The sequence below is a fragment of the Haloarcula sp. H-hyl6 genome (genome assembly GCF_056934455.1).
Genome location: NZ_JBRIIK010000005.1, coordinates 1 through 57,671, shown reverse-complemented (window position 1 = coordinate 57,671; position 57,671 = coordinate 1). Strand labels below are relative to the sequence as shown.

Genomic DNA, 57,671 nt, shown 5'->3' with positions numbered 1-57,671 from the left:
CCGATCAGCCAGAAGCCGCTCATAGCTGAAAAGAGCTCACTGATGCCGGCAAACGAACTTCTTAGATTCCCGCTCGCAATCATGTAGTCTGACGAGTCATCAACGCCTCTGTACTCATAGTACGCGAGGGAGGCTAAACCGAATACATACAGCCCAAAGACAGCTGCATAAGTGAGCTGACTCATTGTTCGACCTCCGGATTTGAGACGTAGTAAATGTAGACGCTTAGAACGGTCAACAGAGAGCTCACAACAACCATAATCAGAACACCAAGAGCGATAGAGTTCCCATCAGGGGTACCAAATGCGAAGCTAGACACGAATGCTACCAGAAAAAATGACCCCGCGAATAACCACCCAAGTATCATTCGCTGCCTCTCCGTTCGTATCTCCAAGCCTAAGCTTGACATGAACCTTGTTGTCATGGCTCCATCATCAGCTGATACAACATAGATACTTAAAGGTATCGCAACATGCCTGATAGATTAAGAAGAATAAATTCATATTCCCATATATGTGAAAGAGGCCTGGCTCATTATGCAATGGACAGTAGAATCAGACGAAGCGATCTTTCGAGATGATGTGTAGCAGAAATATATACGATAATACAGGACCCTAAGTGAGTACAGTCACGCTGCCTGTTGAATAAGGCCAGCTAGCGTGTGCCCTGTATCTCACTTAGCTTGCTGCTGATGAGCGATTACCAGACGTTTTCCAGTGCATCCAGAATGTTCTCTCCCAGAACCATCTGGATTTCATCGTCACTGTACCCGTTCTTGACCAGCCAACGGACGATGTTGTGCCAAGCTTCGGTGGGGTTCTCCATGCCCAGCGGAGCGCCCATATCCTCGACCGAGTCGAATCCGTGTCCTTCCTTCGGCGAGTTGTAAATCATCTCTACCTTTCTGCTACCCTCTGCCTCTTTGAAGTAGCTCGGGTACACCCGGTCGTCATCTCCGTACAGAAGATCAGTACCGAACGCCACGTTCTCGATACCGACGAGGTCAACGATGTACTCGAAGTGGTCCATGATTGCGTCGATCGTATGATCATCACGCTTCGCCGACGTGATGTTCGGCGGTGCAGCTGTAATGGCGACGACGCCACCAGTGTCTGCGACAGCCTTGATACACTCGTCGGACTTCATACGATTGGTATGCCAGAGTTCCCGTGCACCGATGTGGTTATAGAATACAGGATCATCGCTTACCTCACACACGTCAAGCGCAGTCTGGTCAGTCGAGTGGCAGAGATCGATGGCGACACCGAGTTTGTTCATGCGCTCGATGACGTTCTCGCCGAATGTCGATAGACCCCGGTCGCGGCTCTCGTCGTTATCAATGATGCCGGAGGCGATGTAATTCGAGTAGTCAAAGGCGAGCCCCATCATCTTGATTCCAAGTCCGTAAAGGATATCGATCCGATCGAGTTCGTTCTCGATCATCGCGGTACCCTCTATGGAGGGAACGAATGCTGTTTTGCCCTCCTCATGAGCGCGCCGTATATCATCAACACCATCACATCGTATAACCTGGTCCTGGTGTGCGATGTCGCTCAACCGTAGACCCAGGTCATAAATGGTATCGTCCCACTGCCACCCGTTCGGCGACCGGACCGTCCCATAGTCATTGATCAGGTGATCGAACACGCCGTCCACGTTAGACTTTGCGAGTCCCTCGTAACAGGTTTGGACTCTGCCCTGCCTGAAGTAATCAGGAATCTCTTCTGTTTCCAGAGGGAAGTAGAACGGGTGCTCGTGGAACGAAATGATAACGCTTTCTTCACTGAGCTTTTCGGCCCGCATCTCTTCATCTTCTCCCAACGGCACCTCATAGGGCTCACCGTTGTGGATCTGGTCTGGAAGTGAGAAGGACTTGTAGTCCTCTCCTTCCTCTAAGTAGTCGAACGCCTCATAGCCATTGTAACTCGACATGCATGTCAATGTGTATCTCCCCCGAATATAAATTTATTGGTAGAGGAGAACATGCCCTCAAGAGATTTCAATTTTCGCCAGACAACAGCCCGTCGGTGAAACTCAACGAACACAGTATTGATTACCGCAACACCAGACCTGACTGGGGTCTGATCGAGATAACGTTTATGCGAGGCTCGTTGTCGGTGGGTCACCGGGATGTGCGGATGATTTCTTTGTGGAAATCTCGCCAAGGTTTGCGAAGGATTGGGCACCGAAGCTGAAAGAGTCTGAGATTGGGTGTGAGTTTGTCCTGAAACGCCTCGATTCGGGTAGAGCTACTACCGCACCAGCGGCGCGTTGTTGTACATAGTCACGTGTGTTCCTGTCTACTCGTATATAACTTCCAATGGATAACCGCTACTCGCCATCTTTGAGCGGTCCAGAGGCACGAAAACCATTGGTTTAGACGGTCGACACTCCCTCCATTACCACCTCACAGTCGCCGAGTCGGAATTGCACGCACAGTTTGAATTTCGCGAGCACAACGTATTGTTGATCGCGGCAGTGATCAACAAGTGTGAATATGATGGTTTGTCTTCGTGGTAACCTCTTCGCCCACACTTCGAAAGGCCATCCGAGCGTGACCCTTAATCGCATTCGTAGTTGCCCATCTCACAGTGGTGTAGACTTTGTCAACTTCGACCGTCCGATCCTCGCGCACGCGAGGGTCTGACAACTCTATGGTCGAATGTGCGGTCACGATCCACACCAGAAATCAGTGACACTCTGATAGCTGCAGTACTTGATTGCGGACGCAGACCAGCGACGCGGGTACTAGAGAGTATCTCGCCAGCGAACCTGCTGTGCAGGTTCAAATGGAAATCGCTCATCTGGGTGCCGCGGCAGCGTCGCTCTTCCCCGCTTCGTTCTTATACCACCGGACCTCTTTGACTAGCAATCTGCCCCCAGAGGGTGGAAATTATCTCGGTTACTAACCACAGAACACCTACTAGGGAGAGGTGGCTCTCAAAGAGATGGACTACCCGCGACAAGGGAACAAATCGTAATATCCAAAGAACTATGCTCCTTCGCCACAGATTGTAATACAATGACAGAAGACAAATCCCCCCGGACGATGAAAACAGTTGAGACAAGCTGGGATATCATCGATATACTTGAAGAACTGGATGGGGCAAGGGTATCGGAAATAGCGGAGAGACTGGATATTCCGCAGAGTTCTATTTCCACTCACCTATCCACACTGAAACAAAGGAAGTATGTGGTAAAGGATGGTAAAGAATACAAACTAAGCTTGTATTTTTCAAGTATTGGTGAGTATGTAAAAAATCAGTGTATTCTTTATGACGCTGGAAAAAGCGAAATTGAGCGTCTAGCTCAGGAGACAGAGGAGTATACCCATCTCGTTGCCGAAGAATACGGTCAAGCGATCTATTTGCATGAAGCAAAAGGAGAGCAGGCCGTGGGAGAAGACCACTTCAGCAAAAGGTTTGAAATGCCGACAGAGCTTCACAGTTCGGCGTATGGAAAAGCAATTTTAGCACATCTTCCCGAAGATCGGATCGAACAAGTGATTGACGAATACGGACTACCGGCAAGGACTGAGAACACGATAACGACCCAAGAAGAACTATTTTCCGAACTGGAGCAGATCCGAGAGCAGGGATTCTCCCTAAACGACGGTGAAGAGATTCGAGGAGTACGTGCCGTCGGGGCTCCAATTCAGCAAGCAGATGGAAGTGTGCTTGGAGCGATCAGCGTTTCAAAGCCGGTCAGTAGAATGGGTGACGAAACCTTCAGAGAGACGATGCCAGAAATAGTCAAGAGCACTGCCAACGTGATTGAGATAAACATAGAAACGTCTAGAAACGAGCTTTAACCAGTTATAACCGCTCAACTGTGCTAATAGATCGAAGCTGGCATTGTGAGGCATTATTGATTAACCATCATAAAGAAAGGGGATAATATCGAAATATACGATTAGAATCTCATAACGTGCGTACTCCTGTTAGTACCAATAGAGAGACCCTCCCAAGTGGAGCGACAATGGCAGTTTTACCCAAGGAAGAGACACGGCTAATCATTTCCAAAAATCGTGTCAAAACGGTTCCTGACCGGTGTACAGCCGATCTATCCACATTCCTATTCGTTCAAGGAAGATAGTAATCGCATATTCCAAACTCCAGATACTGAGAGTGTGGCTGTTTTAGTCTGGAAATTTGCCAACTGAATTAAAGTAGAAGTTGAGTGCTAATTCTTTGATTCTCCGATCTTAGCCCATCTCGGTCGATATTTTGACGAGATTGGGAAGGGTAAGATGAGTTCCCAGCTCACTTTGGTGGTGGCTACTGTCATATTCCCGAATCATCGAAAACTATATTAATGAATACGTCGCATGCTAAGGTGTAACGATGGAGTCAGACACTAGTCTACCGGCAGAAGCAGACACTGTCATCGTCGGAGCTGGAATTGTTGGATGTAATCTGGCCTATCAGCTGTCAGAGCTTGGTCGGGAAGATATCGTGGTCGTCGATCAGGGCCCAATGCCCACGACTGGCGGCTCATCTACCCACGCACCAGGCATTATGTTCCAGACCACAGAGCACAAGATCTTGACTAAATTTGCAGGATATAGTCGGGAAGTCTACTCTGAGCTGGAAGGCCCCAACGGTGAACAAGCCTACAACAAGACAGGTGGAATCGAAGTCGCCCGAAGCGACGAGCGCATGGATTATCTTCGGCGTCGTGTTGAGTGGGCGGAATCCTGGGATATCCCAGACCCACAACTTCTCTCGCCTGAAGAAGTCGAGGAGAAACTACCACTAGTCGACGGTGATCAGATCCAAGGAGGTTACTATTCGCCCAGTGACGGTCAGGTTTCGGGAGTTGTCGCGTGCGACGCGTTGGCCCGAAAAGCGATAGATAATGGTGCGACGTTTGTTCCACACACGCGGACAGAGGATATTGAGATCACAGACGGCGAAGTCCGCGAGGTCGTGACTGAAAATGGGACTATTGCGTGTAACGAAGTCGTCGTCGCGACTAACATCTGGGCCCGGCAACTCGGCGAAAAGATTGGTGTTCACTTGCCAATCGCTCCAGTTGAGCACCAGTATACGGTGACCGAGTCACTCGAAGAGCTTTCGGACAGCCGAGTAGATATCACTGATCACCCGCTCTTCGAGAACTATCACAACGTCTCTGGCGACAAAGCAAAGCGGCTTCTCGTTAGTCCTGACCGACCGATCCTCCGGGATCAAGACAATGCGATGTACTTCCGGACTCACGGGGATGCCTATGGTATTGGCTCTTACAATCATGAGTCTATTGTCCCGGATCCACAGGAGCTCGGAGGCAATGATCCAGATGGTGAACAGGGTTCCGTCCACGAGTTCACCGAGTACCACATGAACAATGCGACCCATCCGGACCGACAAGAAAAAGCTCCACGCCAAGCGAGCAACGAGCTACTGCCTGCTACCGAGGGTGCCGAGCTTGAATATAAGTACAACGGGATGTACTCTACCGCACCGAATGGTCTCCCCGCGCTAGGGCCAATAGAAGGTTACGATGGACTCTGGACTGCGCTGGGGAGTTGGGTTACCCACGCCGGCGGTGTCGGGAAATCCCTTGCTGAATGGATGGAAAACGGTGTTCCGCGATTGGGAGACGAGCGGATTGACCTCTCTCACGCCAACGTGAATCGATTCGACGAACACGAAGGAAGCTGGGATTTCACCCGTGATCTCGGTGCTGAAGAGTACCGGATGATCTACAGCATCGTGCATCCGAAGTGGGTGTGGACGGATCACCAGCGAGACATCCGTCGGACGCCGATGTACCACTCCCACAAAGAACTCGGTGCCGAGCTGTGGGCCGAAGCCGGCTGGGAAGAGCCCCAGTGGTTCGAGTCGAACGCAGACCTGTTGGCCAAGTACGGCGACCAGATCCCCGAGCGGGGAGACTGGGCCGGGAAATACTGGTCCCCGATCGAAGGAGCAGAAACCCTGAACGTCCGAGAGAACGTCGGTCTGCACGACATGACCTCCTTCAACAAGATGGAGGTCGTCGGCAACGAGGCCGGCGAGTTCCTCCAGTATCTCTGTACGAACGACATGGACCTCGACGTCGGCGACGTCAGGTATACGCTGATGTGCAACCATGCTGGTGGTGTTCGTGCAGACATCACGGTCACGCGCACGGAGGAGGACCGCTACCTGCTCCTGACCACCGGCCGTGAGGTCGGGACTAACCACGTGGCGTGGGTCAAAGAGCAATCACCGGAAGACGTTGTTGTCAACGACGTCACGTCCAGTTACGCGGCGATGGTCTGTACGGGCCCGAACGCCCGGAAGGTGCTGTCGAAGGTCACCGATGTCGACCTCTCGGACGACGCCTTCCCGTTCTTCACGAGTCAGGAATTCTACGTGAACAACATTCCTGTGACCGCGCTCCGCGTCTCCTATGCCGGCGAACTCGGTTGGGAGCTGTACACGCCGTCGGAGTACGGCGAGCGCCTGTGGGAACACATCATGGAGGCCGGCGAGGAGTACGACATCCGGCCGTACGGGAACGGCGCCCTCAACGCTCTGCGGATTGAGAAAGGGTTCCGCCTGTGGGGCGAGGACCTCCACACTGAACACAACCCCTACGAGGCGGGCCTCGGCTGGGCCGTCGACCTCGAGACCGACTTCATCGGCAAGGAGGCCGTCGCCGCGGCCGCCGACGGCGACAACATCGAACACAAAGTCGCCTGTCTAACCCTTGACGATGAGGACGTCACCGTGCTGTCTCACCGACCGGTACTCGACGGCGATGAGACCATTGGATACATCCACAGCGCCGAGTACGGCTATACTGTCGGTGCCTGTGTGGTGTATACCTACTTGCCGCCAGAATACGCCGAACCAGGGACCGAACTCGAGATCCTCTACGAAGGTGAGCGATATGACGCTACTGTCCAGGAGGAACCACTACTGGATTAGATAACTACCTCTACTCCCCCGTGGTAGTCTTGTTTACTACCGAGGAGCACGGTCACGCATTGATTCAGCCGACAATACCGACGCGAATACGATAATTCTGATTATGAGTGAACCACGTGAACTTCAAGTGTGTTATGAGGACGTAGAACAGGCACGTCAGCGAACAGATGACAAGTCGATAGTCAAACGGACGCCAGTAGAGCGTAGTACGTCTCTCGGAGAGATGACCAACAGTGATGTCTTCTTGAAGATGGAGCATCTACAATGGACGGGGTCGTTCAAAACGAGAGGGGCTTACAACAAAATTTCACAGGCAGTTGAGCAGGGAGTTGATGAGTTCGTCGCTGCCAGCGCTGGAAACCACGCACAGGGCGTTGCGCTGGCAGCAACAAAATGTGGAGCAGAATCGACGATCGTTATGCCGGAAACAGCTCCACAGTCAAAGATAGATGCAACTCGTAGCTATGGAGGGACTGTCGAACTCGTTGGTCAAGATTTCCAAGATGCGATGTCATACGCCCAGTCACAAGCAGAAGGGAGTGAAGTAGAGTTTGTTCATGCATACGATGATCCCGATATTGTTGCCGGACAAGGGACCCTGGGAATCGAGATGTACGAGGATTGTCCAGAGGTCGATACTGTAGTTGTGCCAATTGGCGGAGGAGGCCTCATAAGTGGTATTGCAACTGCATTTGATCATCTGTCGCCTGAGACTCGCGTTGTTGGGGTGCAAGCAGAAGGAGCTTCAACCGTCCATGAGAGCCTAGACAAAGGTATGCCAGTCACTCTCGACGAGGTTGACACAATTGCTGATGGAATCGCCACCGGGGGGATCTCAGGGCTGACAATGGATATTATTGACACACACGTTGATGAGGTGGTTACTGTCACTGATACCGAGATCGCGACGGCTACCCTCCTAATACTAGAGCGTGCTAAGCAGGTCGTTGAAGGGGCAGCTGCTGCATCGGTTGCGGCGATTCTAAACGACCAACTCGACGTAAGTGGGGAAGTAGTGATGCCTCTGCTTTGTGGAGGAAACCTAGATATGACAACCCTGCGTACCGTTCTCATACATGCTCTAACAAGCCGCAAACAAATCATCCGGCTGCGAGTCCGAATTAACGATCGACCTGGTAAGATGGAAGATATCTCAAAGGTTATCGCGGCTCATGGGGCGAATATTCACAATGTCCGCCACGATCGAGCCGTGCCAGAGTTGAGCGTTGGTGAGGCAACTCTCGTATTTACTATCGAGACCCAGGGTGCAGAACACGCCGATACGATCGTAGAGGCAATACGAAGCGAAGGATACGCAGTTGAGGGCATTGACAACCAAACTGCACCTGGATCAAAATAGTCGTTCACCGATTACCAATCTACAGTTCTTTACTACCATTTAAATTCAGAGTTATTTGTCTCCAAAATTTGATTAATTTAATTTCTGCTGGCAGATTCTTTAGAGTTCTTAGTTACTATTTATAAGGACTTGATCGAAAGAGTGGGTAGCAAAATCGAGCGGTCAGCCATAAATTATATACACCGATATTCTCCATTCAAAATGGAGCGGTTTTATCCTGGATTCGCAGCAGTTAGCGCGCCACCGATTACACGTAGGCGAAGACTCAGTCACAGACCGAGACATGACAATAGTCTTCAGAGGACACACAAATTCTACGCATATCAAGAATGGTGCCGTCTGTTGGCATTTCAGCGAGCACCACAATGATGGTGATCAAGAATCGGAACAAAGGGCAATCAGCGATTCCTCGGGGTACGCTATCAGAGGATTCTTTGTGTCCTTTACTGTTGAGATTACAAACTGCGAACTCGTCTGGTGTATTTCGTCGATTGCTTCGAACTGGCTGACCAAATCCTCAATCATATTTCTATCAGCTAGCTTTGAGATTACGATAAAATCGGTGTCACCCAATATAAAATATACTTTGTTCACACCTTCGAGTACGCTCAGCTTTTCACCAACGGTAGTGTGAGTTCCCGACTGGTACTTAGCTCTCACCTCAGTAATCAATGTGATTTCCAAACCAATCTCCGCGAGATCAACGGAGTACAGCTCGTTTTCAATGATGTTCTGCTCTTTGAGTTTGTTGAGTCGGTAATGGACTGTTGACTTCGGAATACCTGTGTCATGGTGAATCGACTCAGGACTTCCGGTCTCAAGATTCGAGATCGCAGAAAGTATTCGTATGTCTTTTGAGTCCATAGTACAACTTGGGAGAGTATTCTTAAACACAGTTCTAATCAGCGTTATATTGCCGGTTTCTTAACAATAGGGAGACAATATCACGTTTAGAGGTGGTGAGATCCAGAGCAAGGGTTTGTTGCAGCATCGTTTGGGAATAATATTTCCGGCATCCCATCAGGGGATGTTCCTCCCCGGTATTAATTGACCGATTTTTGCTGCACACCGAGATTATCAAGCAACGTCTCTATCTCAAAATCATTCAATGGTCGGTTTTCATCTTTTATTGTCATTATAACAAATTTCGAGCTTGTCCGATCGACTTCATCAATCGCCTCGAAATCCTGGATAAGCCGCTCCACCATCCCACGATTAGCGAGGTGAGAGATAACAACAAAATCCGTATCTCCCATAGTGAAATATACCTGATTGACACCTTCGACATCTCCAAGCTTCTCTCCGACCTTATCATGATAACCCTCGCTGTACTCAGCCATCACATCAGTGATGACTGTGATGTTCAAACCAATCTTCTCCAAGTCAATATCAAACAGGTCGTTAGTGATGATACCCTCTTCTCGAAGATTGTCCAGCCGATAATGGACCGTCGACTTCGGAATGTCGGTCTCCCTAGAGAGTTTCTCTGGACTACCCGTCTCTAGCTTTGCAATCGCCGCCAGAATTTGCACATCTTTTTCATCCATAGTAGGTCTGTCACCAAGTATGAGCCAATCTATTGAATATCTTCCGACCATATTGTACTGTTATTGACTGTAAAACAGTACTGACATACATATAACAACAGACAGTATGCGTATCGTCAGATCGAATCTTTACTCGGTGGAAACCCTGCCAACATCCTGTAAGTTAGGGGAGCTCATAGTACTCTGACGACTGTATCCATGCATTTGGATTCTCCGGATCATAGACGTATAGCGTGTTGTTATCCAGTTCTAGTTCTGCGTAATTTATATCCGTGTCAGGGTTGGTACTGCTATGTCTCATGGTTGTATTCACTGGCGGGTGTGCGGCCCAACAGCCGTGCCCGTACACTACTTCGCATCTCATTTTCTCGTGGCCCGCCTAACCCACTATTGAACCTAGTCCCTAATATAGATTACTGATGAGACCACATCCTATTTTGCGTAAAATAATAGTATTGAATCCACATACCTTGGCAAATTGTGTCTTCTAATGTTGGTCAAGTGTCGAAACACTACTACCCTGAAGAGACGTTATAGCGTAGTTGGAGTGTAAGTGCATATCTTCAGCTGAGGTCAGGAAGATGATTAAGACACTCTACCGGCAGATTAGCGGTGCCTTCCTACACTACATTATTCTGTAGTGGGTTCGAAAAGGATACATCACTTTGGGATGTAATTCTAATTGTGCAGGAATCTACCGAAGGTTCGATTATGATTTTGTTCGCGGCTGCCGGTTTCGGGACATTAGGGATATTTGGAGAACTCGCGTCGGCGATAAATCTTAAATTAGCTACACTGTTACCGATTCGATTTGCGATTTCGACTTTCATAGTTGGTACAATAGGAATGATCCGCGGTTTATCTTATCCGGTGACCAAAGGAGACTGGTTGAGGACACTCACGCTTGGCGTTGTCTACACCGGGATGACACTATTCTATTTCACTGCACTACGATACTTGACAGCAGGATTGGCATCAATCATCCTCTATACCTACCCTGCGATGGTTCTGGGCTTGTCAATATTATTTTTGAATGAACGAACAACATGTAAAAAGATAGTAGCTCTTGTATTGTCAATGGCAGGGGTGGGATTTGTCGTCGGGACAAACACAGCTGGAGCCGACGCGCTAGGGATTGGGCTCGCCCTTGGTGCTGCGGCCTGTTATGCTATTTACACGGCTGGTAGTCGACACCTGAGTTCGTCGATATCACCTCCAGCAATAATGTTTGGGGTTCTTGTAGGAACGACAGGTAGTATGATCGTGTACGGGACCCTCGATGGTGGCCTCACGGTACCGGCCGGAATCGATGAGTGGGGCGTAATTTTGGGGATTGTGTTCATTTCAACAGTAATCCCATTGCTGTTATTCTATGAGGGAGTTTCTCGCCTGGAAGCAAGCCGTGTCGCAGTCATCAGTACTGTCGAACCTGTCGTCACCGTCACTCTAGGTGCAACACTCTTGGAGGAACCGGTCACACCATTCGTCGTCGTGGGAGGAACACTAGTCATTGGCGCGATTATGCTCATTCAACAGTAACCCACCATCACTTCAGGGAGTTATATTTGGAGTGTTTCCCATACGCTATTTACTATTCTAAGAGGAACGCGAAGAGATCGGCGACTTCAGGACCGTCGAGGTAGTCGCCGCCATCAAACGCAACCGCATCACCAACTCGAGTGATCGGTCGTTCATAATCTCGCCATCGGGATTCAATTGGACGCGGCCCTCGTCGGCGTCACCTTTCAGGGCCGCCTGAGCGCTCTAAATACCGCCAATGTTCTCAGCGGTGAATTCATCCTCCAAGACTCTGGACCGGACCCCACTGCAAAAATATGATATAGCTATATGTAGTTTATCAAAATTAGACCCACGGAGGCATCTTTTTTCGGTTTTCACACAGACTCCAACAGTCTGTTTGTCCCCAAAATATATACGCAAACTGTGGGAAATGCGCTACCACCAGAACATGCCGGGCTTAGAATCGATACCACACACAGCGAGGCTTCTTCTCCCCGTTCTCAAGAGTGAACAGCAAACGCGCTGGAGGAACACTCAATGAGCGACACTACAGCATCAGCGACCGACCACGACTGGGAGGACGTCGACGACGTCTCCTGGACGCTCCTCGACCGCGAGGAACTCGTCGACGCCTACTGGGCCGTCGTCGCCCCGGTGATGGAAGCAGATGGACTCAATCCTGAACAGAAGAAGCCGACACATAGCTGGCTTCGCGACCACGATCTCCGCCCACTCCTGTACGCGCTACGAGAGTACCACAACCGCACGTTCACAGAGTTCTGGCGTGAAGATCTCGAACTAGACGTCGAAGAATCGGGCTATGAGTGGGCGACTGACCACGATCGAACTATCGAATCACTCGAGTCATTTCTTATATCGCGGCGAGAACGGAAGGGTCTCGCTGGTTCATCGATTGATACGCTCCGCTATCGTCTAAATCGATATATCCAGTCCTACCGAATCGAAAACGAATCCGGAGACCTCGTAACGCCAGTCGCTCGCGACAGCGATACTCCTCCCTACGAGGCGGTCGATGCATGCTGGGCGGCATTTGACCGCCTTCACGCAGAGCTCGACGGCGGGCAGACCAAACGCCGAATCCACCTCGCGGTCTCGAACTGGTACGCCCATCTGGTCCGGCGGAAATGGGCCGCCGTCAATCCCGCTGATGGCCTCGACGACGAGTTCGACTGGTCGAACGGGACCAATGACGACGCCGATACGCCGTGTCTCACCACCGAACACGTCCGTGCGCTCTACCAGACGGCGACCGATCAGGAAGAGCGCCTCCTCATCCTCGCGCTGTGTGCGTGGGGACTACGCCCGAACGAGGTCGCCAGTCTCCGTGCTCGCCAGTTCGTCCTCGACGTCTCGGACGATGAGGTCCCGTATATCGAGTTCGAAGAGCGAAAGAACGGTCCTGGAGAGGTCTCGCTACTCTACGGACAGGGCGTACTCGAAGACCATCTCGCCACGTTTGCCGATCACCACGAGTGGGACGGCTATCTCTTTCCGTCACCTCAGGGATCTGGCGGCCCAATCTCTCGTTGGACGGTCTGGAACCGGTTTACACAGCTCGCCGACCGTGCGGATCTGCCTGACGAAATCGATGGTGTGTCGCCAGCGCCAAAGATGGGACGGCGATTTTGGTACGATGCCTATTCCGCCTCGCTCGACGTCGTCCTCAGTAGTCTCGACGAGATCGCGACCGAACAGGGCAGCGCCAGTGCCGACGTCGTCCTACAGAATTACCTTTCAGAATCGCGCGCTCGGAAGCTCCGTCGAGAATACATGCGTGACCAGTTGGCTGCCGCCTTCGAAACAGAAAGCTAGTGATACGACAGTCTGACTTCGTTCCCGGACCCAAGAGTTATTACTCAATACACGAATTATGAATTGTATGTCGAAAGCGACGGGAGATCCAGAACGCGCTGTTAACGGCCTTATGTCCGTGGCACAGCTGCTTGAAGAGCCACGGCTCGCCCGTCTCTACACCTATATTCTCCGTAAAGGGGGGGTAACGATCGACGACATCACTGACGAGACAGAGATCCCCCGTACGACCGCGTACGCAGATACGGGAACGCTTGTTGATCTCGGCGTGCTCACGCGAGATGAGACACAAAAAACGCACACCTACACAACACAGCCAATCACGCTCACCGCGAATCTTGATGGAGATACGTATACGATAACGCCGACCCTCATCGAGGCAATCGGCCGATCACCTCAGGATCAGGACCTCGACCTGCTGATCGAGAAATACGGCATGGGCAAGCTTGCTGCGGCACTCACGTATGCAATCCCATACGTCGAGGGAGGCATGACCGAGCGGGTCGCAGCACGTGAGCTTGATCTCCAGCCCGCGTTTGCTATTGCGGTCCTCCAAGCCCTCCGAGACGTAATTCTCGAAATGCGGGAGCATGATCCATATTTTGACCAGATTCGGAATGCTCGTGACGAACCAGTCGACGAGGAAGCATAGGAAGGCCCACACATGGACGAAGCGACCGAGTCGATACCGGAGAGTGCCGTGTGGGTTGCTGATTCTGGTGTATTCATTGCGTGTGGCCGTCAGGAACAAAATAAGTATACGGCGCTGGAACGGTTTGCCCAACGGAACGAAATCACGTTCGTGATCCCAAACCGGGTGTATGAGGAACTTGGCGGAGCACCAGACCGCAGTACACCCGGTCAGGCACCTATCAATAGCGCAATTGACAATGGATGGGTGACCGTCGCTGATGAACTAGACTACACAAATCCGACAGTGGCACGCGTTATGGACCATGTGCGTGGCTTCATCGCCCGCAAATCGAACCGATCCGAGGACGACATTGAAAAGGCGGATACCGCACTCGGTGGTGTCGCAGCTCACCTCCTAGATAGTGGGAAAGCCATGTCAATCTGCGTCCTCACGACAGATGACGATGCTGGGAACGGTGTCGTCACTGCAATCGAAGCTCAGGGGTACAATGATCAAATCACATTCAAGGATGGGTTTGATCTGATTTCGGAGATCACATAGAGTCTATCTACGAACTCTCGAAAATTGGTGGCCCTATCGTAGATGATCGTAACCCCACTCTAGCAGCACGTCAGCCATGTCATCCGGGTTTCGTCGGGCCACCTCGATATAGGCCTCGCGGATATCCGTGACCGGAACGTTCCCCGGACTCATCCCGAGTTCATCGGCAACTGCTTGCCGGACATCGTCTTCGAGTTCTTGGAACTCATCGCGAGCGAAAATGACGAGTTCGTGAGACCGGTCCTCTTTCACCGTCTGGCGACGAACCGCGTACGGTATCTCCGGGGTTTTGCTCGCCGTTTGTATATTGTCCGCTGAGTCGTTCGTGGTGGTCGGTTCCTCGCTGGCGGTGTTGTTGCTCTCATCGGAGCCGTCATCGTCGTCGGCAAATGGGTCACTCCCCGGTCCCTCTTTCATCCCCGCCATCAGGCCGTCACCTCTTCAATTGCACCGGGTTCTGGGGGATTCGGTGCGTCGACGCCAGCCTGTTTTTCGAGGTACCGGGCAAGCCGGTCGAACTGCGCTAGCGTCTCCAGTTCATACTCGCGCCGTCGGTCGCGATGCTCCCGCACGTACGTGAATGCCGAGCACTGCTTTGCCCACGCACCCTCCATGAGTGACGTCCGATCGCCAAAGGTCTCCGGTGCCGAGTAGGGTATTTCTTCGAGAACTCGTTGTTGATCGTTCGTTCCTTTCACGCCGACCGGAACAGCTGCAAGGACGCCGACATCGATGTCAAGTGTGTCTTCGAGACCTGCGACAAGTTGTTCAAGACCGTCGACAGCAGCCTGTCCTTTCGCACTCGGTTCGATTGGAATGACGAGCGATCTCGTTGCATTAATTGCGTTGTGAAGATGCGGACCTTCGGTCGCGGGCGGGTCGCAGATCAGGACATCGTACTCGTCGCGTACACCTGCGTCAGAAAGCGTACTCAGTAGCGCCGCGTGTATATTGAATGCATCGCCAACTGCCGCTGCTTGGTCCTGCTCCCGCCGGAGCCAGTCCCCGAGGTCCGCGAGAGTGTTGTGTTCGGGAATGATGTCGACGCCGTGTTCGCCCTCAACGATGAGGTCTTCAAACTCGCCCATCGGGCGGTTAATCATGTGCCGTGCAAGATGGTCGACATCCTTTGAGCGGTCGCTGTCGACGCCGAACAGACGTGAAAGATTGCCTTCCTGCGGGTCCAACGGGATGACGAGGGGTTTCAGTCCAGCTCGAGCATGCGCGACGGCGAGGTTCGCGGCAGTCGTCGTCTTGCCCACGCCACCAGCCTCGGAGTACGTGCTGTAGGCCAGCATACCCGCCAGTTCAACCGACTGGTTGAAATAACTTGTTGATAGAACTAATTGGTTCAACTAGACAGTTCATGCAACTGATTGAGTCAACTAATGTAATCGAATGGTTGAAATGATCGATTTAATCGATTGTTCCGATCGATCGATTGAGATAGTAGAATTCGCCAGATTAACACTCGAAACGACAGGGGTGAGGGGAGATAATTCAACCAATTTATTCAATCAACTGTTTCAACCAGTCGGTTGAACCAAAAAAATTTCAGCAAATGAACACTCAAAACAACGGAAAAATAGAACAGATTGAGGAGGAGATCATCTATACTTCGATGAAGGGGGTGTCGGGCTAACCAACAGAGCAGGTTTCAATACGGCGATGTTGGTTAGTCGGCGAACGTCAGAACACTTGTTCACGATCACGAACACACATTCAGAATAGTTGACCATCCTGTATTTCAATGGCAGCGGGGGCGAAAATTATGAGCCGTTGAGCATAGTGTGTCCAATTCCGGAAGTTTCCGGAAACAACCCACTCACTCTTTTATTATCTGACCCTAAATCATAGTGTCAGAAACAGATGATCCGCGATGCACGCGTCCTCCGTGCTGGGTTTGTCCCCCGAGAAGTCGAGCATCGCGACGCCGAGGTCAACCATCTCTCTAGCGTCCTTGAACCCATCACGAATGGCGAGCCCACCGACACTGCCATCGTTACCGGCCCTAGTGGGGCGGGCAAGACCTGTATCTCGAAGTTCGTCACCGAACGGCTTCGTGAGGAGGTTCTCGACGTCAAGACCACCTACGTCAATTGCTGGCGGAACTACACACGGTTTCGGACGGTCTACCAGATCCTCGACGACCTCGGCGCGACGATCGACATCCATCGCCAGTCGACGCCCCACGACGAACTCATCGACCGGCTCCAACAGCACGACGGCCCGCGAACCGTCGTCATCCTCGATGAAGTCGACCAACTCGAAGATCCCAGCGTCATCTACGACCTCCACAGTCTCCCGCAGTTCGCAATCATCTGTATCGCGAACAAAGAAAAGGAACTGTTCAGCCGCGTCGACGACCGGCTTGTAAGCCGCCTGCGCTCCAGCGAACACGTCCGAATGGACAAGTACCATGACGAGCAGCTGTACGACATTCTGAGTGCGCGCGCGAGGTGGGGCCTCGAAGAAGACGTCATCACCAACGACCAACTCTATCGCATCGCCGATGCGGCCGCCGGCGACGCTCGGCTCGCTATCGGCATCCTCCGGACGGCAGCCAGCAAGGCCGACCGCGAGAACCGTGAACAAATCACTGACGATATCCTCCTAGATGCAGCCGAGGACGCCCGTGCCCAGATCAAACAGAAGAGTCTCGATTCACTCACACCACACCAGCGGGTCGTCTACAATATCGTCCGCGATCACAGTCCACTCGGACCGAGTGAGATACACGAACGCTATACCGAAGAGGTCGATGACCCACGGACGAAACGGACCGTCCGGACGTACCTCTCGAAGATGGCTCAGTATAATCTCCTCGAGGCGGAGGGCACGAGTCGGGACCGAGAATACTCGCTCGTCGATTCGGCGGCCGCGTCGCCGATGCAGTGACGCCAAAGCACGTCCTCAACTATCCGGAGCTGAATTCGCCGAGTCCCGACTGCTCGTAGTCTAGTGGTTCGATGACCCGTGGGTCGTCGTTGACGGGGTTGTCGACTCGCGTCGAAATCTCGTAGGCGTCCAGATCGTCCTTCGGATACTGCTGACAGAGCTCCTTGCGAACGTCCGGACCGGCGGAAAGCCATTCGGACTCAGCATCACGCGGGAGGACGACCGGCATCCGATCGTGGATGGACTGCATCAAGTCGTTGGGGTTCGTCGTCAAGATCGTCACGCACGAGACCGTCTCATCGTCGCCCTCCCAGATGTCCCAAAGGCCAGCCATCGCGAACGCTGGGTCATCTTCCCGGTATATTCGATAGGGCTGCTTCGGCCCGCCATTCAGTGATTGTCACTCATAGAACCCCGACGAAAGGACGAGACAGGGGCGGGATTCCCACGTCTGCTTGAAGACGCGTTTCTCGTCAGCAGTCTCGGAACGAGCGTTGATGATCCCCTCCTCGGGCTCGTCTACCCAGAATGGAATAAGCCCCTAGTGGTACCGGTCGATATCGTCGGGGGCCTCGTTCGTGATGATCTCCAAGCCGTCTCCTGGTGCGATATTATATCGCGGCGTGTAGCCGCCGTCCGTGACGACCTCGGCGTCGAAGCGAGCTTCGAGATCTGCTTGCTCAATGAAGAGGGAGTTTCGTCCACACATACGTTCGTGTTCGTTGGGAATTATCTTGAGCGTAGCCTCGCAGGAGCATCGTTGACGGCGGTGTTCGGTCTTAACCAACAGACTGCCACGGCAGACTCGGTTTGTTGGTAACGCAGTCAATGCGGGACGAGTCCGATTCTGGAAACAATATCGGAAACCGTCGAACGAACTCAGAAATCCGGTGACTGAAGCGGGGTTTCTATCTGTCTCATCTCTTCCCTGAAACACGGAAGCGCCACGCCGCGGCTTATCGGGAACGTATGCATCTAGTCGGGTATGGGAGAACACTCAACATGGGATCGGTTGACAGCAGAGCAGCCAACACGGGGCGCCGACCGCAATCGGGACCTAGCTGACCAGAGCGATCCAGCTACGGAGAAAATGCTGCTCCCGTCACTCGAGGAGGGTATCACGCTGCTCGACGTAGCGGGCGGTCGCAGTGTCCCGATCCTCCAATCGCTCGTGCTTGATCATCTCCTCCTACACGACGGCACCGCCTTCTGGGTCGACGCGACTGGGCATGCGACGACGTCCACGCTCTCTCGGATTGCCCCCAGCCAGCGGCTGCTCAACCGAATCCACGTCGCACGCGGCTTCACTGCCTACCAGCATTACGGCGCCGTCTGCGACCTCCCAACAGCAGTGAACCAGTCTATCCAAGACTCCACCGCCGATACCGGGGCGGCCGGTCGACAGTCTACGGGTCGCAACGAAAATGCGTCTCCCTACACACCCTCACTCATCGTTGCGCCGGCTGTCGACGCCCAGTACCGCACCGACGATACCCTCGGCGAGGCCCACGCGAAAACCTTGCAGGCCCGAACACTAGCCGGGTTGACGACCTACGCCGATGGATACGACATCCCGGTGCTCGTTACTCGAAGCGAACGTAACGAATTCACCACGCCGGTCGCGACGATTGCCGATCATCACCTTGAGTGCGAGCTGACCCGGATGGGGCCACGGATAGTCGGTGATGAGTTCGAGACACTCGTCTACCCCGTCGACGACGGCGCGTACTACCAGACGACGTTCGCGTACTGGCGGCAGCTGCTCGAGGCCCGTGCCACCCAGGTCGGCTTTGAACCGGCGACGACATCGCCCTCGACGCCGACTCCGGACGGCGTCGGAACGGGCATCACAGCTGACGGTGAGACGGTATCTGCCATCACGGATCCCCTGCTCGATGCGTGGACAGCGACCGGTGCTGGAGGTAGATAACCATGGGGCGCACGAACCCGACGTACCGAGATGCACTCCGGGCCATCGAAGAGCGCTGGGTGGAGTTCCGCCGGGCACTACGTCGGCGCGACCAGCCTCGGTTCGACCAGCTGTTCGAGTACGCCCGCGAGCACGCCGACGCGAGCGGGCTGTTGAACCATCAGAATCCGCTCCTGCCGGCGCTGCTCAGCATCGACCTCGAACAAGAGGGCCGCCTCGACGACCATGAGAAACGCCTCGAAGAGCTCGAAGCTGCGGTCGCAGCAAGCGATGACCAGGAGACCGCCCCACCGGACTCGGACCCTTGACGATGCCGTTCAGTATAGACTTCTTGGACGACGGTCGGGTCCTGGAATGGGAGGCAACCGCCGACGGCGCAGTCGCGACAGAACGGGACGACTACACGCCGCATTTCTATGTCGCTCCTCGCGAGCCCGACACTAACCTCGACCTCACGACACTCCAGTCGGTGTACGACCAGCACCCAGATGTCGTCGCGACCGAGATAGTTTCTCGGCGTCCTGGCTTTCGACGAGGCGAAGAGGCAGTCCTTGCCGTCGACGTCGCCCACATCGACCGCGTCACCGCGCTCGCCCGACAAGCACGCCAGTTGTCAGACTATCCAGTTGGGGATCTCGCCTGCTTCAATGTGGACTTCTCGCGAGAGTTCCGATACTGTCTGGAGAACGGTATCGATCCAACCCCGGCGAGCGAGCTGTCGACGCTCCGGCTCAGCGTTCCGGTGACCGAAACGAGCAACGACGTCTATGGGGAGCTGTCCGTCGCCGGTGACACCGTCATTGGCTCGCCGACAGAGATTCTGACGGTCGTCCAGGGGGCGCTCGAAGCACACGATCCGGACGTCCTGGTCTGCTCGACGAGTGAGATCATCCCGACGCTGTATGGGATGGCGACGAACGCCGGCGTCGACGACTTCTCGCTGAGTCGGTGGCCGGACGTCGACTACCAGCAGCTCGCAAGCCGGTCGACGTACTCGAGCTACGGTTGCGTCGGCCACTCCCCGGCGCGGTACAACGTGCCCGGCCGAGCGATTATCGACAAGTCGAGCACGTTCTTCTACGGGGAGACAAACCTCGACGGCGTCCTCGATCTCGTGTCGCGCTCGAAAAAGCCCGTCCAGGAGATTGCCTGGGCGTCGATTGGGAACGTTCTCACCGCAATCCAGATCTGTAAGGCCCACGACCGCGGCGTACTCGTCCCATGGAACTCCTGGCGCCACGAGTTCTACAAGCCGATGGGGACGGTCCACGACGCCGACCGCGGCGGCTTCATCTTCGCCCCCGAGGTCGGCCTCCACGAGAACGTCCACGAACTCGACTTCTCGAACCTCTACCCGAACATCATCTGTACACAGAACGTCTCGCCGGACGTTATCCGGTGTGACTGCCACAGCGACCGGGACGACGTCCCCGGCCTAGGGTACTCGATCTGCGACGACCGGGGCTATCTCGTCGACGTGCTACAACCGATCATTGACGATCGCGACGAGATCAAGGCGGCCATTCGCCGCGAGAAACAGCGGGACGACCCCGACGAGGAAAGATTGGCAGAACTCGAAGGGCAGTCGGGAGCCCTGAAGTGGATCCTCGTCGCCTGCTTCGGCTACCAGGGATTCAGTAACGCGAAATTCGGCCGTATCGAATGTCACGAGGCGATCAACGCGTTCGCTCGCGAGATTCTGCTGACGGCGAAACAGCAGCTGGAAGCCGGTGGTTGGCGCGTCGTCCACGGCATCGTCGATTCGATCTGGGTCACACCGGATCCTAACGTCGACGACGATGACCGTGAGGACCTCGAAACACTCGCGACGGCAATCACGGAACGCGTCGAGATTCGGCTCGAACACGAGGCCCACTACGACTGGGTGGCGTTCGTACCCCAGCGCGAGAGTGGCGCCGGCGCGTTGACGAAGTACTTCGGGAAGGTCGCCGGCGAAGACGAGTTCAAGATTAGAGGCATCGAAGCCCGACAGCGCTCGACGCCACTGTTCATCGAAAACTTTCAGCGTGAGTGTCTCGACCGATTCGACGCGACTCGCTCACCAGCGGCGGTACTTAGCTGTCTCGAGGACGCTATTGAGAGACTTCACGCGGGGACAGTGCCAGTCAAAGAGCTCGTCGAACGGAATCGTGTCTCTAAACCACTCGAAGGGTACAGTCAGAACACCCAGAATGTGTCGGCTCTGAAGCGTGCTCGTGATCTAGACATCGCCGTGCATCCGGGTCAGGATATTGAGTATGTGGTCGTCAACGATGAGAAGACTTCGCGTGAGCGAGTGGTATTAGCACATGAAGACATCAAGTCCTATGATCCGGCGTATTATGAGACACAATTGGTCCGGGCCGCCGAGAGTTTACTCTCCCCACTCGGATGGGATCTTTCGGACATACAACGAGACATTGCTGGGACTCGAGAACCGGATTTGACGGCCTTCACGAGAAGCGAGAGAAGTTAACCAACAAATGATGATTTACAAGGACGTGTTGGTTAATAGCTACACTACGGAAGGCAAATAGGGAAGTGTGTCAGGAAACACCACTGTGTCCGCAGTTCTTTCGCTCACTCAGTGGAATGGCCGAGAGAGTAGTGTTCTCGAGTAGGACGAAACCCAACACTATCAGTGGGTTCGGATGGACACACACACCTGATTCCGAGTTAGTGAGGGATGGGGAGTATCCAGCCAAAAATATCCTGTTTGTCAGGGCATCTCCAACAACAAGCACGAGCGGTACTGGCTTTGCTAGTGATTGTTTCCAGGCTAGCGGCGGTGGCTGTAGTACTTTCCTTTCCTACCTCTCCTAGTTCACTAAACTAGAAACTAGAAAGAACACACCTAATTCCGAGTTAGAACACCATTCAAAACGCTCCTCACTAACGATATTCCACTAACTAACTCGGAATCGGGTGTGTGTCCCTCTGTTGATTTTACTAGCTTTCGACAGGCTGACCTTCTCTAATTCATTTAATGCCAATTAATTGCTCTACTAACTCGGAATCAGGTGTGTGCGCCATACCATGAGGGATTTGCCCCTCTATCCAGACTAGAGTCGGCAAAAATCTCAAACCGACCTCTGTCATAGGTCGTCTCCGTTTCACAAACTAACTCGGAATCGGGTGTGTCTTTCCCGAGGATGCTGCTATTGAATATGGTCACCGAGAATCAAAGTTGTCTGAATCTACAAACAACTCACATTGACACTTCTGACTCCTCTAACTCGGAAATAGGTGGGTCTAGACCAGGTTCAAAGTTATTTCTCTCTCTTCTCTGTCGGCCGAATTCCCACTTCAGAAGGCTTCTCTAACTCGGAGTCTAGTCCAAAGACTTTTGCTTCAGTTTGGTAAACCACTTCTTCATGGACGGTACCGAAAACGGTAACATGGAAGAACCTGATGAGCTCTTCCAGACCGTTGACGAAACTGGTGGGGACGATATCTTCGCGAATCGCGAACTCCTCAATATCGACCACGTGCCCGATGAAAATCGAATTGTCGGACGGGATACACACATAACAGAACTCGCAAACGAGGTTGGGCCCGCAGTGACGGGTTCACCACCCAATTCGGTCATCTTGTACGGAAAGACTGGTTCCGGGAAATCACTCGTCGCCAACCACGTCATGGAACGTGCACAAAACGAGGCCGATAGGCGAGGATATCGCATGGCGACCGTGACGGTCGACTGTGCACAGGCTAAAGGCGAGGCTGATACAATTCAGACTATCGCTGAAGCAGTCAACACACCTACCTCCGGTGTGAAAGTACCAACACGGGGTATCTCGACAAACGAATACTACAACCGTTTGTGGGATATCCTCGATACAGAGTACGACGCTGCCTTGATCACGCTTGACGAGGTCGATCGTCTTGGTGACGATAACGTACTTATGCTCCTTTCCAGAGCTCGCGAAGCTGGGAAAGTGGACGTCCCGATTGGCATAATCTCTATCTCGAATAAAGGGCTGTGTTGAATCGCCATATAGCGGTGGAATTCACTGTTTCACAGCTCGCTTGATGTTATAGACGACACACATCAGCGCGATTTCTCGGAATTCGCGGAACCACGAACGCGCTCGCACGGCGAAGCCGAGCGAGCGCTTCACAGCCGAGTTCACGGTTTCGGTCATCGAGCGCTGATTGTAGCGCTGTTCGTCGATTCTGGCGTTGTGCGCGTGATCATACGGTGCGAAGATGCGATGTTTGATGAGCGGGCGAATCCCGAGGTCACGAAGGGATTCGCGGAGCGACTGCTTGTCATAGCCTTTATCGGCGGCAAGAGACCGCAGATCGCCCGCATTCCGGCGGGCGATCTGCTCGGCGAGGTCTGCGTCGCTCCCTTCACGGTTCGTCGAGCAGTGAACGTCAAGAACGGCTTGAGAGTCTGTATCGACGAGTTTCGTGACCTTCAGCTTCTGCACGCGGTAGCTTATTCGCTGGCAGTAGTGGCGGCTCGCAGCTGAGCGTTCGTAGAATGTCGCGTCGATCGCGCCGTGTTTCGAGGGGTCGTGCAGCTGCGCCGACTGGCGCAGCAGCACTCGGCAGACGCTCATACTGATCCGGTCGAACGCTTTACACAACGTGGATGGAGAGGGGAGATCGGCCGCGCTGAGGCCGATCTCCCCGGTTATTTGTGGCATCTCTTTGAGCAGGTCAATCGTCATTCGGTAGGACGTGTCGAGGTAAATCCGCAGACAGTGGAGGGAAACGAGGGCATAGTCGGCGAATCCGCCGCCACCTTCCGGGGCGGCGGATTCGTCTCCATCGCCAGTAACTCTTTGAGAAATCGGGACGATTTCGCTAGTGAAGCGGGAGATTTGGGTCATAGACAACTGAAGTCTCCCGCTTCAACTCCTTCGATTTAGCGACCTATCCAGACGCCGTCTAGTGATTCAACACAGCCGAATAAAGTGAATTTCCGGGAGCAAATGACTGAGCGTGTCAAGAGCAGTCTCGGTCACAACGAATCAATCTTTGATCCGTACGATGGTGAGCAGCTCCGGAAAATTCTTGAAAACCGCAAAGATGCCTTCCATGATGATGTTCTCAATCCGGGGGTTATCCCGAAAACCGCCGCACTTGCGGCACAGCGCCACGGCGATGCTCGAAAGGCAATTCGGCTCTTGCGCCACGCCGGTGACTACGCGAAAAACAACAATCTCGGTGAAGTTACCGAAGATCATCTCGAACTTGCTCAAGAGCAGGCCGAAGTTGAACGACTCAAGGAACTAATCGCTGGATTGCCACCACACAGCAAGTACGTTCTCTACGCGCTGGCAAATCTAACCAACAAGACGACAGACGGCGACGTCTGGTTCCGTACGACCGTCATCTACGACATTTACGAGAAAGTTTGTAACGCCGAAGGGACCGACACACTTACAACCGACACCATCCGTGGGCTGCTTAGCGAACTCGCGTTCCTCGAGGTAACTGAATCTAATCAGGAACATGGTGGGATGGGCAAGGGAACGTACAAAGAACACCGACTCCTCTGGGAACCGAGCGTAGTGTTCAAGATGGATCCTGATCCAGCACACGTCGATGTCGACCAGTAGCTCTGGAGACACGCAATTTTGCTCTTTGATTAGGTCTCCGCCTAAAGCTAAGCCATAACTCGATTGTTGATTGGTCAATTTTTGCGGCCCCAGTGAAGTGAGAGAGCTACCTCTCGAGACATCATAGACGGAACTATCCCAGATTACGGGGGATTCAAGCGACGACAGCTAGTCAATGACCGCGACAAAGAGCGAACTGCCGCTCTGCGTGTCGCCGAGTCGGGTGCTCATGATTTCGTCGAGTACCTCCGTTCTGAGGACGACCAGGTGTCGTACCTTGTACGGTTCGACCCAGTCGCTGGAGGCAGTGATCGACTGTCTTCAGGGCCCTATCGAGTGGCTTCACATCGGGAAAGTACCTGTTGAGAAGCTCGTCGAACGGAACCGCGTTTCCAAACTACTCCTAAAGGTCGGACACGTCCCTGAAAGTGCCTGAATCGTCGGCCGTGACAAGGAAGACAAAGATATTGCTGCTGAACTCAAGGCCTATCGTTCAGGGCGACCCGCCGAACAACGTCATAATTTACGCCAAGACAGGTACGGGCAAGTCGCTAGTTGATCGTCACGTCACGGAACGGGCCCGTGGGGGCGCGGAATCAAATGGGGCATCCGTCGGCATGGTCTACGTCGACTGTGCCCAGAACAATACCCAGACACGTGTCGCGCGGACTGTAACACGAACGCCCAATGAGACGCCAGAGACTGATTTCGATGTTTCACGAGCAGGAATTGGGGGCAGGAAGTACTACGATCATTCGTCTTTAGCTAAGACACACACCTCGGTTGTGTAGCGGTAGCGAGCGTCTCTTGAAGGATCGGTCGTTGCTGGTGAATCTTCTGAGCGTCCTCGATCAATCGCTCCAGCAACGGCGGTGGCGAGTAACCGAGGAACTCACCGAGTTCGTGGAGGATGAGCTGGGCGTGCGACCGGAAGGTCGCCGCCCAGCGTTCCGGCGGAAACACGATCTCATCGTCGGCCTGCTCGGTGACTAGATCCAACAGCTCACGACTCACCAGCAGTGACAGCAACGCCGCATACAGCAGAATTTTCACCACATCCGGGTCGCTTGTGTCGAACTCGTCCAACTCGTACTGCGTCTTCAGTTCACGAAACAATGTTTCTACCTCCCATCGACACCGATACAGCGTTGCTAGATCCGCCGGGAAGAACTCGTCTCGTGGCAAGTTCGTGATGTACAGATGGTAGTTGTCGGCGTCCTCGTCACGGACGCCGACGACGCGGAACCGCTTCGTGTCCAGCGAACGCGTCCCTTCGTACTGACCTCGTTTGAACTCCGCTTCGACCTCCACGTCGATGTACTTCCGCGAGATATCATCGATTACATCCTGAATCTGCTTGCCCTCCAAGGGAATGGCGCGCCCGCGCCATTCCCGTAACTCCTCCGTTACCACTGGATTCGCGCTCTTCTTCAGCCGACTCACGAAGTGGCCGTCGTTCTCATCGATCAACGCGAACCGGCGGTACTTGAAGTACGCCAGATCGAGCAAAACTAGCCGTCCGTGCAGCCACGAACCCGTCTTGAACAGCGTGCTGTCGTGTGTTTTCTCGTCAGTCACGTCGAGTCGTTCAATCGTCTTGTCGGTAGCATTGTGGAGCAGGTGGAGCTTCGCTCCAGCCTGCTCCTCGTGACGTGCCTGGAACTCATCAGAGAGGAACTCGTGCAACCGCAACACGGTTCCATCAGCGATCATCACGTCCCTAAATCGGTCGATATCAGCGTCAACAGCGTCGGGTACAGCGACCTCGTCGAGACCGTGCTCGACGAGGTCGCGGAGGTACTCCGCGAGCGTCGGCGTCAACCGGTGATAGAAGCCACCGGGAGAGATCGTCTCGTCGGCTGTCGAGTTGTAGCTGCGTCTGAAGCCAGCGAGTGTTCGGCTCTCGCCTGCGGCGAAGCCGAACACGAGCGTCCACACGAGGACAGGAACCTGAAGCTTGCCCTCTCGCTCGACCACGCCGAGTTCCTCGGCGTGCTCTTCGAGGAACTCGGAGGGAAACAGTGTAGTGAGCCGACGCATGATTCTCGATGAGGAGGCTTTGGTGTGCACAGCCGTCGCCTCCTCACTCCTCTCGAAAAGAAGTCTCGATAAGCCGCTGCTGTCACGTGGTTCTCGGATTAGCTAAAGACGGATGGTACTACGATTATCTCTGGGAAATTCTCGATCTCGCCTACGATTCAGTCATCATCTTTGATGAGGTTGGGCGCCTCGAGCACGACGATATTCTAATGCAGCTTTCTCGAGCCTGTGAGTCTGGGAAAGCAGGCTGCCATCTTGGTGTGATTGCAGTGAGCAACAAAACCGAGTACCGGGATCAGTTGAATGAGCGAGTTAAGTCCAGTCTTCGTGAAGAAGAGTTGACTTCCAGCCTTATGACGCGAATCAGCTCTACGGAATTATAAATCATCTCGTGACGCATTCCACGACGGCTTTCGCTCTGATGACGTCATCCCACTGACTGCACCTCTCGGCGCACAGGAACATGGTAACGACAGAAAGGCAATCGAGATCCTCCGGCACGGCGGCGAATTCGCTGAACGAGAAAGCGCTGATTAGATTATCGAAAATCACGTTCGTGATACTCAAGAATGGGCGGAAGTCGATCGATTTGAGGACTTCTTCGTGGATAGACAACCCGGTCAAATTCATTCTCTACTCACTTGCGTTGCTGACCGAAGAGAACCCAAACGAGGACGAATTCTCAACGAGGCGTATCTATGATCGCAATCAAGAAACTGCGGAGAAAGTAGGTGTAACGGTTTTGAGGGAACACCGCGTCTATGAATTGCCGAAGGAGCAGGCATTCCTGAGTGTCGTGGAATCAACTTGAACAGATGGTTGGCGTGGAGAGGAAGCAATCTGGAGCATCGATTAGTTCAAGATACAGGTATCGTAATGAAATCTGTTCTCCACAATAGCCGGCTGGAATGTCTGGCGTAGTTTCATTCCTAATTCGATCTCACACTCTTGGTTACAAGTGGACCTGTTGGTTTCCCATATTCAAAAACACCATACTTCACACATTGGTTTAAGATTGGAGCCATTCTACCTACAAATATACATATATAAACACAATTCTACCAATTTTGAATATAAAAATATTATTTTGCATTCAAATTCTATATTTTTATGGAGTGTTTTTGTACTCAGATTCATATCTACCTCCTTCTCTGAATTGACTGGTCCCTTATACTCAGACTTGATTTTTCCACCTTCTTGTCACAGCCAATAATAGTATCGGTTGTCGTTGATCGACTTGATCTCTCACCTCACAATGAAAGTTGGTCACAGCGAGAATCCTTTCTCACAAATTTTAGCTGATTTTAGAGAAGAAGTCAGTATATACGGAATGTGAGATTCACCGGTAGCGGATTACCCCCTCAGATGTGCTGGTCTCCAACGCTCTCTAGACCCATTCGTCAGCAAACTCTTACCGACTTTCCGCAAATAGTATCGTTACAGTTGGGTAGATCTCGATGAAATATTAGGCCACGTTTCTTCCGTATATGTTCACCCCCCAGGTTTCCGTCGTTTCCGTCGGTTCGTTTTGAATTCCCTTCATCTTCATCGACACCCCTCGTTTCCGTCGTTTCTTCGCTTCCCTATTGAGTCTCTGTCGTATATTAATCATAGTGAGTATGTAGTTGGATCGAATGGAATAAATCGGGATCTGACTTCGTGACAGGTCATTCGTGGACCCAGCCTTGCATTCGGCTGTCCTCAAGAATCGTTTCGCGAACAACCTGCGGGTCTTCGATAAGCCGGTTTTGAAGATGAATGCCGCCAGCACTCCCCTTATTGATTTTCTTGATTTCGACGACACCGAGGAACGCTTGTTCTTTCAGTATATCTCGGAACCGCCGAACTGAGAGAATATCCATGTCGAGTTGGTTGCAAATCTGCTCATACTGATCATAGACATGGCTCGTAAGGTATGCATCTTCACTAGAATTAGCACTGAGTTCAGTCAGTGCGAGTAAAGCAGCTTTCGCCTGTGTAGGCGCACCATTTACAAGCTCTCTGAACCGATCTTTCTCAGCATGCTGTTGAGCTTGTCGAACATGTTGTTCCTCGACTTGTTCAGCTCCGTCTTCAAAGGCAACTTCACCAGCATGACGAAGAATATCAATTGCCTTGCGAGCATCTCCATGTTCTTGAGCAGCAAATGCTGCAGAAAGAGGGATTACGTCATCTGAAAGGACATCGTCTTGAAAAGCATCCACTCGATTGAACATAATCTCACGAAGTTGGTTCGCGTCGTATGGTTTGAAAAACAGCTCCTTGTGCTGGAAGCTACTTTTCACTCGCTCATTTACGTTATCTACATACTGAATTTTGTTGCTGATCGCGATAACGCCAATACTACAGCCGATTTTCCCTGCCTCTTCCGCTCGCGACAGTTTCATGAGGACACTATCGTCATTCATCAGATCGATCTCATCGAGGATAATAATAGCAGAATTAAATTGTGCGTCAAGTGCCTTCCATAAGAGTTTGTAATACTTTGAAGTGCTTAGCCCAGTGTGTGGAACAGAAAGACCGGTAATAGACTCGTCGTTCAATTTTGCAGCAAGCGATGATATTGCTTGGGTCTCTGTGTTGTCTTCTGCGCAGTCTATGTACGCTGTTCCGATATCAATACCTGCCTGAGCTGCATTTTGTGCGCGTTGGCAGACATGCTTCGAAACAAGTGATTTTCCAGTCCCCGTTTTTCCGTAGATCATCACATTTTCTGGGGAATATCCGTGAACCGCTCCATTAAGGCGTTTTGCTAGTTTTGAGATCTCTTCGTCACGTCCGACGATTCGTTCAGCTTCTGGGACGTGGCCAATTTTCAAGAGGTCTTTGTTTGAGAAGATCCGATGCCCAGAATCAAAGAGGGGATCATCAACAGAAGAATCTGGAGCCATTGGCTATCACATGTTCGGCACGCTAAGAGTATAAAGCTAAGGGGGAGGTTTACCCCATGTTTCCGACGTTATTTTGCTGATTTCAGCAGTCTAGAGTGATACCTCCTTATTATTGGATTTCATACAATATAGCCAGACTTCTGACGTTATTGATGGAAATTTAACCATACACCACGCTTTCCTCCGGGCACAGATTGGATTTAGGACCCGCACACCCCAGGTTTCCGTCGTAATCTCTCAACCACTGGGAGCAGGCAGTTGAAAATAGGGTTCATGAAGTTGAAGTGGAAGTAGACGGTGGGAAAAAGGGTTTTACGAGCAATGTAGAGAAAAATAAGAATACCTCTGTTTCAATGGACGAAACGAACTTACGTATGTTTCTTATATGAAACGAAGTTCGTCTATTGGAATGTTCACTACAAGCTCTATTTAATCTAACTATTCATAGCACAGCATCATATGATTACAAGAACGGATGCAACATTATTCACTCGCCTTTGAAGAAACGACGGAAACATGGGGGGTATCTCTCACTTTTCACGACACCGCAGCGCGTTAGCCTAGTATGGCGAATCATACCTCGTCGGAATACGTCGGAAACGTGGGGTGTGTGTCTTTCTCTTCACATGGCAATCGCTACAGCGTTGGAATTCTCCGATTAGGGACTGAGTGAGGATCTTCGAATTCCCAGCTAAGGATATGTTTGGCGGCGTTCCAAGGACTGTCGTTTCACACTAATTTTCCACCCGTACCATCACTTGATACGGGCGAGGAGTTTTGGGCCGCTGTCGGAGTCTTTGTCCATCGATCCGACAAAGCCAGTATTCTGACTCCTTCCCAAACTATTTGTTTAACTGGTTTCCATATGTTATATATGAGCCGAACGACCATCGAGGTTGATGAAGAATCACGCGACGAGCTTAGACGATACAAGGCCCAAGACGGACTCACATACGACGAAGCCATCATCAAACTCTTACGAGAAGCAGGATGGTTCGATGACTGAAGACAAATCATAACGGCAATTGAGTCAAATGGCATGCATTAGATGACGAGTCTGACGGGTTAGTTGGCCAGTTTGACGATGCTGCATATTACCCCACTATCGCTCTTGCCTGAATTACAGGCACGTCCCACCACCCAACACTTCCCTGTAGTTTCTGGTCCCCTTGAAGCAGATGTACCTACTTGAGCTATGGCAATTCTACGCGACTCTGCAGAGGGCGTTATGGTAAACGGTGGCGAGTACGTCATTTTCTCATATGAATCGGTGTTTGATTGTTCGGACTGGTAAAATACCCGCTCTCGATACCTCACCAGAGTGGATACTTACCGGCCGGTTTGATTAGCTGCGTTATTTTGTGAGCTACTCTCAACGGAGTATATATCTTGCCGAGCATCTCTGGGATTAATTCGTGTGTTGATCGCCTCTATCTCTTCAAGCTGTCTTACTGCCGACCGGACTGTTCGGCGTACAAGGTACGTTTCTTCTGCGAGCTCCTTTTGTGTGAATTCTCCCTCATACTGGAGCGTTTTGAAAACAAGCTTTGCACTTGGCGAGAGATCATCCACAGACGCTTCCTTGCTGTCATGTGTGCCGGACTTCGTCGGCATCAACTGAAAGTCCTTCTTAGGGGTACTTTGTGTTATCGATTCACATTCGTTGTACTATAGATTGGTGCCCCTCCGAGATCGGATTGACTAAATGATCTAGTAGGCCCTCGACTTCAACCAACGATTAAGGTGAGGGTAGCAGAGACTTCACGTTGTGTGCTGCTTCACAATAGCCATGAAGTGTAATTGTGAGGAACCGGCCAATTGAACCGCCAGTAGTGCTGTTTCTCAGTAGACCATGTCACCCTTCTTTAGAGACAGGCAACAATTACACCCAAGGAATCGGATCTCCGCATTGGCTTTTTGAAACGGCAGTTTGTCGTCTCCCAGAAGTTAGAAAAACAATATGGGTGTGTCATGCCGACGAACAGAACGCACGATACGTGGTGGTCAGTCCACGAAAACGGTAGCCAACCAGCAAGGTGTTGTTTGGTAGAACTGCGCAGTCAATCCATCTCAATGTCCCATGCCCTGTCGTAAGTACGATTGTGAATTGATGTCCAGAATACTTATTAAATCAACCTGGAGAGAAGAACCTGTGTTGGCAAGTCCGAGCTGATCGCTAATCTAGTCGACGAGGCGTAATATATCAAGCCCGACTTGCCACTGGTGGCTGCTCATTGCTGACTACCTCAGTGCCGATTACGATGCAATCAACAACGTTTGCTTTAGTAGATTATAAGCCCGGAAAGTCTTTCCAGAGTGCCCTCTGACTACAATAAATCCACTCTACAGGAGATTGAATTTATGGGTCTTTATGCGATTAGCATTTTCGCGCAGTATGTCTAGGAAATAAACAGACGACCGAATCTAAATGACCTTATTTGTGTTTATTTATACTCTCGTATGATCATATTGGTTAATGGGACATTCGAGGGTCAGAGCTGATATTTTGATGAAATGAGGTGCGAAGTACTCTAGAGAGACGTGAAGATCGGATGCTCCCACTCACGTCGTTTCTGTCTTGTACCGCTGTAATCGACGAGTTAGAGTGCTTTTCAACCCGGCAGAAGTACATGCCAAGACCTACGTCACCGGTCTTGTTGCTGGCCGCAACAAGACCGTGGACGGCATCTCAACACCGTGCTTCCAGCCAAGAGCGAACGTGCTCTCAACAAGTTCCTCTCCGAGTACGACTGGGACGAGGATCAACTGAACAAAGAGCGATTGGAACTTCTCCAGCAAGCCGACGACACTCGCTGGTCCAGCGAAGGTGTCGTCATCATCGACGACACCTTTACGCACAAAACAGGCGAGAAAATCCCCAACGTGGGAAAATTCTACAACCACATTGTTCCCGGATACATCTGGGAACGAACCTCATCTACGCACTCTACGCCGACGAGAAAACCACCTATCCGTGGCTTCCGCCTCTACGAGAAAGACGCTAAACGACGTGTAGAACTCGCCATCGACCTTGTTGATGGCCTCATCGAGATAGGCGTCCCGGCGGACACCTATATCTTCGACATAAGCTACTGTTCCGAAGAGTTCGTCACACACCTCGAAGGCTACGGCAAAGAGTGGATCTCTGCCGTCAAGAGTGACAAATTGGTCACGTATGGCGGTGAACGGATCCGTGTCGACGCGCTGGTCGAGCGCGTCGACACGGTTCCTTGAACGATTGACGGCGACACCTACCACATCTGGACAGAAGCGTGAGGTCGGCCGCCTCGGTGAGGTCAAGTTGCTGATTACGACGAAAGAACCCAGCGGCGATGATGAGAACGACGAACCGAGTGTGAAGTACATCGCGTCGAACAAAACCGACGCCCCGGCGAGCCATCTCATCAAGTTGTACGCGATGAGATGGCGCATCGAGACGTTTTCAGAAACAACAAGCAGGACCTCGGTTTTGGCGACTGCGAGCTCTGGTATGCCGCAGGTGCCAGTTGGCACTGACACCTGCTGATGCTGGCCTACAGCCTCCTCAAGTTGGGTGCTGCACACATCGCTCTTGGACGATTCTCGGTGACGCAGCGCCGCTTCGTGCCGATATCAAACGGTCCTTCCGCGAAGGCGTCGAAAACCTCCTTTCCTGGGCACTCAACAGCCCAAACCGAAGCACCGAGGAGCTAATGCACGAGATCGAGGGGGTTCTTCGTCTAACGTGCGAAGTCAAGTCTCTACGCACTACATCAGCATAAAGTGCGAAGTCAAGTAACTATACACGACCGCTTGGGGTTTGAGAGGCGAACGCAGCACCCTTTCTCGAGGTCTAGAAGATGCAGGGTGAGGGAACAGGACCCCCCCCACCTCATTGAGCGGATGTCTCCAGTTGTGGGTGAGGAGGGTATTTCAAACTGACTTTGCCCTTCAGCCAGGATGTGGCCACTCGAACCTATCACATCATCAGTAAGCAGTTTATCGAAGAACAGCAAATCGCCTACGCTACCGTTCCGCTACGACTTCAATTTCAACATCGATATCAACAGGAAGTTTCACGACTTCAACAGCACTTCGTGCTGGGTACGGGGACGAAAGGAGTTCTGCGTATACTTCGTTTACCTCGTCGTAATACCGCATATCCTTCACGAAGACCGTTGATTTCACGACGTCGTCAAGCGATGCGTCACCAGCCTTCAGGACTGCTTCGATGTTCTGGAGTGTGCGCTTAGTCTGTTCACTAGGAGTTCCAGGCACGATGTCACCAGTGTCCGGATCCACTGGACCCTGCCCGGAAACATAAATTCGGTCTCCGGTTGCGATTCCTTGCGAAAACGGTCCAATGCTATCGGGTGCGTTGTCAGTTGTAATTTCTTTCATAGCTAGCAATTAACTTGATTTTGTTAGTCGCATAGGCCGTATATTCGATTGTTCAGTGGTGAGGGTGACTGATACTCTGGCACTTTTGTTCAGTCTTGACGGTATGATTCTATGGCATCTTGATCGACGGTGACGCCAAGCCCAGGCTCTTGTGGCACAGTCATATGTGGACCATCAATTTGCAACGGGTCTTGAATTATATCCTCTTCCCATCCGTAATATGCAGTGTCATTAGCTAGATTAAAACCAGGGGTTCCATGTACTGTATGAAGGATTGCTGCAGTACGAATACCTAGATCAAACGCACAGTGATGGGCCAGGGAAATACCTGCATCCTCAGCGATCGAAGCCAGTTGACGCACACCAGAGATTCCACCAGCTGGGGTAATGTCAACGACACCAACGTCAATGGCTTCGTTCCCAACCATCTGTTTCATGTTATGTGGTACGTACGTATCCTCGTTTGCTGCAATGGGTTGCCTTGTGCGCGAACGGAGCATCTTCAATGAGCCATGTTTATCAATACGAATGGGTTGCTCCATATACTGAAGATAAATTCCATCATCCTCCAGCATTGAACCGACCCGCACTGCGTTCTCAACGGTCCAACCCTGATTGGGATCAATTCGGAACTCTAGTTTGCCATTGACTTCATCATGCATCGCGCGAATCCGGTCGACGTCCGTACGCCAGTCTCGTCCAGCTTTGGTTTTCAATACATTGAATCCCTGCTCCAATGCGAAACGGGCGTACTCTCTGGACTCTTCAGGCGAAAATATCCCCAGAGAATATGCGAATTCTACCCGTTGGGAATCCCCATCTCGTTCGATGTGCTGTCGATGCTTCATCTCGGTCTGATGATCGACAGTCTGGCCTCCGAGTAACTCATACACCGGCCGCTCTAGTTTCTGACCAATAATATCCCAGCAAGCGGTTTCGACAGGTGCAAAGAACATATTCGGGCTAGTGTATTCAATAAACACTTGCCGTCGTAATTTTTCTACCTCGAAGGGTGACTGACCAATAACGAGTGGACCAACGCCATCTTCAATAACTGAAACAGTCGCTTCAGGAGACAGAAATGTACGTACCTCGCCCCACCCAGTATACTCTTCATCAGTATCTACACGAACCAGAATTCGGTCCATCTCATATAGTTCGCCATGGTTGGTCCGATAAGGGGCGATACCTCCCTGCTCAACAGGTTTGAGTGGTACTGTTACAGGGATAGCACTAATCTCCGAGATTTGCATATATCTCGATTATCAACATACATTATAAGCTTTTGGGTATGGCCGAATACCTTTCCATACCTGTTCTCGACATTGGGGAGAATATTGTCCACGCCTTTTCAATTGACTACCAAGAAGAGATAGACATGCTCTCTAGGGCTGGGCTCAACGGCAACATCACGTCAGAGTCTGTATAGTGCGATATAAACAATGCGAGTATCATTTCTTGGACAACGAGTGCATCCTGTCCATTGCACTTATTCTCTCCTTCTCCGTCAGCAAGCTCAACTAAACTTCTTGCCGCACGCCGAAACGCCGACGACCATTTGTTCCACTCCCCGTCGAAGATATTCAATGATTCAGCCGTATGGTCGCCACCAGATATTTTCCAATAGTCTATTTTTTCATCTGACTCATTGAAATATAGTCTGCCTTCGGAACCTGTAAAATGAAGCCAGCCACTAAATGATTCACGAGGCACAGCGCAGTCAAGCATCACTGCAGTACCATCCTCAAGTAGTAGGTACCCTCCGCCTCCATAATCCTCCGTATCAATTGTGGGATCCCCCGAATCAAAATCGGCTGCTTCGTTTAGGAAACCACTGACCTGTGCGGCCTGTTCATCAAGCAGCCAGTAAAGGGTGTCAACAAAGTGTGTACCATTCCGGAGTAATTCGATTTTGAATTGAGCATGTACCGTCTGGAGGTCTCCCAGTATCTCGTTCTCGGCGATTTCCTCTCGAAGACGCATATATGGCTTCGCCCATCTCCGGACGTGGTTGATTACTAATTCAGTATTTGTTTGCTCACACACGCGAACCATCTCTTGACCCTCTTCAACGCTTGCAGCAATCGGTTTTTCACACCACACGACATCTGGATTTCCGATTTGTGCTGCATCAACGGTGTGTTCTCGATGAAATGCAGTTGGCGTGGTCACTGAGACAATATCCAAATCCTCCTCAGACAGCATTTCAGTGTGATCCAGATAGCAATTTTCCTCTGCAATCTCCCACTCTGCTGCCCTTTTTTGTAAGGCATCCTCATCGATATCTGCTACTGCCACAAGTTCAACTCGCTCTGTTGCGGCAAACGCATCTGCATGCCAATCGCTAACTGCACCTGTTCCGATCAGACCGGCTTTGTAGCTCATTTCTATAGAGAAAGACTTTCTGTATTGTTATAAGTATTCGGCTTCCATAGGCGGGCCAATTTACGTAAAAATCGAACTCTCAGCTAGAAATGAGTGGAACTACTGACTGTGGTTGATCAGCGTTCCAGGAAGCTGTTAGCTTCCGAGACGAGGTTATCCAGAACGTCTTGACTATCTGAAGTCGACCAACTTCCTGAACTGATTGCCTTGACTGCCGCATCCGTCAATCGGCTCGGGAGTAGCGAACGGGTTCGGCGATATCCCTGCACGAGCGGGGTCGCTCGAGCACTACTCTGGGTGAGCTCGACATATTGCGTCCAGATGTGATCCGACTTGAACGGATCGAACTTCTCAGTTGTTTCGAGCACTGCTGGGAGATAGCCGATTGGTTTTGTATACTCAGCTTGGACTTCTGGCCGAAGCAGATAGTCAATCCACTTAGCACAGGCGTCCTTATTACTTGCCCAGGGGTGAATCCCGATACTTTCCTGACCAGTATATGTCACTGGTTCTGCTCCAGACATTCTACCGGAGGGAACGTTCCACAGCTCGAAGTCCTCCCTGGAAACACCTTCCTTTTTAGTTGCTTTATTAATCACTCCGGGGAATCGAAGGCCAGTGGCGATTCGGTCGGCGAACGCGTTGTCATAAGCACTCGTATCCCACTCAACGACGTCGTCTGGAGTTAGGTCGTGCTCGGTGATGTGCTTGATCCAGAAATCAAATGCATCGACGGCCGCCTCGCTATTGAATACCCACTCAGATTTGTCATCGCTGAGTAGTTGGCCTCCGTTAGACCACGTAAGCGTCGGGAAGCTTTGAGGGAACGAAAGGCCACCCCATGGGAATGCAGTATAGTGTGCGTCCATGTTCTCTCGGAATATCTTCCCGTACTCAATCATCTCGTTCCAATCAGTTGGCCGTTCAGGCACGCCAGCTTCCTCAAGCATGGGTTTGTATGCCGGGAATCCACGTGCACCATGCCACCATGGAATTAGATAATTGTGTTTTTCACTGTCATCGGGGGCTTGATACTGTGTATACTGCGTAGTCGCGTCAAACCATTTGTCTGGGTCAATGTTTGGGTAGTCGCTATTCCCGACATACTCGTCTAGTGTGTCCCAGCCGCCGACCTGCTGTAGGAACCAACCACCCGGAGATTCCTCAACGTCAGGCCCGCTTCGAGTACTAATGTCGGTACTCTGTGCTTGGAAATCCCAGCCCAGAATTTCATACTCAACAGCAATGCCAGTCTCCTCCTCAAATCGTTGAGTGTGCTTTTCCAGGAACGATTCAGTATTCGGCATCGACATACAGCGGAAGCTAATCTGTGTGGAATCTCCCGTACTTCCCGCAGAGCTCCCGTTCGACGTTCCAGAGTTGTTTCCGCCACAACCAGCCAAGCCAGCGGTGACCGCAACACCTGCTTTGAGATAGCCTCGACGACTAACGCTAGTAGGTGTAATGTCTGTTTTGCGTGACATTGTCCAACTTCCTGTATATTTTTTAGATACATATAGCTTTCGGTGGTCTTCAATCGGAAACGGAAGTGAGTGTCATCACGATCGGCTCGGATATTGATGTGATTTTAGAGCTAGCGCCCGCTCACAAAAACCAGCCATACGCCGGTTCGTTCCGTGGGCCTGACCGATGCGTTATCTGGACTCGATTTGATTTGGTTGTATCTCAAGCTGATAGTTCCATATATACTGGAAGACTCCAAGATAAATCTCAGAGTATACAACATATACAGAAGATCTACCTCCACTTCCGGTAATACTGGCATATCGACTATAGTATATCCAGATATCTCAATAAGTGTAAAATCGCAATAATGCATGTACTCGTGTTACGGAACACGGATTATGAATAACTTCCGTACATGTGTTATGGGAGTGAAACCCTGTACACTGGGCCTGGAATTGAGTCTGACCTACCTTTCTTGATTATCCCGCTTCAGTGTGACAGACTAGGTTGTTGTAGTTCTGGGTAATAATGGATGTACGTGTGTTATCAATATTGTCGTGAATGGTTCGTGTCCCTCCCCTTCACAGATCACACTTGTCCCTTCGCACATTCCTTCTCTCTACCCGCTCAGTGCTCAAAACTCGCTACAAACCATCGATTGCGAGATCGTGTTAGATCAATTCTCGGCTCCGGAATAATGCTGCAACATCAGATTGATCAGTCTTTAGTTTATCACGATAGATCGTAATTGACACTGATATTGAATGAATTTTCCGGATTGATTGGAAAGTAAGCGAAGAATCCCGATATATTGGACAAAGGGAGATCAGTCACAACACTTTTGTAATCTAGCCCGTATCTCCATTATGGCCGAAAAATCGTCAAAGGCGAATTCCATCAAAGGGATCGAACGAGCAGTCCGAATTATAGACACATTACAGGCAAGTAATTCCCTCACATTAACCAATCTCTCGAGTAAACTTAGTATCCCGACTAGTACTGCGCATGTGTACCTCCGGACGCTAGAACAAGAAGGACTGATTGTACGTGACGAGGGAGAATACCGTAATAGTTTGAAGTTCCTCGAGTACGGGGGGTATGTCCGTCAGCAGTCGGAGATTTACGATGCAGCAAGACCTGTTCTTAGAGACTTAGCGATACGGACCGGAAAGCGAGCAGGACTTGGTGTGGAAGAACGCGGAAAGCGGGTGCTTTTATTCCATGAAGATGGGTCTCAAGCAGTGAGCGACAACGTCCCCATTGGGGAGTGTACCGAGATGCACTGGACGGGGCTAGGGAAATGTCTTTTAGCATATCAACCTGAGGCAAAGAAGAATAAAATAATTGAAAAGAGTGATTTGCCTCGGGCCACGGACGAGACAATAACTGATCCTGATGAACTACGTGAAGAACTACGGAAAATCAAAGATCAGGGATATGCTATCGAAAACGAGGAACGTCGAGAGGGGATGAGAAGTGCTGCTGTGCCAGTACTCACACCTGACGATCAGATATTGGGTGCAATCGGCCTAACTGGACCAGCGAGTCAGTTTGGTCACGAGCAAATGAGTAGTGATATTGTTTTGCTTCAAAGAAAAGCAAATATCATCAAACTCCAAACAATCTATTATTAGAGCGAACATACATCAACACAAAATAATGTGGTACTATCTACCCTCAAGTTAGGGTGGAAGGTGTTGTGGGTTCCCCTCACTAAAATTGTGAAGGTTTATATGGAACAAATCTTAAACCACCACGCGTGCAAATGTTGATGAGACAACCGAAGCCACGTGCAGCAAGTGACGAACGAGATTCTCCTTCGCAATTTATTGTTCAGAGGATCGCTGAGGTAACCGATAGGGAGGTAACTCAACTTCCACCGTTATACGATACGGTGGACCCCGATGCGCTTGATGCTCTTTTGAATTCGATTGACGGCGATGATTCTACATTTTCGATGAAGTTCTCATATGCGGGCCAGCAGATCTCAATTGAAGCAGGGCGGTCTGTTAACTGTGAACAGACCAAGTCTACAGTTTAGACTCTGATCTCCTGGTGCTGCCATTGCGATTTTGATTCTGTGTCTCGATACTGGTACACCACTTGCCACAGCGCACCCAAAGTAACACGGCGATCATTCGGGCGGAATAGTTTTAAGCGATACGTCAGTACGTACCCATGATGCGCTATATTCGATTCAGAGCGCCGAATGGAGCGGTTCGTACAGGACGGTTCGACGATGGGACAGTTGAGTTTGGAGAATCGACCTACGATGTCGGCGAAGTCGATGTATTACCACCTTCAGAACCTACGAAAATAATTTGTCAAGCAGGGGGATACCAAGCTCACCGCGATGAATCACCGAGAGACTTGCCTGACCGGCCGGACTTCTTTACCAAAGGTCCGAACACACTTGCGGGTCACCGCGATGCTATCCCTATCCCTGAAAACAAGCAGATAGATTTTGAGGGTGAGTTTGCTGTCATCATAGACGAACAGTGCAGGAATGTTTCGGAGGACAATGCCATGGATGTCGTCCGCGGGTTCACCTGTGCAAATGATTTATCGAACCGTGATGATCAAGCGGAAGAGCAAAATTGGCTTCGTGGCAAAGGCTTCGATCATTCATTGCCCGTGGGCCCGGTGATGGCAACACCAGACGAGATCCCAACCGACGCAACTCTGGAATTGCGTGTTAATGGTGAAACCCGTCAACGAACTAATCGTGATATGCTGATCTTTTCAGTTGCGGAGTTAATTACCGAAGTTACTGAACTGGTTACGCTTGAACCAGGTGACCTTCTCGTCACAGGTACGCCAGAAGGGCCAGGACCGGTATCACCTGGAGATACAATCGAAGTCGAATTCGAAGGAGTGGGTGTCCTCAGTCACACGATAACCAGCGAATAGTCGATTTCAAACGAGTACTCAACTAATTCAGTTCCCCCAAGAAAACACTGGTCGATGTCTTCTGCTGTCTTCACTAATTAGACCGCTTCTTTCACGTCTTTATACTCGCTATTTTTGAGTGCCTCACCAGTCTCAGCATCAAACACGTGTACTTTCTCTTCGGGGAAACCCAAGTCAACCTGCTGTCCATTCCGAATACGCATGTCACCGCTAACCGCTGCAGTATATTGGTCGTCACCGAGGTTGAAGTATACGTTTGTCTGATCGCCCATTGGCTCAGTGACCTGCACTGTCACTGTGAGTGTCTTTTGCGATTTGTCGTTGACGAGTTCAATATCTTCAGGGCGGATGCCAAGGACGACATCTGAAGTGTTTTGATCAAGATCATCACTAAATTCATTCGATAAGTCAACCTCAAACGACTCATGAACCAGCGATTTATTATCTAGCTTAGCTTCAATGAAATTCATCGATGGAGAGCCGATGAAGCTAGCCACAAACTGATTCGTCGGCTTGTAATAGCAATCCAATGGAGTGCCGATCTGTTGCAACCGACCGTCGTTCAAGATAGCTATCCGATCACCCATCGTCATCGCCTCTGTCTGATCGTGTGTAACGTATACCGTTGTAACTCCAAGCTCTTCCTGTAACGACTGGAGCTCAGTTCGCATGGACGTCCGTAACTTTGCATCGAGATTCGATAGCGGCTCGTCCATTAGGAAGACCTCCGGCTCCCTAACAATGGCACGGCCGAGTGCAACTCGTTGCTGCTGGCCACCGGACAAGTCACTTGGCTCTTTCTCGAGTAAATCTTCGATCCCCATCATTTTCGCTACTTGGTCAACTTTCGTCTCGATGACCTCGTCAGACATGTCTGTCGACATCTTTAGCCCGAAAGAGATGTTCTCTCGGGCGGTCATGTGGGGGTATAGAGCATAGCTTTGAAACACCATCGCAATATCCCTGTCTTTCGGTCGATCAGACGTGACGACCTCCCCATCAATGAGAATATCGCCCTCTGTCGGTTGCTCTAGTCCTGCGATACACCGAAGCGTCGTTGATTTACCACAACCAGAGGGGCCAACAAGAACAATGAATTCCCCGTCCTCTACCTCGAATTCGAGATTGTCAACGGCGGTTATCTCGTTTTCTTCACCACTGAATCGCTTGACTAACTGCTCGATATCTAGGCTGCCCATGTGAGGAAATTCGAATGGACTTTAATAAATGTATTGTATCTATCTATACATCACAGCGATGTATAGTCTCCCAGAAATCTACTCTGTTCGCTTCTCTAAGGGCTGAATTCCCGCACGCAACCAACTATGGTCATAGATACCATGGCCTGTCCCAGATCACACAGGGGAATAGATTTATTAGTGGGAATAGGTTACCGCTCCACATGGCTGATTACCGAATTGGCTACTTTGGACTGAATCATAGCCATCGAGATGGTTATCTAAAAAGCTTTGAACAACTGCCAGTCTCAGTCGAAGCCGTCTACCATCCTGAAGAGGAGTATAAGCCAGAACTCAATCAAAAATTGGGATCGGCACAGTGCTATACTGACTACCAGCGGCTTCTTGAACAGGAAACTCTTGATGCTGCTTGGGTTACACTCCCAAACAGGGACACACCTGAGGTTGTCCATGCAGCCATTGAGAATGGGATTGATGTGTTTTCAGAAAAACCAATGGCTCGGTCAGCTGCTGAATTACAAGATGTCGCTAAAGCTGCTGAGGGCCAAGATGTGGATGTGTGTGTTGGATACCTATGGAGATTCCATCCCATGTCACTGGATCTTCTAGACCTAGTAGACGACGGCATAGTTGGAGATGTCAAAGCGGTCAATGCCAGATGGTTTGCGAGTAATCTGGATGCTCGGCTTGCTGATGGAATTGGTGACTACCTCTATGACAAAGACGCTAGTGGCGGCGGGATACTACAGTGGCTAGGATGCCACTGGCTGGATCTAATTCCGTGGCTTCTTGGCGGCGATTCGATTGTACGCGTGCATGCGAACCTTGCGAGCGAGAGTCCCTACACAGATGTAGAAACCAATGCAACAATTGAGTTTGAGACAGAAAGTGGTGTCCTTGGAACACTACAGGCCGGATATTTTCTGAGAGAGGGCTACGACACAGAGATCTCTCTATATGGGAGTGACGGAACCACCAAATCACATCGTCGAGGACCGACGACGCCAGATGGCAGATCTGAGTTATTCATTGACACGGATGCTACTGAGCAGTTACAATTTCCTCAGAGGACGATAGAGTATGTCGACCCTGAGAAAGAGGGATATTTTGGACAGATTGGGCTTTCCTATTTTGAGACATTTCTTGAGGGTTCGTCGTCAAAACAATACGAGCACTTAGCGACACTGGAGGACGCGATTAAGGTTCTATCCGTACTAGATGCGATTTATCGTTCTAACACTACAGAGTCTTGGGTTGAGGTGGATCGCTAAGCTACGATCCAGAACTGACCCCGCTACCAAAAATTATTTACATTGGGAGTCTCCACTTCCGGCAGGTACTAGTGAGAAATGGAATTTGCGAGTAAAACAATCGGTGAGGTTACCGACCAGTTCCGAGCTGTCGGTACTGAGTTGATAACAGATAAGCGGAAGTTCGCGTACTTACTACTAGCAGCACCCCTGCTGATGATGACGTTTGTTCATTTTCTCCCCGTCCTTTGGGGTATCATCATCAGCTTCATGGATGTCAACTCCGGTAACCTAAGTACGTGGACACAGGCGCCGATCGTGGGTCTGGATAATTACATGGCTGTATATGACCCATCTTCACAAATCGGGCAGGAGTACTATTCGGCGCTACGGCAAACCATCATATTCTCCTTAGGCACGATTTTCGGAAGCTATATACTGGGAATCGCAGCAGCTATACTGCTTAACCAGGATTTCCGAGGAAAACTGTTAGCCCGGATTGTGATCCTTCTCCCTTGGATCACCCCGCTTGTTGTTACCTTCTACTCTTGGCGGCTCATGTTCGTCTCTGAAGGCGGATTAATAAACAGCATGCTCAGTAGTGTCGGTATCATTGATCAGAATATCCTCTGGCTCGTAGGGGATAAGTCAATGTGGGCGCTGATTACAGTCATGGTATGGCGAAATTTCCCGCTTGTTGCCATGCTAGTTTACGCTTCGTTACAGTCTATCCCACAGGATCTATACGAAGCAGCTGAGATTGACGGGGCAGGAAAATACGGCAAATTCCGGTATATTACTCTCCCACACATTTATTCTGTAAGTTCTATTGTGGTTCTATTGCTAACTCTTTGGTCACTGATCAACTTCTCTGCTCCATATATTCTCTTTGGACAAGCTCCTCCAGAGCCAGTTCGAGTACTCATGCTGTATATCTACCAATATTCATTCAACTCGTTCGAATTCGGCCTTGGATCCGCTATGAGCGTCGGACTATTCGGTCTTGCAATGGCGTTTACCGTCGTGTACTTCAAGAAAACGCTTGGAGAGCAAATCTAAACAATGTCACAGAAACAACCAACCAGCCTCATTGGAAATATCGACCGTCGCGTAGTTAGCAATGCTATTGAGAGAATCACTTCACGTCTTCTGCTAATTGGCATATTAGGTTTCGCAGCCACTCCCATCTACTGGATGGTCGTGTCTAGTCTCCGCCGGACTGGAGATATTATTCGCGAGGACCCAAGCTTGATACCTGAATATGTAACATTCACAAATTATATCTCTATGTGGAATCGGATCCCCCTAGTGGACTTCTACATAAACTCGATTATTATCGCATCTGTCGCAACAATAATCTCGCTGTTCATCGGTAGCCTTGGAGCTTACGCGCTGTCGAGGTACTCCTTCCGTGGCAATCGGTTCATAGCGGGTATAATTATCGGCACTCAGATGATCCCTCGGATATTGATTCTTCTCCCCATATTTTTGATATTCTTGTCCGTGCAAAATATCGTTAACCTTCCGATGCGGAATACATATCACGGAATGATCTATCTGCTAACTACGATGACTCTACCGTTCAGTATTTGGATGATGTGGGGTTACATGGACTCTGTCCCCGAAGCACTCGAGGAAGCTGCCCGCATTGACGGTTGTAACAGGGTCCAAGTTCTACGTCACATCGTCTTCCCGCTGATTGTACCCGGGCTAGCAGCTACTGGGCTATTCGTCTTCTTGATCGCGTTTAACGAGGTTCTCTTTTCCTCCATTTTTGCTGTCCGAGATGTAACCCCGTTCTCGATCGGGATCCAACAGTTCCAGACAAATCGGACCACCCAGTGGGGAGAAATGATGGCAGCTGCGACTTCAGCAGCACTACCACTACTGATCATCCTCTATACCTTCCAAAAACAGATTATTGCGGGTCTCACTGAGGGCGGGCTGAAAAGCTAGAAAGCGAACCTTCACATTAACTTCCTTCACCACAGAACTGGTCAGACCCTCTTTGATAATCCATAGTAGCCTTTAGCGGCATAATCTAATAGGTGAGTCTGAGAACCAAGAGGGTTCACCGTGAGAATTGGCCATGCAAACCATAGATCTCACAGGGAGACATTAGATACGTCCGTGTGAGCGAACGCTGGCAGCTGCCTATCGAATCGGCATACCAGTAGCCGATGTCGGCCTGAAGGTATTGATGGAAGTAACTGTATCATCTGGATGTGGTTAGTCAAGTACCGAGGTTCCTGAAGAGCTTCATGCAAATATACTCCAAGCATAGCTTCCCTTGATGTTGCAGACTATCTACCTGTTCGCGCTGTCTAAGAGTTGAGCGTTTGGTTCGATTCCGCTAACCCGGACTCCACTCGTGATTCTAATCCGTTATAAGAGGGGCTGAACCACTGGTAACACTGCTTCAGTCGTCAAGATTAGATTCATGGATATCGACTAGTAAGGTGCTCAGCTCTTCGCTAAGCCCGTCGAATATCCGTTCTCCTTTCTCACTACTCGCGAGTACGGGGTTACCGATTGCGCCGCTCTCAGAGTATGCCTCAAAAGGTCGATAAACAGAGAGTGGGCCGCCTTCGAGAAGATCCTGGCCGCCCAGGTCATAGTGTTCTTCCCAATTCACCGCTGGGTTATCATCCTCATCGACAAGATCAGGATACAAGTGGAGCATCAGTGACGTCTCAAACTCACCACCATGCGCCATCCCACCAGTCTCACTTTCGCGGATATCGTCAATGAATGAATTAGCGAGCTCGAAATAGGTTAACCCCATGACCTCAACAGCGGGGTGAGTACGACCCACTGTTGATACTGCTGCATCGATGAGTGCGGTATTCCCTCCGTGGCCATTAAGGAAAAGTATAGCATCGAATCCATTTTCCAATACTGAGTCTGCAACTTGTTCCAGTAGGTCGTGGAGAGTATCGAACTCCCCAGTTACCGTTCCACCAAAGGAGATATGATGTGGGGAATATCCCGCCCAGACTGCTGGCGCCACTAGTAGTGGCACTTCCTCAGCAACAGCTTCACCAGATGCATTTGCAACTGCCGACGCGAGTAAGGAATCAGTGGCAACAGGAAGGTGGTGTCCGTGCTGTTCTACACTTCCAACTGGGATGATAATGACGGACCCGTCCTGAGACCCCACTTCACGGATCTTGGGGGCGGTACTACCTACAAGAGATACATCACTCTCGAGAGCACTCTGAAGCATCGTAATGATGTTTGATGTTAGGTCAATATAACTCGTTTGGTAACCGGTCGCAGCTTGGAAAATACTATCTTATTATTGCAGTTATAATATATTGAATCTTCGCTATTTAGCCGTAATTAGAAATACCACTAAATTCGACGACGGCTATTAGACTATATTCATGATTCTTATATCATAGAATCAGATAAGACTATTATAAAATTAGTGCATAAACTATCCTTCTCAAAAGGATGGCCGTTGAGAATGCGAATAATATATGTAGCTCAATATAATGATGTCATTATACGACCTATTATGGATCTATTTTTCTGTGTTTTGTGGCTTGATAAGGTATTATGTTAGCAATTTCAGAAATATAGGAGCAAAGCATCATATAATTGATTTTGCCTCACATCCCTCTTGGTTTGGTATTTTAATTTCATATAATTTTCTGTCATTTTATATTTGGCCCTATCAAATATATTTGGAAACACTCAGCTGTTTGTGCACTGTATTCCCCCTCCAAATTTTGAGTTCCTTCTGGCCTACTCTGAAAGAACCGGGCTTTTCCATCAAACTATCAGTAAGCAACAGGATGAGGGGTGGGGATTACGGACACACTAGGGGGTACGGCTGATGGAGTGGTGCCCGTGAAAAAACAAATTTGCTCGTTGTATATAATCCTTCCGGAGCGAGATTTGGGAGATAGCGGATTTAGATTCAGACCACGATCAGACTCGTTCTGTGAACACAAATAGCGCCCTTGCCAACTCGCAGAATCGGCTATCAAGGTGTTTTTATGATCGGTCAGAGAGTTTCTACAACCTGTGAGAGATAGTCATACTCTCGCGAGATATTTGTGATGATCCGGATATCCATGAGTGTAGACGGATCGTAATCAGAAACGGTTTCGCAGACGATATGCGCACCGTGCTTGAATTCGAAACCTGCAGTTCCAGTACCGAGGACTGGTAGAACCAGTGATTCACAGCCAAGCTGGTCGGCTTTGGTAAGGGCAGAGTTGGTTGCAGCCCGTACGCTTGCAGCTGACGCCTGTCTACTTCCATAGCTCGGCGTTGAAGCGGCATGGATAACATAATCAGCATCGAGATCATAGGCGTCTGTTACGGTAACAGTTCCAAGCGATAGCGGGCCCTGAGACTCAGCGGCATCAGCAAGCGGTCCATTCGCACTTGTTTGAAGTGCATCAGCGACAGCACCTTCCATCTGGAGGTTGGTTTCAGCAGCGCTCACTAGTGCATCGGCGTCCTGTTTCGCGATATCGTCGAGGACAATGGAGAAGTCCATGTTTACCGGTCTATACGCAGCATTTCTATACGTTTGCAATCTCCTATGATGAAATTCGTATTCAGAGATCTAGTGTGGACAGCACTTACCCTCACAGTCTTCCTCATGATAGGTGAGGTTTCCACTAGCCCTCGTATCCCGGCCCGAGCTTATTGATCAACAAGATCATGGATGAGGGTTTCTTCATCATACTGCTGGAAAGGGTAATGGTTATCCAGTTCCCGTTCGATTACGAAGGTTGAGTCCGTTCGCCTAACTACGTCCAGGTCTTCAAAATCAGAGATAAGTCGCTCGACACTGTCGCTGTCCGGGAGGCGGGCCAGCGCGATGAAGTCCGTCCCGCCCATCGTGAAAAATAGTTTTGTCACGCCTTCGATTTGGGCAATCTCTTTGCCACTCTCTGTGTGATTCTGGTCGTCTTTTGTGAACACTTCAACGAGAATTGTCACCCCCAACCCGACTGCATCGAGATCCATATCCAACCGGTCGTTTTTGATGACACCAGTATCTCTGAGGTTGTTGAGCCGGTAGTGAATCGTTGACAATGGTATCCCAGTTGCTTCACTGACCGCTTCGGTGCTGGTTGTTTCCAAGTCCTCTAATGTTTTCAAAATCTTGATGTCCTTTTCATCCAGTCCCATTATCCGGGCTATTTGGAATAATTTCGAATAAATCTGTCGCAGTCCACTGCTATCTGGAATAACTTCTCAATCTCCGAATTCTGTTTGGAGATATGCCGTAATAGTTCTATTATTCACGATGTGGGCTGAATATGCCTTGTATGATGGATGCTCTGAACAGATCACGCTCACGCGTTCCTGCCCCCTTCGCAATCATCGGATTGGGATTTTTCTGGGGTGCTGGATTCCCAGCTATTGAGGTTGTGGTGGCCGAGATTCCACCGCTCACTGCGGCAGCTATCCGGTATGTCGTGTCTGGGAGCATCATTCTGGGCTATGCAGTGATTACAACTGACAGAGTCAGGCCACAGACAGTCCGAGAAGTGGTTGCCATCCTCTTGGTTGGTGGTTTCATGTTCGGGGGCTTCCAAGCAGGCCTCTACCTCGGAACCCAGTACATCTCCGGTGCTGTCGCCTCAGTGGTCGCTACCATGTCGCCGGTGATTGCTGCACTCGTTGCTGTGCCGGTTCTCGGGGAGTCACGAGGCCGTCCCGATATCGCTGGTTTTTGTTTAGGTCTTATCGGTGTCATCATTCTCACCCGGCCCTCGACAGGTTCTGGGCCGCAATCCCTGACTGCTATCGGTGTCGGACTTGTGTTCGTCGGTACGATCCTATTCGCTGTCGGATCAGTAATCGTGCAGCTGTTTGATGAAGACTTGCCTACGGAGGCACTCCAGGGCTGGGCGATGCTCGTCGGCGCAACGCTCTTAGTGGCGTGTGGTGTGCTCCGTGGCGAATCACTTCCGGCAGTTTCGTCGATTACCCCAGCAGCAGTCGGCTCGCTCCTGTACATTACTGTGATTGCAGGCGCTGGTGGTTACTTATTGTACTTTCGACTCGTTCGTCACGTCGGGGCGACCGAAACCACACTCGTCGCATATCTTGAGCCGCTCTCGGCGACGCTCGTTTCAACCCTGCTCTTAGAGACGACTATTGGTGTTGAAACTGTTCTTGGCTTTCTCATCATCGGCAGTGGGTTCACACTTGTCAGTAGGCTAACTATTCGGCGGGCGGTTGATGATATCCGATCGACAGCCGCCGACAGGGGTGAACAGACCGTACAGGGGGATTGACAGAAAGCTAGCGGAACCCCATCCCTTCACAGTAGTTGCTGAAGCGGGAGAGAGACGATTATTCTCGCTGTCTCTGTCTCGGTATGGTCGATACAACCGATGCGAATCAGGTGAGTCGGGCAGCCCCATCCCTGCTGTTTCCGGAGCTTGAGTTCGGTCTCGCAGCCAACACCACTTATCCGAGCGAGGACTTCCAGCGAGTCCTCGCTCGGATCACCTTCGACAACGAGTTCGCCAACGCTGGCGCGAAGGCGTATCAACTCGCTTGTGGTGACAACGTCGTATTGGGACAGAATCACGGAATTCGTTGGCACGAGCACTGCTGTACCTCCTTCGTGGACTGAAAGCGGACGCGGTTGACGATCAGTTCGACTACGTCCGCGATGCTGTGCTTGATCACGCGATCCACGCTCGGTTGTTTTCACGGCCTGTCGACGTTGCGATCGACATTCATGACTGGCTGTACTACGGCGACAGCGAGACACCGCATGTCTCCCGGACTGATCCCGACCGAGGAACCGAATGTGCTTACAAGTTCGCCAATATCTGTATCGTGGACCCGAGCGTCCTATTCACGATTGGGTGGGTGCCACTGGACGGTGACAAGACCGACGAGTTGGCGGAGGCGATCCGCCAACTTGTCTCTCAAGCCCGGGAATACGTCGATATTAATCGCATCTACCTCGATCGTGGCTTCTACCGCATCCACCTCGTTTTAGCGCTGGAGGAGCTGGGTGACGAGTTCGTCGTGCGTGCACCACAGACACGGAAAGTACAGGGGTTCATCGCCGATCATAACGAAGAAACGTTTGTTGTAGACCACGAGATGGCGCGGTCGAATCCACCGACGGGCCGGACGACAGTCCGGCTCGTCGTGGTGCCACATCGCTCCCGTGAGAACGATCATTTCTGCCTGGTCACACTACCACGAGGTCACGCGTAATGTCGCTCAGCCACTTGCAGAAGCCTACCGTCGTCGCTGGGGGATCGAAACGTTCTCCCGAAAAGTCACGGAGTTTCTCCCGAAAACGTCGTCACCGTCGTTCTCTGTCCGGTTATTCTACTTTCTGTTTGCTGTGGCCCTCTGCAATCTGTGGGTGTTGACGAACCTGTTACTCGCATCGGATCGGGCGGTCGGGAGCACTTCAGTCCTCCCGACCTCCCTGTTCCGGCAGTTTCTCGGCCCGATTCCGGACGGGCAACGCCATCTTCGGCAACTGACTCGGACGCTCCGCCCAAGTCAGTGCGCCACTGGCTACTGGCAAGAGTGCCAGAACAGCCATCGTCAGTGGTTCTTGGCCGGCAGAAACTGGTCCAACTCTTCACACGACGGAGTCAACTCTGAGACGTGGTGACCGCTTGCTTCTCAGCGAGGCGGTCTCACGATCGAATCATCTGCCGTGTTGAATAGCGATCTAATCGGCATATATCACGGAGTAGAAGGACGAAGTCGAGGAAATCGATTCTGTCCATGGAAGTCGATCTCCTCGACTTCGTTGAGCAGTGTCGGCACCTAGTCAAACAAGCGTTGGGGAAGCACGCGGGCGAGCCCGCCAGCGGCGGGTTCGCCCGCTGGAAGCACGTCGTTCTGCACTGTCTTCGGCTCGAAGACGGCCACAGCTACCGTGAAACGCCGAATCGGCTGAAGTATATGGCCGAGATTCGTGACGCACTCGGCTTAGATCGGGACGACCTCCCGGACTACAGCACGATCTACAAGTCGTTCGACCGGCTGAAAATGTGGGTCTGGCGGGCGCTGCTGCGCGTTTCCGCGCAGCAGCACCCGCAGTCCGGCCACGCAGCACTCGACAGCACGTTCTTCGACCGCCGCTCAGCCTCGTCGTACTACCGCCAGCGGTCGGGAAGTAACGTCCAAACGCTGAAAGTCACGACACTAACCGATAGAGAGTCGCTCGCCGTTCTTGACGTACACATCTCTGCCAGGTGGAAACACGATACCAAGACCGGGCCGCAGGTCGTCCGCCGGAACGCGGACGACCTGCTGTCCGTGGCTGCTGACAAAGCCTTCCACAACTGGGTCACGAAGTACGAGTTCTACGCGCTTGGCGTCGAGCCACTCATCTTACAGCGTGGGTCAAAGCCGTTGACGCTAGGACACAACGCGCTCATCCGTGCAAAAGGCTACTCTCAGCGCTGGATGGCGGAGACTTCATATTCGACGACGAAGCGCTCGCTCGGCGATGCCGTGCGAGCGCTGGGCTGGTATCGGCAGTTCCGTGAAATCGTCCTTATGTTCGCCATCTCCAACATAGAACCGCTCTGTGAGCCACTCTAACCGTGACTCAGCACCTATTCAACACGGCAGAATCATCAACTACTGTTCAGCTGTGTGAGGAAGTCAATACTGTATGTGAGGAGAGTTTCTGATGTATCTGGACGCCGTCAACGGATGTTCGACTGGAGTATATTTGTCCACTCTTCGGTGATCGACTACAACTCACACTGTTTGTAAGTGAGTTAGATAGAAGCAGGATTTCTATGCTCGGATCAGCTGATTCAATATGCATAGATGCCAGTGTAATCGGCAGCCTGCGGAGGGACGTCGGGAGTACGATAAATTTGAATTTTACGCGTCGATAGCGGCTGAGAGGCATGCCATAGGACTCAACTGGAATCACTGGTTCCCCTCGTTCTACAAGGGCGAGTTTTTCAATGTGGATGGCGTGTCTGTCTATCTACCTGAGACAGCGGCTACGGCCAAGTGCCACTATGCTCGTTGGCATCGATAACCCGCTGGAGCGCGAGAACGTAAGCGGCAGTTCGGAGCGACGGCAGTTTCTTTTCCTCATAGGTGTCGACAAGGTTCCTAAACTGTTCAACAATAATCGAGTCCAGCTCCTCATTCACACGCTCTTCGGACCAGTAGAAGCGCTGCCTGTTCTGGACCCACTCAAAGTAGGAAACGATGACACCGCCAGCGTTCGCAAGAATGTCGGGAATGACAAGCGTCTCACGATCACTGAGAACGTCGTCCGCTGCGGGAGTGATTGGGCCGTTTGCAGCCTCGGAGATGACATCGGCAGAGATCTCATGCGCTAGTGACTCATCTATAGCGTTCTCGAGCGCAGCGGGTATCAGCAGATCGACATCGAGAGTAAGCAGTTCATCGTTCGTAAGCTCATTCTCGGATTCTGGGTATCCAATGACACTACCGGTTTCGCGTTTGTGCTCCTTGACTGCAACGGGATCGAACGATGTTTCGCTGTAGATAGCACCGTTAGAGTCGGAGACAGCGACGACGTTGGCACCCATCTCATAGATGAGTTTCGCCGCAACCCATCCAGCGTTCCCATAACCCTGGACCGCCACTGTCGCCTGTTCGAGATTCTTATCAAGATATTTGTGCCGTGTTGAATAGCGGCCTCTGAGCCGGGTGGAGCGACCCTGATTTTGAGATCACTCTCACCACTCGCTCACAAGCCGCCTCAAACTCCGACCGACCACGCCAGATCCGCTATTCAACACAGCAGATATTTGAATGCTTCAGATGCTGTGACGACCGTCGAACGCCCTGTCGCCTCAACGCGACCTTCACTTCCACCGCTTGCGAGATCCTTTCCAGTTATAACGCCGGGCTCAGTCGTCATTTCGAGTGTTTCGTATGTATCTTTTATCCAGTCCATCTCGCGCTGGCCCGTGTTAACGTCAGGAGCCGGTATGTCGCGATCAACCCCTATCAGCGGCGTCAGCTCCTCCGTAAACGCGCGCGTGACCCGTTCCAGTTCACTCTCAGAATAACCGCTAGGGTCGATAACAATGCCGCCTTTTCCACCGCCGAGAGGGATATCGCTTGTCGCCGTCTTGTAGACCATCCACCCAGAGAGCGCCTTCACCTCATTACGATTTACCCGTGGATGATAGCGGATACCGCCTTTGTACGGTCCACGATCGCCGTTAAACTGCGACCGATACGCACGAAACACCTCAACCGACCCGTCGTCCATCTCGACAGACAGGTTTGTTTCCAGTATCCGCTCGGGAGTTTTCAGCCGCTCGAGTAGCCCTTCTGAGATATCCAAATATTCAGCTGCTTCATCGATCTGAGTTCGCAGGCTTTGGTACGGATTTATATTAGACATGTATCGTTCAGAGAAATCGAGATGCCAAAAGCTATCCGCTTTTACCATATTAGACATCATATACAATGATATAGTTTCCACTAGTAGCAGGGTCTACGAAAACGGATTTTACGCGATTTTGTTATTATATATCTATCTGGCTTTGTTGAAACGGCTGTGTTGAATCACTAGACGGCGTCGGGATAGGTCGCTAAATCAAAGGAGTTGAAGCGGGACGATTCGGTTGTCCATGACACAAATCTCCCGCTTCACTGGTGAGATTGTGCCGATTGCTCAAGTTGTTACCGGTGATGGAGACGAATCCGCCGCCCCGGAAGGTGGCGGCGGATTCGCCGACTATGCTCTCGTTTCCCTGCATTGTCTGCGGATTTACCTGGATGCGTCCTACCGAATGACGATCGACCTGCTCAAAGAGATGCCACAAATAACCGGGGAGATCGGCCTTGAAGCGGCCGATCTCCCCTCTCCATCCACGTTGTGTAAGGCGTTCGACCGGATCAGTATGAGCGTTTGTCGAGTGTTGCTGCGCCAGTCGGCGCAGCTACACGACCCATCGAAACACGCCGCTATCGACGCTACATTCTACGAACGCTCAGCTGCGAGCCGCCACTACTGCCAGCGAATCAGCTACCGCGTACAGAAGCTGAAGGTCACGAAACTCGTCGACACAGACTCTCAAGCCATTCTTGACGTACACTGTTCAACAACTCGGGAAGGAAGCGACGCAGATCTCGCTGAGCAGATCGCCCGCCGGAACGCGGGCGATCTGCGGTCTCTAGCGGCCGACAAAGGCTATGACAAGCAAGCGCTCCGCGAAGCACTGCGTGAACTCGGCATCAGACCGCTCATCAAGCACCGTATCTTCGCTCCCTACGACCACGCTCACAACGCTAGAATCGACAAACGACGCTACAATCAGCGCTCTATGACAGAAACTGTGAACTCGGCTGTGAAGCGCTCGCTCGGCTTCGCCGTGCGAGCGCGTTCCTGGTTCCGTGAGTTCAGAGAAATCGCTCTGATGTGTGTCGTCTATAACATCAAGCGTGCCGTGAAACAGTGAATCCCACTGCCTTATGGCGATTCAACACAGCCGTTGAAACCCTTCAGAGTTGACATTGAGAAGACCGGATCTTCCGACCGGATCAGACGGATCCGATACGAAACTGGCTTTTCAGCAAATCGCAAGACAGCGAAAGGGTTTCAACAGAGCCATCTATCTTTCTTCAAAGAGAGAATCTCGCCGTTTACAGTAGTTGCCGAACCTAATCAGAAAGCCACTTCTCCAGATTCATATGGTCGAGACGAGCGAAGCAAAACAGGTCTGTCGCTCAGTTTCATCGGTGGTGTACCCGGAACTCGATTTCGGCATCAAACCGTGTGGCTACACTAGAGAGGAGTTTCTCAACCTCCTCTCTCAGATCGCGTTCGAACAGCAGTTTGCTAACACTGGCGGGAAAACGTACCAACTCGATCAGAGCGAGCCTGTCAACGTCACGTCGACGGCTCGCAATCAACTGGCGAAATCGTTTCTCTATAATCTTCGCAGCCTCTCAGCGGACGCCATCGACGCTCAGTTCGATGGCGTCCGCGACCGACTGATGACGATTCTCCGAGAGCGGCGATTCCTGCCCAACCGTGTCGATATCGCTATTGATCTCCACGAATGGCGCTACTACAGCACTGCCGACACCGACCACGTTCTCACTACCTACCCAGATCATGGAACGACTCGCGCGTACTGTTTTGCGACAGTATGTATCGTTGCGCCCCGAATCCGCTTCACGTTGGCTGTCCTCCCGATGGAGGCGAACGGCTTTCGCGCCAAGCGCGAAGCCGTTCGCACCCTCGTCGAAACAGCACGCGAGTATGTCTCGCTCCGCCACGTCTTTCTTGACCGGGGATTCTACCAGGTCCACGTCGTCGCGGAGCTCAGCCAGTTGAACGTCGATTACATCGTCCGCGCTCGTCCAAGTGAGGGGATGACAGACCGTCTCAGTGTCGGCGCTGAGACGGTCGTTGACGAGTACCAGATGCAGCGAAATCGGGAGCCAAGAGCATCAGCCGAAGTCACTGTCTTTGCTGTCCCTCACCGGACAAACGACGATGAGCACGTGTGGTTTGTCACAAATCTCGATATCGAGCCAGAAGCAGCGTACGCGTATGCGGAAGCATTTCGACGGCGGTGGGGGATCGAAACATCCTACCGGCAGATCGGTGAGTCTCTCCCAAGAACGTTGGCGACGACGTTCTCGGTGCGGTTGTTCTACTTTCTGTTTGCTGTGGCTTTGTACAATCTCTGGGTGTTAGCAAATTTTCTCGTCTCTGATGGGAAGATGCCAGAGACGCCGACGATCTCGACACGAATCTTTCGTCGGTTCTTCGCTCCCCGAGCGTACGGCTAATTCTCTTCTCACTGTGACCGAGCCAATCGGTCAGGATGCATCTTCTGAGTGGTAACGCTCAGGAACGCCGCCGGCAGCGGCGTTCCTTCGCTTTGCTACCTACCGAATAACGATGAGAAGACAGTGAACCGAACCAATCCAATACCGACTCACGTCAGTCACAGTATTTGAATCGGCAACTACTGTTTACGGCGAGGAGGATGTCACTGTGAGTACCGCTTCGAGATCCGTGGCAATAGACTCAAATAGACCGACACTGACACACAACCACGAGGATATCTTGCACAGATGGAGATTCCAACCCACCTTCGCAGTCTGTTTACCGCCGACATTGAGGAGGCTGATGAGTCGTTTATGATCGAGATTCCCGAGAGTGAAATTGACGCTGGGACTATAACTGCTGGCAAAACCTATCGGGTCGTACTCATCCCAACAGATCCCGGGGCCCAGCAGTCAGAGAGATCATCGCAGTCGGCTGAGACTGCGGCTCCACAGCCACCAGTCGATGAAGGAGAGATACGTCGCGTCGAAATAGAGAATCTCGGGGATCAGGGTGATGGCGTGGCACGAGTTGAGCGCGGCTACGTCGTCATCGTCCCCGACACTGAAATCGGAGAACGCGTTGCCGTCGAGATCGAGTCAGTCACCCAGAATGTGGCCTTCGGTTCTGTCACTGAACGACTCGACTTCTATGAGTGACATTCTTCCGGCTCTGTGGGACGAGGAGTGCCCTTCGACTTTTCCCTAAATGATAATGGGTCGGAAGTGAGGGGTAGCGGACATGCTGTGAGTGATGGCTTCTGCGGTGTCCGCAACGGAATCTATCCGTGTACACTTTATGAAGATTTTGGATCACGACTCCACCAGTGGTTCCCCGTACTGCGATTTCAGAGCAGGCTCAGTATCTGCACCTGCTCTGTTGACCACTATTATTGCCTCTGACAGCCTGCAGGAGATAATTAGATGATCACAGTATAATTCTACCGCAATGACGTGCGTGTCCATGAAAAATCGCTGGGGATGCCCCAGCGATACGCCGACGACCAGCCATGGTCCTCTAGCCGTCGCCGTGGGCTGTCAGAGGTACGGGCGTTCGAGCCCGCATGGGACCAATGTACTATCCCAACTCAAAAGTTGTGAGCAACTCAGAAACTGAAACACAAATTTGTCAGCACTCGCTGTCGTTGCAAGACATGTCTTCACCAGCCGGCCAAGCAGTACTATAGGCAAACTCATGACTGACTGCTCTCAGCGTACTTCAGCCGGGCACACATCTATACCTGCAATGTTCATCGAATGGCATTCTGCATAAGTCTTCGTCTGTGCGAGTGGTCTGTTTGGCCATTATCGTCCTCCTAGCTGGATCTACGGGTGCATCGCCGACAGTCGACACCACTGCGCCGACTACCACGCCAGACACGACACTGACGACGTCGGCGACTACAGCCAACGGTACGGCTGCGGTCCACTTTATCAAGGTCGGGCAACCAGTGGCACGCTCGTCGTCGGCCCGACTGGCAAAACAGTGCTGATCGACACCGGTCACTATCGCAACGACGGCGAGTTCGTCTTGCAGTATCTCCAGCACCAGAATGCCGACCGCA

At 51.5% G+C, this 57,671-nt stretch carries 48 protein-coding genes and 5 pseudogenes (1 of these 53 running past the window's edge); 30 read left to right on the top strand and 23 right to left on the bottom strand.

The window, feature by feature from the left end; translation table 11 throughout:
• Together Hhyl6_RS22700 and Hhyl6_RS22695 are read right to left on the bottom strand one after the other, a co-directional pair.
• A protein-coding gene (locus tag Hhyl6_RS22700) for a sodium/proline symporter (protein WP_483741507.1) crosses the window boundary here: on the bottom strand, window positions 1-185 show its beginning. It extends 1,306 nt beyond the left edge of the window; the window shows 185 of its 1,491 coding nt (coding positions 1-185); its start codon is at window positions 183-185; the stop codon falls past the left edge of the window.
• A gap of 514 nt (window positions 186-699) precedes the next feature.
• The gene (locus Hhyl6_RS22695) at window positions 700-1,932 is read right to left on the bottom strand and encodes a dipeptidase (protein ID WP_483741506.1); all 1,233 of its coding nucleotides are present in this window, start codon (window positions 1,930-1,932) and stop codon (window positions 700-702) included.
• A gap of 1,090 nt (window positions 1,933-3,022) precedes the next feature.
• Between Hhyl6_RS22695 and Hhyl6_RS22690 the strand changes: the two genes are divergently transcribed.
• From Hhyl6_RS22690 to ilvA, 3 genes are all read left to right on the top strand, one after another.
• On the top strand, window positions 3,023-3,811 hold the full coding sequence (locus Hhyl6_RS22690) for an IclR family transcriptional regulator (protein WP_483741505.1): 789 nt from the start codon (window positions 3,023-3,025) through the stop codon (window positions 3,809-3,811).
• 532 nt (window positions 3,812-4,343) lie between these two features.
• A complete protein-coding gene (locus Hhyl6_RS22685) occupies window positions 4,344-6,917 on the top strand; it encodes a GcvT family protein (RefSeq protein WP_483741504.1) in 2,574 nt (857 codons plus the stop codon).
• 103 nt (window positions 6,918-7,020) lie between these two features.
• Complete coding sequence (gene ilvA, locus Hhyl6_RS22680; protein ID WP_483741503.1) at window positions 7,021-8,277, top strand: threonine ammonia-lyase; 1,257 nt, start codon at window positions 7,021-7,023, stop codon at window positions 8,275-8,277.
• Window positions 8,278-8,652: 375 nt separating this feature from the next.
• On the opposite strand, the gene Hhyl6_RS22675 is transcribed toward ilvA, so the two are convergent.
• Together Hhyl6_RS22675 and Hhyl6_RS22670 are read right to left on the bottom strand one after the other, a co-directional pair.
• Window positions 8,653-9,141, bottom strand: a complete 489-nt coding sequence (locus Hhyl6_RS22675; RefSeq protein WP_483741502.1) for an Lrp/AsnC family transcriptional regulator — start codon at window positions 9,139-9,141, stop codon at window positions 8,653-8,655.
• A gap of 179 nt (window positions 9,142-9,320) precedes the next feature.
• The gene (locus Hhyl6_RS22670; protein WP_483741501.1) at window positions 9,321-9,824 is read right to left on the bottom strand and encodes an Lrp/AsnC family transcriptional regulator; all 504 of its coding nucleotides are present in this window, start codon (window positions 9,822-9,824) and stop codon (window positions 9,321-9,323) included.
• Between the two features lie 612 nt (window positions 9,825-10,436).
• Here Hhyl6_RS22670 and Hhyl6_RS22665 point away from each other — a divergent pair.
• The 4 genes from Hhyl6_RS22665 (at window position 10,437) to Hhyl6_RS22650 (ending at window position 14,373) form a co-directional block, all read left to right on the top strand.
• Window positions 10,437-11,363: a DMT family transporter gene (locus tag Hhyl6_RS22665; RefSeq protein ID WP_483741500.1), complete on the top strand. Its 927-nt coding sequence runs from the start codon at window positions 10,437-10,439 to the stop codon at window positions 11,361-11,363.
• Between the two features lie 519 nt (window positions 11,364-11,882).
• Window positions 11,883-13,178 (top strand): tyrosine-type recombinase/integrase, encoded by a 1,296-nt coding sequence (locus Hhyl6_RS22660; RefSeq protein WP_483741499.1) that lies wholly within the window; start codon window positions 11,883-11,885, stop codon window positions 13,176-13,178.
• A 67-nt stretch (window positions 13,179-13,245) separates the two neighbouring features.
• Complete coding sequence (locus tag Hhyl6_RS22655; protein ID WP_483741498.1) at window positions 13,246-13,830, top strand: DUF7437 domain-containing protein; 585 nt, start codon at window positions 13,246-13,248, stop codon at window positions 13,828-13,830.
• Window positions 13,831-13,842: 12 nt separating this feature from the next.
• Window positions 13,843-14,373 (top strand): PIN domain-containing protein, encoded by a 531-nt coding sequence (locus Hhyl6_RS22650; protein WP_483741497.1) that lies wholly within the window; start codon window positions 13,843-13,845, stop codon window positions 14,371-14,373.
• Between the two features lie 33 nt (window positions 14,374-14,406).
• On the opposite strand, the gene Hhyl6_RS22645 is transcribed toward Hhyl6_RS22650, so the two are convergent.
• A complete protein-coding gene (locus Hhyl6_RS22645) occupies window positions 14,407-14,799 on the bottom strand; it encodes a DUF7970 domain-containing protein (RefSeq protein ID WP_483741496.1) in 393 nt (130 codons plus the stop codon).
• On the bottom strand, window positions 14,799-15,671 hold the full coding sequence (locus Hhyl6_RS22640; RefSeq protein WP_483741495.1) for a ParA family protein: 873 nt from the start codon (window positions 15,669-15,671) through the stop codon (window positions 14,799-14,801). Before Hhyl6_RS22640 ends, Hhyl6_RS22645 begins: the two co-directional genes overlap by 1 nt.
• A gap of 571 nt (window positions 15,672-16,242) precedes the next feature.
• Here Hhyl6_RS22640 and Hhyl6_RS22635 point away from each other — a divergent pair.
• Complete coding sequence (locus Hhyl6_RS22635) at window positions 16,243-17,271, top strand: Cdc6/Cdc18 family protein (protein ID WP_483741494.1); 1,029 nt, start codon at window positions 16,243-16,245, stop codon at window positions 17,269-17,271.
• Between the two features lie 19 nt (window positions 17,272-17,290).
• Here the strand turns inward: Hhyl6_RS22635 and Hhyl6_RS22630 are convergent.
• Window positions 17,291-17,980 (bottom strand): annotated as a pseudogene (locus tag Hhyl6_RS22630) (SOS response-associated peptidase).
• A gap of 276 nt (window positions 17,981-18,256) precedes the next feature.
• Between Hhyl6_RS22630 and Hhyl6_RS22625 the strand changes: the two are divergent.
• The 4 genes from Hhyl6_RS22625 (at window position 18,257) to Hhyl6_RS22610 (ending at window position 23,190) form a co-directional block, all read left to right on the top strand.
• Window positions 18,257-19,201, top strand: a complete 945-nt coding sequence (locus tag Hhyl6_RS22625) for a hypothetical protein (protein ID WP_483741493.1) — start codon at window positions 18,257-18,259, stop codon at window positions 19,199-19,201.
• A 2-nt stretch (window positions 19,202-19,203) separates the two neighbouring features.
• Complete coding sequence (locus Hhyl6_RS22620) at window positions 19,204-19,509, top strand: DUF8156 family protein (protein ID WP_483741492.1); 306 nt, start codon at window positions 19,204-19,206, stop codon at window positions 19,507-19,509.
• A 2-nt stretch (window positions 19,510-19,511) separates the two neighbouring features.
• Window positions 19,512-21,677, top strand: a complete 2,166-nt coding sequence (locus Hhyl6_RS22615; protein ID WP_483741491.1) for a type B DNA-directed DNA polymerase — start codon at window positions 19,512-19,514, stop codon at window positions 21,675-21,677.
• Window positions 21,678-22,575: 898 nt separating this feature from the next.
• Window positions 22,576-23,190, top strand: a complete 615-nt coding sequence (locus Hhyl6_RS22610) for an AAA family ATPase (RefSeq protein WP_483741490.1) — start codon at window positions 22,576-22,578, stop codon at window positions 23,188-23,190.
• A 21-nt stretch (window positions 23,191-23,211) separates the two neighbouring features.
• Here Hhyl6_RS22610 and Hhyl6_RS22605 read toward each other — a convergent pair whose 3' ends face one another.
• Entirely contained in the window at window positions 23,212-24,042 is an 831-nt protein-coding gene (locus tag Hhyl6_RS22605; protein ID WP_483739084.1) for an IS5-like element ISHwa3 family transposase, read from the bottom strand.
• A gap of 45 nt (window positions 24,043-24,087) precedes the next feature.
• Between Hhyl6_RS22605 and Hhyl6_RS22600 the strand changes: the two genes are divergently transcribed.
• Complete coding sequence (locus tag Hhyl6_RS22600; protein ID WP_483741659.1) at window positions 24,088-24,774, top strand: orc1/cdc6 family replication initiation protein; 687 nt, start codon at window positions 24,088-24,090, stop codon at window positions 24,772-24,774.
• Between the two features lie 765 nt (window positions 24,775-25,539).
• On the opposite strand, the gene Hhyl6_RS22595 is transcribed toward Hhyl6_RS22600, so the two are convergent.
• A complete protein-coding gene (locus Hhyl6_RS22595; protein ID WP_483739090.1) occupies window positions 25,540-26,814 on the bottom strand; it encodes an IS4 family transposase in 1,275 nt (424 codons plus the stop codon).
• Window positions 26,815-27,243: 429 nt separating this feature from the next.
• Here Hhyl6_RS22595 and Hhyl6_RS22590 point away from each other — a divergent pair, with 429 nt between their 5' ends.
• Entirely contained in the window at window positions 27,244-27,351 is a 108-nt protein-coding gene (locus Hhyl6_RS22590; protein ID WP_483741658.1) for a hypothetical protein, read from the top strand.
• Between the two features lie 19 nt (window positions 27,352-27,370).
• Window positions 27,371-27,625 carry a hypothetical protein gene (locus Hhyl6_RS22585; protein WP_483741657.1) on the top strand — a complete coding sequence of 85 codons (255 nt, stop codon included), beginning with the start codon at window positions 27,371-27,373 and terminating at the stop codon, window positions 27,623-27,625.
• 856 nt (window positions 27,626-28,481) lie between these two features.
• Here Hhyl6_RS22585 and Hhyl6_RS22580 read toward each other — a convergent pair.
• Entirely contained in the window at window positions 28,482-29,705 is a 1,224-nt protein-coding gene (locus Hhyl6_RS22580; protein WP_483741489.1) for an orc1/cdc6 family replication initiation protein, read from the bottom strand.
• 874 nt (window positions 29,706-30,579) lie between these two features.
• Between Hhyl6_RS22580 and Hhyl6_RS22575 the strand changes: the two genes are divergently transcribed.
• The gene (locus Hhyl6_RS22575) at window positions 30,580-30,711 is read left to right on the top strand and encodes a hypothetical protein (protein ID WP_483741488.1); all 132 of its coding nucleotides are present in this window, start codon (window positions 30,580-30,582) and stop codon (window positions 30,709-30,711) included.
• Window positions 30,712-31,034: 323 nt separating this feature from the next.
• On the opposite strand, the gene Hhyl6_RS22570 is transcribed toward Hhyl6_RS22575, so the two are convergent.
• A complete protein-coding gene (locus Hhyl6_RS22570) occupies window positions 31,035-31,319 on the bottom strand; it encodes a MarR family transcriptional regulator (protein ID WP_483741487.1) in 285 nt (94 codons plus the stop codon).
• Between the two features lie 938 nt (window positions 31,320-32,257).
• On the opposite strand from Hhyl6_RS22570, the pseudogene Hhyl6_RS22565 reads away from it, so the two are divergent.
• Window positions 32,258-33,466: pseudogene (locus Hhyl6_RS22565) on the top strand (IS701 family transposase).
• Between the two features lie 244 nt (window positions 33,467-33,710).
• Here the strand turns inward: Hhyl6_RS22565 and Hhyl6_RS22560 are convergent.
• The 4 genes from Hhyl6_RS22560 to Hhyl6_RS22545 form a co-directional block, all read right to left on the bottom strand.
• Window positions 33,711-34,085, bottom strand: coding sequence for a Rid family detoxifying hydrolase (locus tag Hhyl6_RS22560; RefSeq protein ID WP_483741486.1), 375 nt, complete (start codon window positions 34,083-34,085; stop codon window positions 33,711-33,713).
• 89 nt (window positions 34,086-34,174) lie between these two features.
• Window positions 34,175-35,338, bottom strand: coding sequence for a mandelate racemase/muconate lactonizing enzyme family protein (locus Hhyl6_RS22555; RefSeq protein ID WP_483741485.1), 1,164 nt, complete (start codon window positions 35,336-35,338; stop codon window positions 34,175-34,177).
• Between the two features lie 106 nt (window positions 35,339-35,444).
• Entirely contained in the window at window positions 35,445-36,470 is a 1,026-nt protein-coding gene (locus Hhyl6_RS22550; RefSeq protein ID WP_483741484.1) for a Gfo/Idh/MocA family protein, read from the bottom strand.
• Window positions 36,471-36,586: 116 nt separating this feature from the next.
• Window positions 36,587-37,783 carry an ABC transporter substrate-binding protein gene (locus Hhyl6_RS22545; protein WP_483741483.1) on the bottom strand — a complete coding sequence of 399 codons (1,197 nt, stop codon included), beginning with the start codon at window positions 37,781-37,783 and terminating at the stop codon, window positions 36,587-36,589.
• A 1,020-nt stretch (window positions 37,784-38,803) separates the two neighbouring features.
• On the opposite strand from Hhyl6_RS22545, the pseudogene Hhyl6_RS22540 reads away from it, so the two are divergent.
• From Hhyl6_RS22540 to Hhyl6_RS22525, 4 genes and pseudogenes are all read left to right on the top strand, one after another.
• A pseudogene (locus Hhyl6_RS22540) lies at window positions 38,804-38,977 on the top strand (helix-turn-helix domain-containing protein); the annotation flags it as partial.
• A 33-nt stretch (window positions 38,978-39,010) separates the two neighbouring features.
• Complete coding sequence (locus tag Hhyl6_RS22535) at window positions 39,011-39,571, top strand: IclR family transcriptional regulator (protein ID WP_483741656.1); 561 nt, start codon at window positions 39,011-39,013, stop codon at window positions 39,569-39,571.
• A gap of 131 nt (window positions 39,572-39,702) precedes the next feature.
• Window positions 39,703-39,978, top strand: coding sequence for a HalOD1 output domain-containing protein (locus Hhyl6_RS22530; RefSeq protein WP_483741655.1), 276 nt, complete (start codon window positions 39,703-39,705; stop codon window positions 39,976-39,978).
• A 140-nt stretch (window positions 39,979-40,118) separates the two neighbouring features.
• Window positions 40,119-40,847, top strand: a complete 729-nt coding sequence (locus Hhyl6_RS22525) for a fumarylacetoacetate hydrolase family protein (protein ID WP_483741482.1) — start codon at window positions 40,119-40,121, stop codon at window positions 40,845-40,847.
• Window positions 40,848-40,924: 77 nt separating this feature from the next.
• Here Hhyl6_RS22525 and Hhyl6_RS22520 read toward each other — a convergent pair whose 3' ends face one another.
• The gene (locus Hhyl6_RS22520) at window positions 40,925-42,046 is read right to left on the bottom strand and encodes an ABC transporter ATP-binding protein (RefSeq protein ID WP_483741481.1); all 1,122 of its coding nucleotides are present in this window, start codon (window positions 42,044-42,046) and stop codon (window positions 40,925-40,927) included.
• 203 nt (window positions 42,047-42,249) lie between these two features.
• Here Hhyl6_RS22520 and Hhyl6_RS22515 point away from each other — a divergent pair, with 203 nt between their 5' ends.
• From Hhyl6_RS22515 to Hhyl6_RS22505, 3 genes are all read left to right on the top strand, one after another.
• Entirely contained in the window at window positions 42,250-43,317 is a 1,068-nt protein-coding gene (locus Hhyl6_RS22515) for a Gfo/Idh/MocA family protein (protein ID WP_483741480.1), read from the top strand.
• A gap of 78 nt (window positions 43,318-43,395) precedes the next feature.
• The gene (locus tag Hhyl6_RS22510) at window positions 43,396-44,355 is read left to right on the top strand and encodes a carbohydrate ABC transporter permease (protein ID WP_483741479.1); all 960 of its coding nucleotides are present in this window, start codon (window positions 43,396-43,398) and stop codon (window positions 44,353-44,355) included.
• Window positions 44,356-44,604: 249 nt separating this feature from the next.
• Complete coding sequence (locus Hhyl6_RS22505) at window positions 44,605-45,252, top strand: carbohydrate ABC transporter permease (RefSeq protein WP_483741478.1); 648 nt, start codon at window positions 44,605-44,607, stop codon at window positions 45,250-45,252.
• 463 nt (window positions 45,253-45,715) lie between these two features.
• Here Hhyl6_RS22505 and Hhyl6_RS22500 read toward each other — a convergent pair whose 3' ends face one another.
• The 3 genes from Hhyl6_RS22500 to Hhyl6_RS22490 form a co-directional block, all read right to left on the bottom strand.
• A complete protein-coding gene (locus Hhyl6_RS22500) occupies window positions 45,716-46,522 on the bottom strand; it encodes a creatininase family protein (RefSeq protein ID WP_483741477.1) in 807 nt (268 codons plus the stop codon).
• Window positions 46,523-47,308: 786 nt separating this feature from the next.
• Window positions 47,309-47,809 carry a macro domain-containing protein gene (locus tag Hhyl6_RS22495; protein WP_483741476.1) on the bottom strand — a complete coding sequence of 167 codons (501 nt, stop codon included), beginning with the start codon at window positions 47,807-47,809 and terminating at the stop codon, window positions 47,309-47,311.
• A gap of 149 nt (window positions 47,810-47,958) precedes the next feature.
• On the bottom strand, window positions 47,959-48,444 hold the full coding sequence (locus Hhyl6_RS22490; RefSeq protein ID WP_483741654.1) for an Lrp/AsnC family transcriptional regulator: 486 nt from the start codon (window positions 48,442-48,444) through the stop codon (window positions 47,959-47,961).
• Between the two features lie 146 nt (window positions 48,445-48,590).
• Between Hhyl6_RS22490 and Hhyl6_RS22485 the strand changes: the two genes are divergently transcribed.
• Complete coding sequence (locus tag Hhyl6_RS22485) at window positions 48,591-49,565, top strand: DMT family transporter (RefSeq protein WP_483741475.1); 975 nt, start codon at window positions 48,591-48,593, stop codon at window positions 49,563-49,565.
• Window positions 49,566-49,591: 26 nt separating this feature from the next.
• Here Hhyl6_RS22485 and Hhyl6_RS22480 read toward each other — a convergent pair whose 3' ends face one another.
• The gene (locus Hhyl6_RS22480; RefSeq protein ID WP_483741474.1) at window positions 49,592-49,885 is read right to left on the bottom strand and encodes a hypothetical protein; all 294 of its coding nucleotides are present in this window, start codon (window positions 49,883-49,885) and stop codon (window positions 49,592-49,594) included.
• Between Hhyl6_RS22480 and Hhyl6_RS22475 the strand changes: the two genes are divergently transcribed.
• Together Hhyl6_RS22475 and Hhyl6_RS22470 are read left to right on the top strand one after the other, a co-directional pair.
• Window positions 49,873-50,508 carry a hypothetical protein gene (locus tag Hhyl6_RS22475; protein WP_483741473.1) on the top strand — a complete coding sequence of 212 codons (636 nt, stop codon included), beginning with the start codon at window positions 49,873-49,875 and terminating at the stop codon, window positions 50,506-50,508. The two genes, Hhyl6_RS22480 and Hhyl6_RS22475, sit on opposite strands and share 13 nt — an antisense overlap.
• Before the next feature lie 528 nt (window positions 50,509-51,036).
• A complete protein-coding gene (locus Hhyl6_RS22470) occupies window positions 51,037-51,861 on the top strand; it encodes an IS5 family transposase (protein ID WP_435147964.1) in 825 nt (274 codons plus the stop codon).
• 416 nt (window positions 51,862-52,277) lie between these two features.
• On the opposite strand, the pseudogene Hhyl6_RS22465 reads toward Hhyl6_RS22470, so the two are convergent.
• Together Hhyl6_RS22465 and Hhyl6_RS22460 are read right to left on the bottom strand one after the other, a co-directional pair.
• A pseudogene (locus Hhyl6_RS22465) lies at window positions 52,278-52,928 on the bottom strand (Glu/Leu/Phe/Val family dehydrogenase); the annotation flags it as partial.
• A gap of 134 nt (window positions 52,929-53,062) precedes the next feature.
• Window positions 53,063-53,665: pseudogene (locus Hhyl6_RS22460) on the bottom strand (Glu/Leu/Phe/Val family dehydrogenase); the annotation flags it as partial.
• A gap of 229 nt (window positions 53,666-53,894) precedes the next feature.
• Here Hhyl6_RS22460 and Hhyl6_RS22455 point away from each other — a divergent pair.
• The 3 genes from Hhyl6_RS22455 to Hhyl6_RS22445 all read left to right on the top strand — a co-directional run bounded on the left by Hhyl6_RS22455 (window position 53,895) and on the right by Hhyl6_RS22445 (window position 56,766).
• A complete protein-coding gene (locus tag Hhyl6_RS22455; protein WP_483739087.1) occupies window positions 53,895-54,725 on the top strand; it encodes an IS5 family transposase in 831 nt (276 codons plus the stop codon).
• A 232-nt stretch (window positions 54,726-54,957) separates the two neighbouring features.
• Entirely contained in the window at window positions 54,958-56,067 is a 1,110-nt protein-coding gene (locus tag Hhyl6_RS22450; protein WP_483741472.1) for a transposase, read from the top strand.
• A gap of 288 nt (window positions 56,068-56,355) precedes the next feature.
• A complete protein-coding gene (locus Hhyl6_RS22445; protein WP_483741471.1) occupies window positions 56,356-56,766 on the top strand; it encodes a TRAM domain-containing protein in 411 nt (136 codons plus the stop codon).
• Window positions 56,767-57,325: 559 nt separating this feature from the next.
• On the opposite strand, the gene Hhyl6_RS22440 is transcribed toward Hhyl6_RS22445, so the two are convergent.
• On the bottom strand, window positions 57,326-57,671 hold a 346-nt coding region (locus Hhyl6_RS22440), incomplete at its 5' end, for a hypothetical protein (protein WP_483741470.1).

What these genes read in the sequence shown, in the direction of transcription:
- Hhyl6_RS22595 (WP_483739090.1), bottom strand. Translation starts at nt 26,814, where the DNA reads ATGCGTCGGCTCACTACACTGTTTCCCTCCGAGTTCCTCGAAGAGCAC.
- Hhyl6_RS22655 (WP_483741498.1), top strand. Translation starts at nt 13,246, where the DNA reads ATGTCGAAAGCGACGGGAGATCCAGAACGCGCTGTTAACGGCCTTATG.
- Hhyl6_RS22640 (WP_483741495.1), bottom strand. Translation starts at nt 15,671, where the DNA reads ATGCTGGCCTACAGCACGTACTCCGAGGCTGGTGGCGTGGGCAAGACG.
- Hhyl6_RS22610 (WP_483741490.1), top strand. Translation starts at nt 22,576, where the DNA reads ATGGACGGTACCGAAAACGGTAACATGGAAGAACCTGATGAGCTCTTC.
- Hhyl6_RS22485 (WP_483741475.1), top strand. Translation starts at nt 48,591, where the DNA reads ATGATGGATGCTCTGAACAGATCACGCTCACGCGTTCCTGCCCCCTTC.
- Hhyl6_RS22530 (WP_483741655.1), top strand. Translation starts at nt 39,703, where the DNA reads ATGTTGATGAGACAACCGAAGCCACGTGCAGCAAGTGACGAACGAGAT.
- Hhyl6_RS22615 (WP_483741491.1), top strand. Translation starts at nt 19,512, where the DNA reads ATGCCGTTCAGTATAGACTTCTTGGACGACGGTCGGGTCCTGGAATGG.
- Hhyl6_RS22670 (WP_483741501.1), bottom strand. Translation starts at nt 9,824, where the DNA reads ATGGATGAAAAAGATGTGCAAATTCTGGCGGCGATTGCAAAGCTAGAG.
- Hhyl6_RS22495 (WP_483741476.1), bottom strand. Translation starts at nt 47,809, where the DNA reads ATGGACTTCTCCATTGTCCTCGACGATATCGCGAAACAGGACGCCGAT.
- Hhyl6_RS22625 (WP_483741493.1), top strand. Translation starts at nt 18,257, where the DNA reads ATGGGAGAACACTCAACATGGGATCGGTTGACAGCAGAGCAGCCAACA.
- Hhyl6_RS22675 (WP_483741502.1), bottom strand. Translation starts at nt 9,141, where the DNA reads ATGGACTCAAAAGACATACGAATACTTTCTGCGATCTCGAATCTTGAG.
- ilvA (WP_483741503.1), top strand. Translation starts at nt 7,021, where the DNA reads ATGAGTGAACCACGTGAACTTCAAGTGTGTTATGAGGACGTAGAACAG.
- Hhyl6_RS22660 (WP_483741499.1), top strand. Translation starts at nt 11,883, where the DNA reads ATGAGCGACACTACAGCATCAGCGACCGACCACGACTGGGAGGACGTC.
- Hhyl6_RS22445 (WP_483741471.1), top strand. Translation starts at nt 56,356, where the DNA reads ATGGAGATTCCAACCCACCTTCGCAGTCTGTTTACCGCCGACATTGAG.
- Hhyl6_RS22570 (WP_483741487.1), bottom strand. Translation starts at nt 31,319, where the DNA reads ATGCCGACGAAGTCCGGCACACATGACAGCAAGGAAGCGTCTGTGGAT.
- Hhyl6_RS22520 (WP_483741481.1), bottom strand. Translation starts at nt 42,046, where the DNA reads ATGGGCAGCCTAGATATCGAGCAGTTAGTCAAGCGATTCAGTGGTGAA.
- Hhyl6_RS22650 (WP_483741497.1), top strand. Translation starts at nt 13,843, where the DNA reads ATGGACGAAGCGACCGAGTCGATACCGGAGAGTGCCGTGTGGGTTGCT.
- Hhyl6_RS22575 (WP_483741488.1), top strand. Translation starts at nt 30,580, where the DNA reads ATGAGCCGAACGACCATCGAGGTTGATGAAGAATCACGCGACGAGCTT.
- Hhyl6_RS22695 (WP_483741506.1), bottom strand. Translation starts at nt 1,932, where the DNA reads ATGTCGAGTTACAATGGCTATGAGGCGTTCGACTACTTAGAGGAAGGA.
- Hhyl6_RS22510 (WP_483741479.1), top strand. Translation starts at nt 43,396, where the DNA reads ATGGAATTTGCGAGTAAAACAATCGGTGAGGTTACCGACCAGTTCCGA.
- Hhyl6_RS22605 (WP_483739084.1), bottom strand. Translation starts at nt 24,042, where the DNA reads ATGACCCAAATCTCCCGCTTCACTAGCGAAATCGTCCCGATTTCTCAA.
- Hhyl6_RS22500 (WP_483741477.1), bottom strand. Translation starts at nt 46,522, where the DNA reads ATGCTTCAGAGTGCTCTCGAGAGTGATGTATCTCTTGTAGGTAGTACC.
- Hhyl6_RS22560 (WP_483741486.1), bottom strand. Translation starts at nt 34,085, where the DNA reads ATGAAAGAAATTACAACTGACAACGCACCCGATAGCATTGGACCGTTT.
- Hhyl6_RS22545 (WP_483741483.1), bottom strand. Translation starts at nt 37,783, where the DNA reads ATGTCGATGCCGAATACTGAATCGTTCCTGGAAAAGCACACTCAACGA.
- Hhyl6_RS22685 (WP_483741504.1), top strand. Translation starts at nt 4,344, where the DNA reads ATGGAGTCAGACACTAGTCTACCGGCAGAAGCAGACACTGTCATCGTC.
- Hhyl6_RS22555 (WP_483741485.1), bottom strand. Translation starts at nt 35,338, where the DNA reads ATGCAAATCTCGGAGATTAGTGCTATCCCTGTAACAGTACCACTCAAA.
- Hhyl6_RS22645 (WP_483741496.1), bottom strand. Translation starts at nt 14,799, where the DNA reads ATGGCGGGGATGAAAGAGGGACCGGGGAGTGACCCATTTGCCGACGAC.
- Hhyl6_RS22620 (WP_483741492.1), top strand. Translation starts at nt 19,204, where the DNA reads ATGGGGCGCACGAACCCGACGTACCGAGATGCACTCCGGGCCATCGAA.
- Hhyl6_RS22580 (WP_483741489.1), bottom strand. Translation starts at nt 29,705, where the DNA reads ATGGCTCCAGATTCTTCTGTTGATGATCCCCTCTTTGATTCTGGGCAT.
- Hhyl6_RS22525 (WP_483741482.1), top strand. Translation starts at nt 40,119, where the DNA reads ATGCGCTATATTCGATTCAGAGCGCCGAATGGAGCGGTTCGTACAGGA.
- Hhyl6_RS22450 (WP_483741472.1), top strand. Translation starts at nt 54,958, where the DNA reads ATGGTCGAGACGAGCGAAGCAAAACAGGTCTGTCGCTCAGTTTCATCG.
- Hhyl6_RS22690 (WP_483741505.1), top strand. Translation starts at nt 3,023, where the DNA reads ATGACAGAAGACAAATCCCCCCGGACGATGAAAACAGTTGAGACAAGC.
- Hhyl6_RS22470 (WP_435147964.1), top strand. Translation starts at nt 51,037, where the DNA reads ATGGAAGTCGATCTCCTCGACTTCGTTGAGCAGTGTCGGCACCTAGTC.
- Hhyl6_RS22455 (WP_483739087.1), top strand. Translation starts at nt 53,895, where the DNA reads ATGACACAAATCTCCCGCTTCACTGGTGAGATTGTGCCGATTGCTCAA.
- Hhyl6_RS22515 (WP_483741480.1), top strand. Translation starts at nt 42,250, where the DNA reads ATGGCTGATTACCGAATTGGCTACTTTGGACTGAATCATAGCCATCGA.
- Hhyl6_RS22635 (WP_483741494.1), top strand. Translation starts at nt 16,243, where the DNA reads ATGATCCGCGATGCACGCGTCCTCCGTGCTGGGTTTGTCCCCCGAGAA.
- Hhyl6_RS22550 (WP_483741484.1), bottom strand. Translation starts at nt 36,470, where the DNA reads ATGAGCTACAAAGCCGGTCTGATCGGAACAGGTGCAGTTAGCGATTGG.